Annotated in this window: 60 protein-coding genes and 1 pseudogene (1 of these 61 cut by a window edge); 53 read left to right on the forward strand and 8 right to left on the reverse strand. The window is 39.3% G+C overall.

What is annotated here, in order from left to right; translation table 11 throughout:
• On the reverse strand, positions 1-45 hold the beginning of the coding sequence (locus A5888_RS01430; RefSeq protein ID WP_086347501.1) for a ferredoxin. It extends 171 nt beyond the left edge of the window; 45 of the gene's 216 nt are visible here — the first part of the coding sequence; its start codon is at positions 43-45; the stop codon falls past the left edge of the window.
• Positions 46-89: 44 nt separating this feature from the next.
• On the opposite strand from A5888_RS01430, the gene A5888_RS01435 reads away from it, so the two are divergent.
• The 5 genes from A5888_RS01435 to rpsA all read left to right on the forward strand — a co-directional run bounded on the left by A5888_RS01435 (position 90) and on the right by rpsA (position 5,482).
• The gene (locus A5888_RS01435) at positions 90-1,127 is read left to right on the forward strand and encodes a helix-turn-helix domain-containing protein (RefSeq protein WP_086347502.1); all 1,038 of its coding nucleotides are present in this window, start codon (positions 90-92) and stop codon (positions 1,125-1,127) included.
• A 1-nt stretch (position 1,128) separates the two neighbouring features.
• Positions 1,129-2,562: a RecQ family ATP-dependent DNA helicase gene (locus tag A5888_RS01440; protein WP_086347503.1), complete on the forward strand. Its 1,434-nt coding sequence runs from the start codon at positions 1,129-1,131 to the stop codon at positions 2,560-2,562.
• 74 nt (positions 2,563-2,636) lie between these two features.
• Positions 2,637-3,173 (forward strand): SAG1386/EF1546 family surface-associated protein, encoded by a 537-nt coding sequence (locus A5888_RS01445; protein ID WP_086351190.1) that lies wholly within the window; start codon positions 2,637-2,639, stop codon positions 3,171-3,173.
• Positions 3,174-3,382: 209 nt separating this feature from the next.
• Positions 3,383-4,051 carry a (d)CMP kinase gene (gene cmk, locus A5888_RS01450; RefSeq protein WP_086351189.1) on the forward strand — a complete coding sequence of 223 codons (669 nt, stop codon included), beginning with the start codon at positions 3,383-3,385 and terminating at the stop codon, positions 4,049-4,051.
• 216 nt (positions 4,052-4,267) lie between these two features.
• The gene (gene rpsA / locus A5888_RS01455) at positions 4,268-5,482 is read left to right on the forward strand and encodes a 30S ribosomal protein S1 (RefSeq protein ID WP_086347505.1); all 1,215 of its coding nucleotides are present in this window, start codon (positions 4,268-4,270) and stop codon (positions 5,480-5,482) included.
• A gap of 112 nt (positions 5,483-5,594) precedes the next feature.
• On the opposite strand, the gene A5888_RS01460 is transcribed toward rpsA, so the two are convergent.
• Complete coding sequence (locus A5888_RS01460) at positions 5,595-6,041, reverse strand: hypothetical protein (RefSeq protein WP_086347506.1); 447 nt, start codon at positions 6,039-6,041, stop codon at positions 5,595-5,597.
• A gap of 184 nt (positions 6,042-6,225) precedes the next feature.
• Here A5888_RS01460 and A5888_RS01465 point away from each other — a divergent pair, with 184 nt between their 5' ends.
• The 4 genes from A5888_RS01465 to A5888_RS01480 all read left to right on the forward strand — a co-directional run bounded on the left by A5888_RS01465 (position 6,226) and on the right by A5888_RS01480 (position 10,123).
• Positions 6,226-7,737 (forward strand): helix-turn-helix domain-containing protein, encoded by a 1,512-nt coding sequence (locus A5888_RS01465; protein WP_339101867.1) that lies wholly within the window; start codon positions 6,226-6,228, stop codon positions 7,735-7,737.
• Between the two features lie 2 nt (positions 7,738-7,739).
• Positions 7,740-8,207 carry a GNAT family N-acetyltransferase gene (locus A5888_RS01470; RefSeq protein WP_086347507.1) on the forward strand — a complete coding sequence of 156 codons (468 nt, stop codon included), beginning with the start codon at positions 7,740-7,742 and terminating at the stop codon, positions 8,205-8,207.
• A 91-nt stretch (positions 8,208-8,298) separates the two neighbouring features.
• Positions 8,299-9,609 (forward strand): ribosome biogenesis GTPase Der, encoded by a 1,311-nt coding sequence (der, locus tag A5888_RS01475; RefSeq protein WP_086347508.1) that lies wholly within the window; start codon positions 8,299-8,301, stop codon positions 9,607-9,609.
• A gap of 238 nt (positions 9,610-9,847) precedes the next feature.
• Positions 9,848-10,123, forward strand: coding sequence for an HU family DNA-binding protein (locus A5888_RS01480; protein WP_069698339.1), 276 nt, complete (start codon positions 9,848-9,850; stop codon positions 10,121-10,123).
• A 484-nt stretch (positions 10,124-10,607) separates the two neighbouring features.
• On the opposite strand, the gene A5888_RS01485 is transcribed toward A5888_RS01480, so the two are convergent.
• Positions 10,608-10,925 (reverse strand): phage repressor protein, encoded by a 318-nt coding sequence (locus A5888_RS01485; protein ID WP_086347509.1) that lies wholly within the window; start codon positions 10,923-10,925, stop codon positions 10,608-10,610.
• 216 nt (positions 10,926-11,141) lie between these two features.
• On the opposite strand from A5888_RS01485, the gene A5888_RS01490 reads away from it, so the two are divergent.
• The 5 genes from A5888_RS01490 (at position 11,142) to A5888_RS01510 (ending at position 16,257) form a co-directional block, all read left to right on the forward strand.
• Positions 11,142-11,654 (forward strand): RNA polymerase sigma factor, encoded by a 513-nt coding sequence (locus A5888_RS01490; RefSeq protein WP_086347510.1) that lies wholly within the window; start codon positions 11,142-11,144, stop codon positions 11,652-11,654.
• A complete protein-coding gene (locus A5888_RS01495) occupies positions 11,632-12,903 on the forward strand; it encodes a hypothetical protein (protein ID WP_086347511.1) in 1,272 nt (423 codons plus the stop codon). The genes A5888_RS01490 and A5888_RS01495 overlap by 23 nt, the downstream gene beginning before the upstream one ends.
• A 486-nt stretch (positions 12,904-13,389) precedes the next feature.
• A complete protein-coding gene (locus A5888_RS01500) occupies positions 13,390-14,442 on the forward strand; it encodes a hypothetical protein (protein ID WP_086347512.1) in 1,053 nt (350 codons plus the stop codon).
• A gap of 4 nt (positions 14,443-14,446) precedes the next feature.
• Entirely contained in the window at positions 14,447-15,706 is a 1,260-nt protein-coding gene (locus A5888_RS01505) for a tetratricopeptide repeat protein (RefSeq protein ID WP_086347513.1), read from the forward strand.
• Between the two features lie 8 nt (positions 15,707-15,714).
• Positions 15,715-16,257 (forward strand): ReoY family proteolytic degradation factor, encoded by a 543-nt coding sequence (locus tag A5888_RS01510; protein ID WP_086347514.1) that lies wholly within the window; start codon positions 15,715-15,717, stop codon positions 16,255-16,257.
• Between the two features lie 90 nt (positions 16,258-16,347).
• On the opposite strand, the gene A5888_RS01515 is transcribed toward A5888_RS01510, so the two are convergent.
• Positions 16,348-17,238, reverse strand: coding sequence for a YitT family protein (locus tag A5888_RS01515; protein ID WP_086347515.1), 891 nt, complete (start codon positions 17,236-17,238; stop codon positions 16,348-16,350).
• 114 nt (positions 17,239-17,352) lie between these two features.
• On the opposite strand from A5888_RS01515, the gene A5888_RS01520 reads away from it, so the two are divergent.
• The 25 genes and pseudogenes from A5888_RS01520 (at position 17,353) to A5888_RS01640 (ending at position 39,757) form a co-directional block, all read left to right on the forward strand.
• A complete protein-coding gene (locus tag A5888_RS01520; protein WP_086347516.1) occupies positions 17,353-17,697 on the forward strand; it encodes a nucleotide pyrophosphohydrolase in 345 nt (114 codons plus the stop codon).
• The gene (gene dapB / locus A5888_RS01525) at positions 17,690-18,475 is read left to right on the forward strand and encodes a 4-hydroxy-tetrahydrodipicolinate reductase (protein ID WP_086347517.1); all 786 of its coding nucleotides are present in this window, start codon (positions 17,690-17,692) and stop codon (positions 18,473-18,475) included. The genes A5888_RS01520 and dapB overlap by 8 nt, the downstream gene beginning before the upstream one ends.
• Positions 18,472-19,692 carry a CCA tRNA nucleotidyltransferase gene (locus A5888_RS01530; protein ID WP_086347518.1) on the forward strand — a complete coding sequence of 407 codons (1,221 nt, stop codon included), beginning with the start codon at positions 18,472-18,474 and terminating at the stop codon, positions 19,690-19,692. Before dapB ends, A5888_RS01530 begins: the two co-directional genes overlap by 4 nt.
• The gene (locus A5888_RS01535) at positions 19,689-20,048 is read left to right on the forward strand and encodes a thioesterase family protein (protein WP_086347519.1); all 360 of its coding nucleotides are present in this window, start codon (positions 19,689-19,691) and stop codon (positions 20,046-20,048) included. Before A5888_RS01530 ends, A5888_RS01535 begins: the two co-directional genes overlap by 4 nt.
• Before the next feature lie 84 nt (positions 20,049-20,132).
• On the forward strand, positions 20,133-20,585 hold the full coding sequence (locus A5888_RS01540; protein ID WP_086347520.1) for a hypothetical protein: 453 nt from the start codon (positions 20,133-20,135) through the stop codon (positions 20,583-20,585).
• 179 nt (positions 20,586-20,764) lie between these two features.
• Positions 20,765-21,079, forward strand: a complete 315-nt coding sequence (locus A5888_RS01545) for a PadR family transcriptional regulator (protein WP_086347521.1) — start codon at positions 20,765-20,767, stop codon at positions 21,077-21,079.
• Between the two features lies 1 nt (position 21,080).
• Positions 21,081-21,668, forward strand: coding sequence for a DUF2812 domain-containing protein (locus A5888_RS01550; RefSeq protein ID WP_086347522.1), 588 nt, complete (start codon positions 21,081-21,083; stop codon positions 21,666-21,668).
• A gap of 266 nt (positions 21,669-21,934) precedes the next feature.
• On the forward strand, positions 21,935-22,612 hold the full coding sequence (locus A5888_RS01555; RefSeq protein WP_086347523.1) for a hypothetical protein: 678 nt from the start codon (positions 21,935-21,937) through the stop codon (positions 22,610-22,612).
• 419 nt (positions 22,613-23,031) lie between these two features.
• Positions 23,032-23,901: a shikimate dehydrogenase gene (gene aroE, locus A5888_RS01560; RefSeq protein WP_086351123.1), complete on the forward strand. Its 870-nt coding sequence runs from the start codon at positions 23,032-23,034 to the stop codon at positions 23,899-23,901.
• A gap of 36 nt (positions 23,902-23,937) precedes the next feature.
• Positions 23,938-24,957: a 3-deoxy-7-phosphoheptulonate synthase gene (aroF, locus tag A5888_RS01565; RefSeq protein ID WP_086351124.1), complete on the forward strand. Its 1,020-nt coding sequence runs from the start codon at positions 23,938-23,940 to the stop codon at positions 24,955-24,957.
• Positions 24,947-25,330, forward strand: a pseudogene (locus A5888_RS01570) (GNAT family N-acetyltransferase); the annotation flags it as partial. The gene aroF and the pseudogene A5888_RS01570, both read left to right, overlap by 11 nt.
• A 111-nt stretch (positions 25,331-25,441) precedes the next feature.
• The gene (aroB, locus tag A5888_RS01575) at positions 25,442-26,506 is read left to right on the forward strand and encodes a 3-dehydroquinate synthase (protein WP_249274574.1); all 1,065 of its coding nucleotides are present in this window, start codon (positions 25,442-25,444) and stop codon (positions 26,504-26,506) included.
• Between the two features lie 5 nt (positions 26,507-26,511).
• The gene (gene aroC, locus A5888_RS01580) at positions 26,512-27,678 is read left to right on the forward strand and encodes a chorismate synthase (RefSeq protein WP_086351121.1); all 1,167 of its coding nucleotides are present in this window, start codon (positions 26,512-26,514) and stop codon (positions 27,676-27,678) included.
• 29 nt (positions 27,679-27,707) lie between these two features.
• Complete coding sequence (locus A5888_RS01585; protein WP_339101868.1) at positions 27,708-28,805, forward strand: prephenate dehydrogenase; 1,098 nt, start codon at positions 27,708-27,710, stop codon at positions 28,803-28,805.
• Positions 28,806-28,933: 128 nt separating this feature from the next.
• Complete coding sequence (gene aroA, locus A5888_RS01590) at positions 28,934-30,226, forward strand: 3-phosphoshikimate 1-carboxyvinyltransferase (RefSeq protein WP_086347524.1); 1,293 nt, start codon at positions 28,934-28,936, stop codon at positions 30,224-30,226.
• On the forward strand, positions 30,227-30,730 hold the full coding sequence (locus A5888_RS01595) for a shikimate kinase (RefSeq protein WP_086347525.1): 504 nt from the start codon (positions 30,227-30,229) through the stop codon (positions 30,728-30,730).
• Positions 30,731-30,738: 8 nt separating this feature from the next.
• On the forward strand, positions 30,739-31,590 hold the full coding sequence (pheA, locus tag A5888_RS01600; protein ID WP_086347526.1) for a prephenate dehydratase: 852 nt from the start codon (positions 30,739-30,741) through the stop codon (positions 31,588-31,590).
• Positions 31,591-32,142: 552 nt separating this feature from the next.
• The gene (locus tag A5888_RS01605) at positions 32,143-33,318 is read left to right on the forward strand and encodes an LCP family protein (protein ID WP_086347527.1); all 1,176 of its coding nucleotides are present in this window, start codon (positions 32,143-32,145) and stop codon (positions 33,316-33,318) included.
• An 80-nt stretch (positions 33,319-33,398) separates the two neighbouring features.
• Positions 33,399-34,247 (forward strand): DegV family protein, encoded by an 849-nt coding sequence (locus A5888_RS01610; protein ID WP_086347528.1) that lies wholly within the window; start codon positions 33,399-33,401, stop codon positions 34,245-34,247.
• A gap of 303 nt (positions 34,248-34,550) precedes the next feature.
• Positions 34,551-34,760: a hypothetical protein gene (locus A5888_RS01615; RefSeq protein ID WP_086347529.1), complete on the forward strand. Its 210-nt coding sequence runs from the start codon at positions 34,551-34,553 to the stop codon at positions 34,758-34,760.
• 36 nt (positions 34,761-34,796) lie between these two features.
• A complete protein-coding gene (locus A5888_RS01620; protein ID WP_086347530.1) occupies positions 34,797-35,267 on the forward strand; it encodes a hypothetical protein in 471 nt (156 codons plus the stop codon).
• Between the two features lie 273 nt (positions 35,268-35,540).
• The gene (locus A5888_RS01625; protein ID WP_086347531.1) at positions 35,541-37,427 is read left to right on the forward strand and encodes an ABC-F family ATP-binding cassette domain-containing protein; all 1,887 of its coding nucleotides are present in this window, start codon (positions 35,541-35,543) and stop codon (positions 37,425-37,427) included.
• 14 nt (positions 37,428-37,441) lie between these two features.
• Positions 37,442-38,389 carry a thymidylate synthase gene (locus A5888_RS01630; protein ID WP_086347532.1) on the forward strand — a complete coding sequence of 316 codons (948 nt, stop codon included), beginning with the start codon at positions 37,442-37,444 and terminating at the stop codon, positions 38,387-38,389.
• Positions 38,390-38,410: 21 nt separating this feature from the next.
• A complete protein-coding gene (locus tag A5888_RS01635; protein ID WP_086347533.1) occupies positions 38,411-38,905 on the forward strand; it encodes a dihydrofolate reductase in 495 nt (164 codons plus the stop codon).
• A 39-nt stretch (positions 38,906-38,944) separates the two neighbouring features.
• Complete coding sequence (locus tag A5888_RS01640) at positions 38,945-39,757, forward strand: alpha/beta fold hydrolase (RefSeq protein ID WP_086347534.1); 813 nt, start codon at positions 38,945-38,947, stop codon at positions 39,755-39,757.
• A 58-nt stretch (positions 39,758-39,815) separates the two neighbouring features.
• On the opposite strand, the gene lexA is transcribed toward A5888_RS01640, so the two are convergent.
• The gene (lexA, locus tag A5888_RS01645) at positions 39,816-40,436 is read right to left on the reverse strand and encodes a transcriptional repressor LexA (protein WP_339101869.1); all 621 of its coding nucleotides are present in this window, start codon (positions 40,434-40,436) and stop codon (positions 39,816-39,818) included.
• A 247-nt stretch (positions 40,437-40,683) separates the two neighbouring features.
• On the opposite strand from lexA, the gene A5888_RS01650 reads away from it, so the two are divergent.
• The 3 genes from A5888_RS01650 (at position 40,684) to A5888_RS01660 (ending at position 44,170) form a co-directional block, all read left to right on the forward strand.
• Complete coding sequence (locus A5888_RS01650) at positions 40,684-40,926, forward strand: DUF896 family protein (RefSeq protein ID WP_086351113.1); 243 nt, start codon at positions 40,684-40,686, stop codon at positions 40,924-40,926.
• A gap of 98 nt (positions 40,927-41,024) precedes the next feature.
• Positions 41,025-43,019 carry a transketolase gene (tkt, locus tag A5888_RS01655; RefSeq protein WP_339101870.1) on the forward strand — a complete coding sequence of 665 codons (1,995 nt, stop codon included), beginning with the start codon at positions 41,025-41,027 and terminating at the stop codon, positions 43,017-43,019.
• A 296-nt stretch (positions 43,020-43,315) separates the two neighbouring features.
• A complete protein-coding gene (locus A5888_RS01660) occupies positions 43,316-44,170 on the forward strand; it encodes a glucosaminidase domain-containing protein (RefSeq protein ID WP_086351109.1) in 855 nt (284 codons plus the stop codon).
• Positions 44,171-44,469: 299 nt separating this feature from the next.
• On the opposite strand, the gene A5888_RS01665 is transcribed toward A5888_RS01660, so the two are convergent.
• Positions 44,470-45,468 (reverse strand): 4-hydroxy-3-methylbut-2-enyl diphosphate reductase, encoded by a 999-nt coding sequence (locus A5888_RS01665; RefSeq protein ID WP_086351110.1) that lies wholly within the window; start codon positions 45,466-45,468, stop codon positions 44,470-44,472.
• Positions 45,469-45,631: 163 nt separating this feature from the next.
• On the opposite strand from A5888_RS01665, the gene cysK reads away from it, so the two are divergent.
• A complete protein-coding gene (cysK, locus tag A5888_RS01670) occupies positions 45,632-46,561 on the forward strand; it encodes a cysteine synthase A (RefSeq protein WP_086351111.1) in 930 nt (309 codons plus the stop codon).
• 78 nt (positions 46,562-46,639) lie between these two features.
• Here the strand turns inward: cysK and A5888_RS01675 are convergent, their stop codons facing one another.
• Positions 46,640-47,281 (reverse strand): hypothetical protein, encoded by a 642-nt coding sequence (locus A5888_RS01675; protein ID WP_086351112.1) that lies wholly within the window; start codon positions 47,279-47,281, stop codon positions 46,640-46,642.
• A 402-nt stretch (positions 47,282-47,683) separates the two neighbouring features.
• Here A5888_RS01675 and perR point away from each other — a divergent pair, with 402 nt between their 5' ends.
• From perR to A5888_RS01720, 9 genes are all read left to right on the forward strand, one after another.
• Positions 47,684-48,124 (forward strand): peroxide-responsive transcriptional repressor PerR, encoded by a 441-nt coding sequence (gene perR / locus A5888_RS01680; RefSeq protein ID WP_086347536.1) that lies wholly within the window; start codon positions 47,684-47,686, stop codon positions 48,122-48,124.
• Positions 48,125-48,131: 7 nt separating this feature from the next.
• A complete protein-coding gene (locus A5888_RS01685; protein WP_086348328.1) occupies positions 48,132-48,512 on the forward strand; it encodes a RidA family protein in 381 nt (126 codons plus the stop codon).
• Between the two features lie 357 nt (positions 48,513-48,869).
• On the forward strand, positions 48,870-50,219 hold the full coding sequence (locus A5888_RS01690; protein WP_086347537.1) for an NADH oxidase: 1,350 nt from the start codon (positions 48,870-48,872) through the stop codon (positions 50,217-50,219).
• A gap of 256 nt (positions 50,220-50,475) precedes the next feature.
• The gene (locus A5888_RS01695; protein WP_086347538.1) at positions 50,476-51,138 is read left to right on the forward strand and encodes a YczE/YyaS/YitT family protein; all 663 of its coding nucleotides are present in this window, start codon (positions 50,476-50,478) and stop codon (positions 51,136-51,138) included.
• Positions 51,139-51,349: 211 nt separating this feature from the next.
• Complete coding sequence (locus tag A5888_RS01700) at positions 51,350-52,402, forward strand: helix-turn-helix domain-containing protein (RefSeq protein WP_086347539.1); 1,053 nt, start codon at positions 51,350-51,352, stop codon at positions 52,400-52,402.
• Positions 52,403-52,644: 242 nt separating this feature from the next.
• On the forward strand, positions 52,645-53,511 hold the full coding sequence (locus tag A5888_RS01705; protein WP_086347540.1) for a YitT family protein: 867 nt from the start codon (positions 52,645-52,647) through the stop codon (positions 53,509-53,511).
• Between the two features lie 159 nt (positions 53,512-53,670).
• Positions 53,671-54,165 (forward strand): cysteine hydrolase family protein, encoded by a 495-nt coding sequence (locus A5888_RS01710; RefSeq protein WP_086347541.1) that lies wholly within the window; start codon positions 53,671-53,673, stop codon positions 54,163-54,165.
• 80 nt (positions 54,166-54,245) lie between these two features.
• The gene (locus A5888_RS01715; protein ID WP_086347542.1) at positions 54,246-55,127 is read left to right on the forward strand and encodes an SPL family radical SAM protein; all 882 of its coding nucleotides are present in this window, start codon (positions 54,246-54,248) and stop codon (positions 55,125-55,127) included.
• Between the two features lie 23 nt (positions 55,128-55,150).
• Positions 55,151-55,651 carry a GNAT family N-acetyltransferase gene (locus A5888_RS01720; protein ID WP_086347543.1) on the forward strand — a complete coding sequence of 167 codons (501 nt, stop codon included), beginning with the start codon at positions 55,151-55,153 and terminating at the stop codon, positions 55,649-55,651.
• A gap of 17 nt (positions 55,652-55,668) precedes the next feature.
• On the opposite strand, the gene A5888_RS01725 is transcribed toward A5888_RS01720, so the two are convergent.
• Entirely contained in the window at positions 55,669-56,211 is a 543-nt protein-coding gene (locus A5888_RS01725) for a LysM peptidoglycan-binding domain-containing protein (protein WP_086347544.1), read from the reverse strand.
• A gap of 211 nt (positions 56,212-56,422) precedes the next feature.
• Here A5888_RS01725 and A5888_RS01730 point away from each other — a divergent pair, with 211 nt between their 5' ends.
• Positions 56,423-57,073, forward strand: coding sequence for an HD domain-containing protein (locus tag A5888_RS01730; protein ID WP_086347545.1), 651 nt, complete (start codon positions 56,423-56,425; stop codon positions 57,071-57,073).
• Positions 57,074-57,148: the final 75 nt, after the last annotated feature.

Raw genomic sequence — 57,148 nt, forward strand, 5'->3', positions numbered from 1 at the left:
GAGTCCGCAGGCAATACATTTTTCGGGAATAATTTTACATTCCATAACGAGTAGCTCCTAATTTATATTATTTATGAAAGGGTCAGTTTATGAAGACGTTATTCATTTTATCGTTATTCCAGCAGGGTTACAAGATAAAAGTATCTACCCTCTATCATTTGTTGAAGGGAAAGCGAACGGTTTCCGTATTGATGAATGGGTTTCTTTTTGATAATCTCTCTTATTTCCATTTATTTCCTGAGCTGAATGAAAAAACATTCCATCAGCTATTACAGAAGCTGATCAAAAATGGCTTCATCAGTTTTGATCAAGAGAGCTTGGAGGCACAGATTACAGACAAAGGAACACAGTACTTACTTGAAAATGCTGAGATAATCAGGACCCATACCAAACATTTGAACGGGTACAGCTATGCAAAAACGGAGAATGACATGTGGCGTATGCTGCAATTTTTAGTTCAGGTCACCTCGCATTTATCCTATCAGAATAAGCAATATATTCCTTTAGAGGCTTCACCTTACTATCAATTGAAGATAAAACAGCTGCTGGTGACACTTGATAAAAATAGGGTGGGCCATTTAATGACTGAAGAGTGGCGCACGGTTTTAAGTCAGTTTCCTGAGAAAGAGGGAAATTTTATTGCCCAACAGTTTTCAGGGTATCGCCTGAATGGAAAAGCTGAGCAGCAGCTCTTACAAGAGTCATCTGCATTCCAACGATTACTGTATCGGAAAAACATCTACCATCAATTGTTCAGTTGTATTGAGCGCTTGCCTCAAGGAGCTGTGCTGTACGAGACAATCAAAAGCGATCTGGAAAAAAATAAAAATCAAAGTATGTTGCAGACAAAAGAATTATGGTTGGCAGGTCACTCGTTAAGTGAAATCACGCAATTGCGACAGATGAAACCAAGCACAGTGAACGATCATTTTTTGGAGTTGGCAATCAGCGAAAAGGACTTCTTGGGTGAACCGTTCATTCCACAAGAACAAGTAAACATCTTTCAAGAAATCAAGACACTTTGCCAAACTTGGCAGTATGCGGAGCTGAGACAACGATTTGAGATTGACTATTTTGCTTTTCGAATGTATCAAATTATGCAAATAAAGAAAGAACGTGAGTATTAGTATGGCATTGGAAGAATTACTGCATCGTTATTTTGGCTATTCGTCCTTTCGAGAAGGACAGCGCGAAATCATCGAGGCATTGCTGAATAAAGAAGATACGCTAGCTGTTTTACCCACAGGTACCGGGAAATCATTAACTTATCAATTAACAGGGAAAATATTGCCCCATACAGTATTGATTGTTTCACCACTATTATCATTGATGGAGGACCAGGTTAGGCAGTTGCAAAAGCTTGGAGAGCGTAGAGTTGTTGCGTTTAATAGCTTTTTATCCTATGATGAAAAGCAGTATATCCTTGCACAACTTCACAAGTATAAATTTATTTTTATCAGTCCGGAATCTTTGATGAAAAATGAGGTTTTAGAGAAGTTAAAAAATATGCCCCTCTCTCTTTTTGTGGTTGACGAAGCGCATTGTGTGTCACAATGGGGAGTGGATTTTAGACCGGAGTATGTTAAAATAAAAGACGTGTTGCAAAAATTGAATTTTCCGCTCACGTTGGCCTTGACTGCAACCGCATCGCAAAGTGTGCAGAATGAAATTAAGGACTATCTGTTCAAGGAACCGCTAGCCGTTCGTTCATTTATTTATTCGATCAACCGAAAGAACATTTCATTGATTGTTGAGAGAACGGATGAAAAAGAAGCACAGCTTTTTGAGTATTTAATCAAGCGAAACAAAAAGGGCATTGTGTATTGTACTGCCAGAAAAACAACAGAAATGCTGTCGCGAAAGTTGCAGGAGCAGACAAGCATTCGATCAGCGTTTTATCATGGTGGCTTAACGGCCAATGAGCGAAGTAAAATACAACAACAATTTATTGAAAATGAAATTGATCTTTTGTTTGCGACGAACGCATTTGGAATGGGTATTGATAAACCTGATATTCGTTTTGTGATTCATTATGACTGTCCGGCCAGCATGGAAAATTATGTTCAGGAGATAGGACGAGCAGGTAGAGATGGGCAGGCAGCAATTGCCTTATTACTGTATCAAAGTGGAGATGAAGCAATACATCGTTTTTTTAGAAATGAAGTAAAGGAAGAGCTGAGGACACTACAAAAGCTGTTAGAAGGTCACACAGAGTTTCCAACTGAGCTTCTTGAATCAATGAGCGATATCCAGCAAAAATGGCTGGAGGGTTATCTAAATGGCTCCTATACGCTTGAAGTCTTAAGTGAGCGATTGCGTAAAAAAGATCAGGAAAAATATTATCAGCTGGAACAGATGCTAGACTATATTTTCACAAAAGAATGTAGAAGAACATTTATCATGCACTATTTTTCTGAAACAGAAGAAAGTGAGAAGGTAACTCCTTGTTGTGATAATTGTGGTGCAGTACTATCAGCAACAGAAGCAGAGCAGAACATAGCTGGAAAAACAGTACATTCATGGCAGGAAATATTGATAAGATTATTTAAAGAAGAAAAATAATCTACTTTTTATCTCTGCACATAATAGCAAGCTATGTTATAATATCAAACGATACGATTTTAGGAGGAAAGACAGTGAGCAAAAGAGATAAAAATAAACCAACTGAGGCACGTGAACCTTGGGAACAATCCATTTATGATACTAAGGATGATGCCGGACACTCAAGAATCGAAAAACGACAATACAAAAAAGGAAACACAGTCTTTTTGACGATCCTGGTTATCTTATTATTATTGATCATTGCCTTACCTATAGGAACTTTTTGGTGGGTGGCAAGAGACAAACCTAGCGAGAATAAAGGTGGGACCACGACAACAACATCATCTGTCGTAGCATCATCTACAAAGGAAAGCTCAGCGCCTGCTTCATCTACGTCACAGGCACAGCCAGAATCTTCTGCAACAGAGGATCCGACACAGCCAGAGGGATCAGTAGAAGATCCGAATGCAACTCCGGAGGCAACTGAACCAGTTTATGCTGAGGTTCAAGCGGGTGAAGGATTTAGACAAGTGGCTGAAAGATATGGCGTAACAGTCGATCAAATTTTAGAATTGAATGGATTATCTGCTGATGCAGTGCTTCATCCAGGAGACTCACTACGAGTACAATAAGCTTAATAGGATAATGCAGGGCTGGGGTATCTAAAAATACCTCAGTCCTTAAAAATGGATAAAGAGCAATTTAAAGGCGCCGACAAGTGCTGACAGCCGAGGCGAGCAGTCAAAGAAGCGCGGAAGAAATCGGTGCGATTGCTCAAAAATGCTAAAAATGGAGAGTCGAAGAAGTTTTTTAATTTCTTCGAAAGAAAGTGGAGAGAAGAATGAAAAAGATAAGTATAGCGATTGACGGACCGGCTTCATCAGGGAAAAGTACGGTGGCCAAAATACTAGCAGAGAAGTTAAATTATATTTATTGTGATACAGGTGCGATGTACCGCGCTTTGACATATTTAGCAATCAGTAACAATACAAAGCTTGAAGATGGGGCTGCTCTTTGCGAACTACTTTCTAACTATGCCATCACATTTAAACAACAACCGGAAGGGCAATTGGTTTTTGTGGATGAAGAAGATGTGACTGAAGCGATCCGCCAGCAAGACGTAACGAATGCTGTGTCAATCGTTGCTGCACATGCTGAGGTTCGAAAGAAGCTAGTAGAGCTGCAGCAACAAATAGGCAAGCAAGGCGGCATTGTTATGGATGGCCGAGATATTGGAACAACAGTCTTGCCGGATGCAGAAGTAAAAATATTTTTAGTAGCGAGCGTGGAAGAACGGGCGGAACGACGTTATAAAGAGAATATTTCAAAGGGGATCGAAACAGATTTCGACACATTGAAAAAGGAAATTGAACGAAGAGACCATATCGATTCAACGCGCGAGGCTTCTCCACTTGTTCAGGCGGAAGATGCTGTTCGCATTGATACAACAGGGCTGTCGATTGTTGAGGTTGTCGAAGCGATTGAGGCGGTTATTTCAGAGAAGCTGTGATGGACTAAATAACAGCAAAGACCAGTTGATTTCGTTGTTATAGTACAGGGAAATGCTGCTCTTCGAATAAGAGAATAGCTAATAGAAATTTTGCAGATTAAATAAAATATAATATTTTAAGAGAAATCGCTTTATTTTTTGCTCGAAATCCCGTAATATTAAAGAAACAAGTCATTATTAACGAATTTTTGTTGGTGTATAGGAGGATAAGTGTTCATGACAGAAGAGAAGCAAGTAGAAAACAGCAATGTAACAATGGAAGATGCGTTAAACAGCTTTCAAGAAGTGAATGTTGGCGACATCGTTAGGGGAGAGGTTCTTGCAATCGAAGACAAGCAAGTCGTTGTCGGGATTGAAGGTGCTGGTGTTGAAGGTGTTGTACCAGCGAAAGAATTGTCTACTTCACAAGTCGAAGATATCAACGATTTCGTGAAACTACATGATGTTCTGGATTTAGTCGTAATCACATCAATCGGTAAAGACAAAGAAAACGGGAGTTACCTGTTGTCTAAACGCCGTTTAGATGCGAAAAAAGTTTGGGAAGATATCGAAAAGGATTTCCAAGCCGGCAAAATTATTGAAGCGCCAGTTACAAATGTTGTAAAAGGCGGGTTAGTTGTTGATGTTGGTGTCCGTGGATTCGTTCCTGCATCAATGGTCGAAGATCACTTTGTTGATGATTTCTCTGAATATAAAGGGAAAACAATGACATTTAAGATCATTGAGATCGAACCTTCTGAAAATCGTTTGATTTTATCTCATAAAGCGGTTGTAGAAGCCGAAAAAGAAGTGCATAAGAAAGAAATTCTTGCAGATTTACATGACGGCGACGTTGTGGAAGGAAAAGTCGCAAGATTGACTGATTTTGGTGCTTTTGTTGATTTAGGCGGTATCGACGGTCTAGTACACGTTTCTGAAATTGCACATCAGCATGTCGACAAACCTGGTGATGTACTGAGTGTTGGAGACGAGGTTAAAGTTAAGATTCTATCAATCAATCCAGACGAAGAACGTATTTCACTTTCTATTAAGGAAACTTTGCCTGGACCTTGGTCTGATATTGCAGAAAAAGCACCAGCTGGCGAAGTACTTGATGGAACAGTAAAACGTTTGACAAGCTTTGGTGCATTTGTCGAAGTCTTCCCAGGGGTAGAAGGACTTGTGCATATTTCTCAAATTTCTCATAAGCATATCGCGACGCCACATGAAGTTCTTCATGAAGGTGATGAGATCAAAGTCAAAGTTCTGGAAGTGAATGAAGCAGAACACCGCATTGCTTTAAGTATTAAAGCATTAGAGGCTAAACCTGAAGTTCAGGAACAACCAGAGGAAGAAACTGGATCATATGAAATGCCGGAAGAAAGCACAGGGTTTACAATGGGCGATATTCTTGGCGATCAACTAAAAGGTCAGGGATCTGACGAAGAGTAAAAGACAGTACGAGCTTGGGATGTAACTTCACAAATCCCAGGCTTTTTTTGTTTCATTTAAAAGAAAAAAGCAGTCAGAACATCAATTGTCCTGACTGCTTTTGTTGGTGCAATCACAAATTCTCATAGGAAGCTTCTTGATAAAATGTTAAAATGGAGCCATCGATCGTTGTTAATTGGGCGTATAAATTACCATCATAGGCTGTTTTTATGGTCATTGTTTCTTGATTGTTTTTGTTAACAAGAGCAACTAATTTTTCCAGTTTGGTTGTTGGAATGATTGATATAACCTCTTGACGAGGCTCTCCCGGTAAAATATGAAGTTTTATTTTGGGCTGTATGTTTGTTGTATTCGCGAACTGTTGGTATGGAACTGTATAGGCTACGGCATAGGAAATGGTCTGTGTATCATCTGATAATTCAACTTTTGTCAACCAACCCAAAATTTTACTAAACCAAGTCAGTGTTTTTTTGATATCATTAGAGTAGTAGACACACTCCATGCCCAAAGAAAGTGGGCCGTCAGGAATAAACTGTGTATCGATTTGCGAATAAATCATAATGGTCCTCCTTTGCTCTTGATATATAAGTAATTATAAGGAATAAACCATTATTTTTCAAATAAGGAGAAAAAATTCACTTTTTTTAAAAAAAGATTAAAGATGTTGATTACTCAATGCTTCTATAAAATAATCCTTGTGAATTATCAAAAGAGTGAAAATTATTTTCGAAAGTTGGTAAAAAATGATTTATGAGACAATGTTAAATAAGAATCAACAAGAAAAGATTGAGGTCTATGCCTTACTAATTTCTTTACCGGAAGGAACCTATAGTAAAAATGGACTTGTCGGGGAATTTTCTTTTTCCTACAATCGACTTTGTGCAATCCTGGAAGAAATTCACCAGGATATAAAGGAGCTTACGCAGCAAGAAAGAGGGATTTTAATTGACGGTAAAGTCGATAAAACGCCATGCTGGATCATCTTAGACCACTATGTCACTCATGTTTTAAAAAATAGTATCAGTTATAAATTTTTAATGGCTCTTCTATCGGAAGAAGAAAAGAATATCGAAGCTTTTTGCGTAAAACATGATGTGAGTGAATCGTATACCAGAAGAAATATCAAAAAAATGGTTGCGTACCTAGCAAATTTCAATATACATGTCACTATTTCTTCAATTCAAATGACTGGAGATGAACGACTGATTCGTATTATATTCACCTATTTTATTTGGAATTGTACATTTGGTGATGAATTTAGAGACAGCTTTTGTTCCATTCAGGAACTAGCTCAGGCTTTTGATCCTATATTGAAGCTTCCACCGAAGACGAGTGACTCTTACAGGTATAGTGATCAGCTACGCCAAATTCATGCAGAAATTATGTATAGAAGGCTGAATATGGGGCACACGATGGTGGATTCAGAGGAGTATGACATTTTAATCGAAGGAAATTATACGAATTGTTATCAGCCATTACAAGAACTATTTAGCATGACAGAAGAAACAGCTAAAATAGAAGCGCGTTTTTTGGCTTTTCTTGCTTTTTATGGACCTACCTATTCTTTTGAAGAGGACCCACTATTTGATGTTCCAAGAGAAGAGTTGCAGCTGCGTTCCAATAAGATGTTTCAATTTTTTGCTGAGTTCAATAAAAAAGTTTTGCATCCGCTTCTTGAGAACTACTCGAATGCAGGTCGAGTAACATTACTTGAAGCAAATTTAGTGAATATTCTTTTTGATTATATGATTTTTAAACAGAGAATTCCGTTTTTCAGCTTGATGCAACGTGAGGATATAGAGGAAGATGAAATCATTTTCCCAATCATTTACAATCGAATTTACGACTTCTTTGAAAGTTACCCATTTAGCACGAGTTGGCAAACTGAATGCTTGGACGATATGAGCTTAATTATGACGCATTTAATTTTACCAACACTTAAAGAACACCAAAAAAGTATTAAATTGAATGTTGCTATCCTTTCAGAAGATAACTATGTTTATATCAATAATGTCAAGAGTATGCTTGCAGACTTCACCTTTGTGGAGATGATTCCTTTTACACAGGATAATTGCAAAAAAATTGATCTGTTGGTTTATCCATCCAAGCTTTTCCATATGAAGGATGAAAAAATCCAAACTTTGACCCTTTCGTTGACGTCATTGAGAGATGATTTTTATGGTGTATATACTACGATGAAAACCGTTTATGAGGAAAAATTACAAAGGTATTTTCTGAGAATTTTGGAGGAATAAAGATGGTGCAAATAAGAAGAAGTACAAAAAATAATTTAGTACAGCTTGTTCGCATGCGACGGTTATTTTTTGAGGAAAATTATTCGTTTACAGAAGAAGAATCCACTACATTCGAAGAAAAAACAGCGCACTACCTAGCTGAACGGTTAGATAACACATTGATTAGTTGGCATGCCGAACAAGGGGATGATATGGTTGCTGTTGCTTTTTTAGAAATAGCAGAACGATTGCCACATCCTGCTCGAAAGTATGGACGAACAGGTACGATTCTAAATGTTTATACGAAAAAGTCGTTTCGGAGCCAAGGAATTGCCAGCCAGTTGGTTCAGCAATTGATTAAGGAAGCCGAGGAGTTACAGTTAGATAAGGTTGATTTGATGGCTACGAAGTTGGGGTATCCTGTGTATAAAAAGTTGGGTTTCTGTGAATTTACTTTTCCAGATAAGATGATGGAGAGAAAGCTTGATTAATCTTTTGTTTTCCTTGAGTTTTTCTTGCATATTCACTGAATTATGAGGTAAACTAAACAAGATTGAAAACTGTCAAGGAGGTAGTTTTAGAATGGCAAATCCAACAATAGCAATTGTCGGTCGTCCAAATGTAGGAAAATCGACAATTTTTAACCGTATTGCCGGGGAACGTATTTCAATTGTAGAAGATACGCCTGGTGTTACAAGAGATAGAATATACGCAAAAGGGGAATGGTTAGGTCGCGAGTTTAGTATCATTGATACGGGCGGGATCGATTTAGGGGATGAACCTTTTATGGAGCAAATCAAACATCAAGCAGAGATTGCTATCGATGAAGCCGATGTGATTATTCTTGTCGCTAGTGGACGTGAAGGTGTAACAGATGCAGATGAGATGGTGGCTAGAATTTTGTACCGTAGTAAAAAACCAGTGATTCTAGCAGTTAACAAGGTGGATAATCCTGAGATGCGTGCAGATATCTATGAGTTCTATTCATTGGGCTTAGGCGAACCGTTTCCGATTTCAGGAAGCCATGGTTTAGGTATTGGGGATGTACTGGATGAAGCCGTGAAGCATTTCTCTACTGAGGTGGAAGAGGAAGAAGAAGGCTTGATCAAATTTAGTTTGATAGGTCGCCCAAATGTTGGTAAATCTTCTTTGATCAACGCTATCTTAGGTGAGGATCGCGTGATTGTTTCAGAGGTAGAAGGAACGACGAGAGATGCCGTTGATACGTATTTTGAATCAAGTGAAGGTCAGAAATTCCTAATGATCGACACTGCAGGGATGCGTAAGCGAGGAAAAGTCTACGAAACAACAGAAAAATATAGTGTGATGCGTGCGATGCGTGCAATTGAGCGTTCCGACATTGTTTTGATGGTTCTAAATGCAGAAGAAGGAATCAGAGAGCAGGATAAGAAAGTCGCTGGGTTTGCTCATGAGGCTGGTCGCGGTGTCATCATTGTTGTAAACAAATGGGATACGATCAAAAAGGAAACAAATACGATGCGCGAATTTGAACAGGAAATTCGAGACGAGTTTCGTTATCTGGACTATGCACCAATTGTCTTTGTTTCTGCTCTTACAAAACAACGGTTGAATAAGCTGCCGGAAATGATCGAAACAGTTAGCATGAACCAAAATCTTCGGATTCCTTCAGCTGTATTGAACGATGTAATCATGGATGCAGTAGCAATCAATCCTACACCAACAGATAAAGGCAAACGACTGAAGATTTTCTATGCGACACAAGTAGCAATCAAGCCGCCAACTTTCGTGATTTTTGTTAATGAAGAGGAACTGATGCACTTTTCTTATGCACGTTTTTTGGAGAATCAAGTGCGTAATGCATTTGCGTTTGAGGGAACACCTATCAAAATCATTCCAAGAAGACGAAAATAGTGCATTCTATCACACTTTTGGTAAATGTTCAAACATAATAAGAGAAAATATACTTTTATCAAAAAAACTACTTAAAACGCGTTAAAAACCTTGCTATTACTAGTTTCCTATGATATCTTTGTTAAAGAATATTGATCCAATTCAATATTTATATTTTATCCTTTGGACCACTCAGAGATAAAATACATTTGATGTCTGTTTCAGGCATCCTATCCTTATGGAGGAGGTGAAATAATCCATGGCAAACAAAGCAGAATTAATCGAAAACGTTGCATCTTCAACTGGTTTAACTAAAAAAGACGCAACTGCAGCTGTAGACGCTGTATTTTCAACAATCCAAGAAACACTTGCTAAAGGTGAAAAAGTTCAATTAATCGGTTTTGGTAACTTTGAAGTCCGCGAACGTGCTGCACGTAAAGGACGCAACCCACAAACTGGTAAAGAGATCCAAATCGCTGCAAGTAAAGTACCTGCGTTTAAACCAGGTAAAGCGTTGAAAGATGCTGTTAAATAGGACTGTTATGGGAACCCTTGAGTATCAAGGGTTCTTTTTCTGTTTTCATGGTTATTTTGCCCAAAGGGAGCAGAGAAGGGGCAGCTTATAAAAGAGGAACTCACTTCATTATTTTTATAAAGTGGGTTCTTTTTGTTTAGAGTAGCGATACTCATATTTACTGTAAGTATAGCCTTTGCAGACACTGCCAATCTCAGTCAGAACTGAGAGAGAAGTATGTATAAAATGTACATAGGATTTATAAACGTAGTATAGCTGTTTCCACTATTGCTTGTAAATATTTTATGTAACGATTGTTATTCTATTTTGATGGGTATTTGTAGGTGTTATGATAAATAAAGGAGCAAATGTACTAGTATAGAAGTTTTTTTGAGAGGATTATTTTATCAGAGGGTGTCTCACAAGAATTGATTTGCGATACGCGGATGAGAAGAAAAAAGGAGCATATACACGAAAAAGGACAAAAAAATAAAATCTGGTAGGATTACCAAATTTTTACAACTTTGCCCAATATGTTTTTTCGTTTAACCCATCCATTGACGAATCCATGATTATTGGAAATCTGATACTCTACTTGATTGTTTCGAGTTCGTATCGCAGAGATGAGGTGGGTATAATAATTTCCTTTAACTTTGCAAAAGACGATATCCTTTACAGCTAATTCAGAGATCTCAGTAATTGGTTCCAAACTAACTGGTTGGTTCGATTTCAGTAGCGGCAGCATGGAATTTCCTGCTTCTTTGTACTTTTCAACAAATCTTCCTTGCTGAAGAAGAGAAGCAATAAAACTTGCTTTAGACATAATGTGCCTCCTTTCCTATTTTAGGATAGCATAGGTTATTTCATTGTTCAATAGAAGAAAAAGAATGACTCACTATTTACAAATTTGAATAAGGGAATAGTGTATACTTTTTATTAATAGGCGGCACTATAATTTTTTGTCGGTGTTAGAAAAAAGTTGTGCTTGTGTGTAACCTTTCTATAGTTTATTCGTATATAAGGTAAGAGGAGGGTTGGGATGAATGAAAAGGATGAAATGGGTGTTGGGTTTGAACAATATTATCAAGAGCTTTTTCGATATGCCGTGTATCTTACGAAGAATCGGGAACAGGCAGAAGATTTAGTCGGAAATGCGGTGTATAAATTTCTTTTGGCTATTGAAAAAATACCGGAAGAGCAGCAAAAATTTTGGCTGCTTCGAGTGATTCGAAATGAGTTCATTGATCATGAGCGGAAAAGGAAACGGTGGCAAATAAGCTCTTTTCATAAAATGAAGGAAATGTTGTTGAGTAACACGGATATGGAACAAGAGCTTGTTGATAAAGAAAAGAAGGAAAAGCTGGCAGCGATCATTGCAACGCTGCAATCTCCCTATAAGGAAGTGATTTTTCATTACTATTATTCGGAGATGTCTGTAAAAGAGATACAAGACTATTATGGTATGAGCACTAGTCAAGTGAAAACAATCTTGTATCGCGGCAGAAACAAAATAAAGGAGCGATTATTGGATGAAGGAATCAGAGGAATTTAAACAGTTGTTGGAGAGGTATCGTTGGGGACAAGTAACTGAAGAAGAAAAGGCCTATGTAGAGGAAGAGCTTAAAAAAGCAGAAGCTATCCAAGAATACTTATTTGAAACAGAAGAGTTTTCGGGAATTACAGAGCAAACGCCAGTGTTTGAAGAAAGCTCTACGCAAGCTGTTAGAAAGATTGTTCGTAAGAAATGGCTAAAGCATGGCTTTCTCACAGGGCTCATTATACTGTTTGTTTTACTGGGAGGGTGGAGCTTTGGTCGTCCGTTATTAAATAAGATGTATTTTGACCCTACAAAAGGCCGAACGGAAAAAACATACAGTGACTATGAGTTGTATAAAAAAATAGAGAACGGGTTAACTGTCACAGGACATACATTGGAAGATATTCAGGTCGAACAAACAGGAATTGGTTCTTATATTCTTCGTTATAATTATTATGATGCATTGAAAAATGAAACAAGCGTTCATTCTACTGTTTTGAAAAGAGGGAAGATTGAGGCACAACCGATTTCAGGTACCTTGGAACAGCCTTGGCTTTCTTATAACATGGTGTCCACAGAAGAAATGTTTGGTAACCAACACAATCAGCTGATAGACGAATTGAAGGAAAAGGTTGAGCTTTTACCGAAGACTGCGGTTATGAAAATAAACCTGCATTTTGATTACTATCATCAAATGGATTTGAAAGCAATTAAAGAATTGGTTCTGGATCACAAGTTGGATCGCTTGCTTGCCGTTGGTATAACCTCATCAAACTTTGATTCAGTAGGGATATCTTCATTTGGTATTCGATTCAAAGATAGTTATGTAGGCTATGGTAACGAAAACTTAGCTATGAAAAGGGGGCAGATAGAAAAATTGAATAAAGAGTATCCTCGTTTGATTCAAAATGGGGCTGTAACGATCAATTCAGATCCAGAAAAGCTAGAGCAATACTATTTTTCTATGCTTGATTATTTATTGGATAACGAAAAACTAGGAGAAGAAATCGAAAGAACATTCAATCCAGAGATATTTACTACTTCGTCAACAGAAATCAAAGAAGAGTTGAAGCCTTTTTTAGAGGTGAAATCTTTTAATCAGCAACTAAAAGATGCTAGAAGCTATGCCAAGGAGAATGGAATTAGTGCCACTCAAGCAACATTACTTGTTTCCCCAGAAGAGTTCAAAGCGTTGACTGAGGATGAAAGGGTTCCTTTGATAGGGGTAGTTGGTGTAGAGCTTCTGGATAGTCGTATGTGGTAGGTACATCATTGCATAAATAGAAAATGAGGATTGTCTGATTAAATGACAATTCTCATTTTTTTACCTAATGGCTGAGCAATTATCTAGGTTACTAAATGATAGAAATACCAAATCATTCGTATATTTAAGAGGGAAATAGTAAAATAGAAATTAATAATACGTTTAAAGAATGAATAAATAATCATTTTGTCCTAGCTAATCTATTTCTGAACAAAGTTTCTATTTTGAGTCATGCTACGTTGATAAAAAAACATACGCTTTTTTCAATGAGTACTTGCTTTTTTTAGATTTTACGTTATAGTTGAAAGTCCTTGTAGCAAATTGCCGGTATTAGCTATGTGGAGAATGAATTCCGGAGGTTACTATTTGCAGTTTAAGGGTTATCCCAATAAACTGTTAAAAAAGCATCTTTGACACTTCTTTTCAGGACATTACAATGCCTTGTTGCAACGAAAAAATGGTAAAATAAAAGAAAGGGGGTGCCGCATGGAATTTGTTTATGAGAAAGACGATCATCAAAGCCAAGTTATTTATGGCGAGACAGTAGCGTCTCTTTTAAAAAATGAGCCGTTTGGTGGAAGACATGTTCTTTTGATAACGAATCAACGATACTATGATTTGTTTTCTGATAAACTGATACAGCTATTCAATGAACGTCAAAATCTTGATTGGTATATTTGTAAAAATGATGTTCACTGTAATAATTTCTCAGAGTTAGAGGCTCTGCTTTCATTTATAACTACATTTCCTGAGAAAGAGAATTATTTGCTCATTGGTTTGGGAAATGAAGGGGTGATGCATCTTTCGGCTTTTATTGATCATACAACGATTTTAGAAACAGAGCTATGGTTGATGCCTCTTTCCTTGCAATCGTTGAGTGAGTCGTTAGCAGGGACCGGATTGATCGAATTACAACATAAGACAGCATTATCCGTCACTACTTTAGCAGACCGAATCATCTATGATCAAACCATGATTCGAAAAGAGGGGGATCGCCAGCTGATTGATTTTCTTGTGTTTATCCAATGTGGACTAGTCTGCAGTCATGATTTTTTGAGAGACTTGTACAAGAATTTCAATGATCAACAGCGCTTGAATCAGCAATCCTTTAATGGCTTGATGAATCCTTTACTTCGCTATTATCAAAAGGATGAAGAACTTATTCGCAGCTTTGGCCGATTGTTCGAACAGGCCTTCTACCGTGTGGATGGCGGGCACTTGTTATCTGTCTATATGAAGCACTTGCTTGGCAGTCTTCTTCAGTTACTATGGTCACAACAGAAAATGGGTTTTTCTTTTCATATAAAGAATTTTTTGATTTGGTTGATTCGTCTGGGGTATCCCATTGAATTTCCGGACCAAATTTTTGTCAGCGATTATGTGCAGGAGTTATTGAACTGTGCAGAAGAATATGGAAAAGCTATGGTGTTACAAGATATCGGTGTGCCGGGAGAAGCCGAGTGCTTTGATGCAGAGGAATTGCTTCAAACGGTAGATGAATACAAAAAAATGATAGAAAACATAAAAAGAGGATTGTGATGAAATGACCTATAGTGAGAAAATGCTACAAGCATTACACAGTGAAAATTTAGCAGAAGCGCAGCTGCTTTTACAAGAGGCGCTACGAAAGGACGATGGAGATACTTTAGCTGATTTGGGAGAGGAGTTGCTTTCCATAGGCTTCTTGGAGGAAGCAGAGCAGATTTTCCAAAAGCTGGTTATCGATTATCCGGAAGCAGATGGATTGAACTTGCCATTGGCTGAGATTGCTATTGAAAATGCACAATATGATGAAGCTTTGGATTATTTAGGCTTGGTTTCAGAAGATAGCCCAAGCTATGTACAAAGTTTGTTGGTTCTGGCAGATTTATACCAAGTGATGGGAATTCCTGAAGTCAGTGAAGCGAAGTTGAAAGAGGCAGAGCGTTTGTTGCCGGATGAGCCATTGATTGTATTTGCTCTAGCAGAGCTATATTTTGTCAATGGTCAATTCGCTGAAGCGATTGAACAGTATACTCGTCTACATGGTGAGTTGGAGACGAAAGAGATTTTCAGAACATCAATCAATGAGCGTTTAGGAACAAGTTATAGTATGATGGGACATTTTGAAGAAGCCGTTCCTTTTTTTGAAGATAGCTTAAAAGAAGAACAAACGGATGATCGTTTATTTCAATTGGCCTTTACGTATATCCAAATGCATGAAAATCAAAAAGCAATTATTCTTTTCCAGCAATTACGGGCGCTAAATCCTCAATATCAATCGCTGTATCTCTATTTGGGGGAAGCTTTACAGGAAGAAGAATTATTGGAAGAAGCGCAGGAAGTGCTTGAGGAAGGAATGAAAGAAAATCCTTTTCAAGTGGACCTTTATCAGCTGGCTTCTGAGAATGCGTACCGGTTGCATGACGTAGAGAAAGCTGAACGTTTCTTAAAAGAAGCAGTGGCACTTGGAGAAAAAGTTGATGAAAGTCTGTTGACGCTAAGTAACTTGTACCGCACTGAAGGACGATTTGAAGAGGTAATTGATGTGTTATCTGGTATGGAAGAAACCAATCATCCGTATGCAGAGTGGAATTTGGCTAATGCCTATAATGAACAGGAAGAGTTCGAACAAGCGATGCTTCATTACAAACAAGCTTCTCAGGAATTAGCTCATGAACCGGATTTTTTAAAGGAGTATGGGATTTTTCTGAGAGAAGAGGGGCAGTTGAAAGAAGCAAAAGAAGTACTACAACATTATCTGGCCCACGAACCGGGGGATAATGAGGTAGCATCCCTACTTGATGATTTAGAGGAAGGCTAGGTGATCGTATGGACATCAATGTCGCGGATAAGAAGAAGTTTCTTGTTTGGCTGGTCAACAATATTTCTTTTAGTAAAAGGGAAATTATTTGGATTTTGAATTACTTGATCAATCATGAAGTCATTTTGAATAATGTTACCTTTGTTGAGCACGTTGAGAAAACAGAACGTGGGATTCAAATCGCTTCTTCTGAAATACAAGATGAACCAATTATTTTGTTTATAAAGGGGAAAATGTTTACAGATACTGATCAGATTTTTCATGAAATTCGTATGAATTGGAAGGATACCTTGTATTTGGAATGTGTGTTCGGCGATGTCTTTCAGAATCCGGATTATCTGTCTATATTGGAGGACAATCCATTTGCTCCATGGAAAGACTATGTTAGTGAAGAAACCGTGCAGGAAATAGAAGCTTATTTTAAGCATGAAGAACAGCTGGCGCGGATGAACCTGTTACGTAATCAAATCGATCAATCGCTTGAGGATGGCGATTATGAGGCGTTTTTGGAACTATCTGATGAACTTAATCGAATGAAGACGCAAGCTTGATTCAGGTATAACTTCTACTAGAAAAATAGCAATAGACCGACTTTAAAAGGAGAAAATGCTCCTCTTAAGGTCGGTCTATATCTTCTAGTATTAAGTACCGGCACGACTCTTTTTGAAGAGTCTTTTTGTCGGTTTCGCATATGTGAAGCCTTCTCCGATTGCCTCATGAACATTGAGCACAGAGATAAAGGCTTTCGGGTCGAGCTCATGAACAATTCGTTTGACTTCAATGATTTCACTTGGGCTAACAACAACATACAGGATTTTTCTATCTACTTGAGAATAACCACCTTGTCCGGAAAGATAGGTGACACCACGTTCTAACAAATGCATAACGACTTCTCCGATATCTTCGGCTTGATTGGAGATGACGAGAATCCCTTTTGCTGAATAAGCACCGTCTAATACGGAATCTACAATCTTACTGAATACAAAGGAAACAATCAGAGTATACATCATTCGTTTGACATCCAAATAACTTAAAGAGAGAGTCAATACCAAAATGTCAAACAACAGTAAGGAGCGTCCCATACTGACACCGTATTTTTTTTCTAATATTCGAGCAATCACATCGCTTCCGCCAGTCGTGCCGCCAACACGATAAATAAGTCCGCTCCCGATACCACCGGCAAGCCCGGCAAGTAAAGAGGCAATTAAAAGATCATGATCCAAATTTATCTCTACCGGAATGCGTTGGAAAATCCATAAAAACCCGGAAAGTGAAACTGTTCCAACGATCGTATAATAAAACGCATGTTTCCCCAGAATCTTACCACCGATCAAAATCAGTGGAATATTGATCAGTAGGGTTGAGTATGCGGGATTGATCTTAAAGAGTGCAAGGAGAATCAAGGTAACTCCTGTTACACCTCCTTCTGCCAAATCATTCGCAATATTGATATTTACAAGCCCGAATGCATAGAGGGCTGTTCCGATTAAAATAATAATAATATCTTTTACATAAAAATTTTTTTCTTCCATACAAACGCCTCCTTTTCCTTCATCACTTTATCACTCCCACGAAAAAACGACAAGAAGAATCTTTTCAATAGAAAAACTTTTTGTTAAGATGTGAAGGAAGGAAGGTTGTGCAAAATGGAAAAAACAGAATCTCTTAAAGAAATGCAGGCAGAAGTAGATGCCTATATCAAACAATTTAAAACCGGGTATTTCTCACCATTAAGCCAAATGGCACGATTGACAGAAGAGGTCGGTGAGTTGGCTCGGGAAATCAATCACTATTACGGAGAGAAGCCGAAGAAAGCCGAAGAGAAACCTAAAACAGTGGAAGAAGAGCTCGGCGATGTGCTCTTTGTGACGCTGATTATGGCCAATTCACTGGATATCGATTTAACAGAATCATTTAATAAAAATATGGCGAAGTTCAACCAACGGGATAAATATAGGTTCGAACGAAAGGATGGAAAAACACATGATTAAAGTAGCAGTCGCTGGATTTAAAGGGAAAATGGGCAGTACAGCAGTAAATATGGTTCTTGAACACGCGGATCTTAAGCTTGTCAGTGTTCTTGATCCATTTTCGGAGGAAACAAATTTGAATGAGCTGGCTGGCTATGAAGCAGATGTGCCAGTATTTAAGACAAAGGAAGAGTTGCTGATAAGTACACCAGATGTTTGGATTGATTTTACGATTCCGTCGGTGGCCTATGAAAATACACGCTTTGCTATTGAAAATAGCATTGCTCCTGTGGTTGGTACGACAGGGTTCACAGAGGAACAGATTCAAAGCTTGAAAAAGAAATCTGCAGAGTTGAAGGTTGGAGGGTTGATTGCGCCTAACTTTGCTGTAGGTGCTGTTTTGATGATGCAATTTGCTAAAAAAGCAGCGGAATATTTTCCGGATGTAGAAATCATTGAACTCCACCACGACAATAAATTGGATGCACCTAGTGGAACTGCGTTGAAGACGGCAGAAATGATGGCAGAGGTACGGCGGACAAAAAATCAAGGTCACCCTGAGGAAGAAGAGTTGATTGCCGGAGCACGAGGTGCTGATTATGATGGGATGAAAATTCACAGTGTCAGACTTCCAGGCTTGATTGCACATCAACAAGTTCAGTTTGGAGGAATCGGTGAAGGCTTGACGATTCGCCACGATTCCTATGACCGTAGTTCGTTCATGACAGGTGTTGCTTTGAGCTGTAAAAAGGTCGTTGATTTGGAAGAGCTAGTTTATGGATTGGAAAATCTTTTATGAAATTGGAACAACTACCACAAGAGTTCGTCAAGGCTTCTGTGGTCATAGAAGAAATAGAAAAGCATGGCTTCGAGGCATATTTTGTCGGCGGTAGTGTTAGAGATACTTTGCTTGGGAAAAAAAGTCATGACGTGGATATAGCAACTAGTGCCTATCCGGAAGAAATCAAGCACATTTTTAAACGAACAGTGGATGTTGGCATTGATCATGGGACTGTTTTGGTTTTGCATGAAGAAGACCAATATGAAATCACGACCTTTCGAACAGAGTCAACCTACCAGGATTATCGAAGACCAGATCATGTAACGTTTGTTCGCTCTCTCGAAGAGGATTTGAAACGCCGAGATTTCACAATCAATGCATTGGCGATGGACAAAGAAGGGACTATTATTGATTTATTTCATGGGCTAGATGATTTGCAAAAAGGGGTGATCCGAGCAGTAGGTGATCCTAAAGAACGTTTTCACGAAGATGCACTACGGATGATGAGAGGACTTCGCTTTGCCAGTCAACTCGATTTTGAAATTGAAAAAGAAACGCTTGGTGCGATTTATTTGTTCCATTCGCTTCTCGCTAAAATATCTGTAGAACGAATTGCCATTGAGTTTATCAAGATGTTGCTTGGAAAAAATCGTCAGAAGGGGCTGACCTCATTCATCGAAACGGAATGCTATCAAAGCTGTCCGGGGCTTAAAGAGCGATTGACTGGGCTGCTTGCCTTTTCAGAGTTGCCTAATCGAAGGATCGAGGAAGAAGGACAGGCGTGGACCTTACTGCTTAAAGAGCTAAACATCGCGAGTTCTGATACACGGGATTTTTTGAAATGTTGGAAGCTTTCCAATCATCTGATTCATGAGGTAGCAGAGCTTTCCTTTGGTTTGAAGCAACGTTTAGCGGGTGAATGGCAAGCACAGGAGCTTTTCCGATTAGGCTTGGAGCAGTCTCTTTCTGTAGAAAAAATAGTGCCATTTTATGGTCAGAAAGCAGATTGTGAGGGAACAGAAAGAAAGTTTTCAGAACTACCAATTACGGAACGAAAACAGTTGAGGATAACAGGCAATGACCTGTTAGCTGAAATTGACAGACAACCTGGAAAATGGTTAGGAGAGTTGATTGACCGACTTGAGGCGGCAGTAATCAATAGGGAAGTAGCTAACGATCGCGAGCAACTCCTTGCTTTTTCCAGGGATTTTGTGAAAGTGGAGGATGAATCATGACTGTTTATTCGAAAACCTTTATTGTGGAAGCAACCCAGACTGCACGAGAAATTGGTTCTGGTGATCTAGATGTATTGGCAACCCCGGCATTGATTGCGATGATAGAAAATACCGCACGTGATTTTCTGAGCAACGATTTGGCAGAGGAAGAGACAAGTGTGGGCACAAAGCTTGATATAAAACATTTACGACCATCAATTGTAGGTGCTGAGATTTTGGTGAATGTGAATTTAGAAGCAAAAGAAGGGGCTAAAGTAGCGTATTCATTTGAGGTATATGACAGTTCCAAACTGATTGCCACAGGCACACATCAGCGTGCTGTTGTAGTGACAGAGGTCTTTTTAAGTAGGTTATAATTACAGGCGTATTTTTAGGCAGTTTTCACAAAGTATGCTAAACTGAAAGGTGTTAAGAATTTATTTATTAAGGAGAAAAATACTATGGCAAGAGAAATGACAGGGTTAAAATTTTATTTCAGAAATGGCGAAACATGGACAATCGGCCGCCGTTATATTGGTGACCTATGGATCAAGCAAATTACAACAAGCTTTGGCCGTATCAACGGAAGTGAATTCGTAGAAATTCATCCATGTGCAGGATTCAAAATCGAAATATTCCAAGAAGGCGATCATGTTCAAACACATGATATCAACATGGGTGGTTTGGAATCAGGCATGTTTGCTCGTGCGTTAAAATATGAAGATATTGAACGTATGGAAATTCTTTACAAAAGTGGCACACCTGACTTGGTATACTTCCCATATAAAGATAAAAGTGATGAAGGATTGGATAATGTATACCAATCTACTAAAATCAGTGAAAAAACAAATAGCTTGTATATCGTGATCGATCCTGCACAAACAGTAGATGACGTGTACGCAGCAGAATTCTAAAAAATAGGAACAGATAGAATAGGAACGACAATCGCTTCTATCTATGTCTTTGAAATGAATGAAGTGACTTCCAGTTGGAGGTTGCTTCTTTTTTGTTCTATATCTAAATCAATATTGACAGTTAAAAAATATACAGTTAAACTATATATAGTAAAACTGTATAGCGAGGGATAATCAGAATGAAACAGTCACAAAATTCGATGACAGAGACAACTTTTTTGATCCTGCTTTCGTTAGTTAAAGAGAAACACGGGTATGGTGTGATCAAGGAAATTGAAGAGCGGACACAAGGGAGAGTAACTATTGCTGCGGGTACATTGTATACGGCTTTTGATATTTTAAAAAAGAAACAATGGATTGAAGAAACCAGTAAAAGTGAGGGAAGACGTAAAAACTATCGCTTAACACTAGCTGGAAAGAATGCTCTAAAAGAAGAACGCAGACGTTTGGAAGAAAATTTACATCTTTACGATCAAATAATAGGAGGGAACTAAGATGGGAAAATTTAGATTATGGATTTCACCAAGATTTGAAGAAAATTTCATTAACAAGCAGGCGCAACTTGGCAGGAAGCTCGTTCAAATTAGTCCTTTCAGCTTATTAGTTCCTTTAGAAATCCATTACTACAAATTTGAGAAAACAAAAGATACTTATCTTTTTAAGAATGATATGCGACACTTCAAAACGAAAGAAGAGCAGGTGGAGTATCTACAGTTGATGGCTGATGATGGATGGGAATTATTTAAAGGAAATTATACACCTGATTATTGGGGGATGCAGAGCTATTACTTCTTTCGGGTCAATACGGATAGGGACAATGATATTTATTCAGACCAAACAACGAAACTGATCAATAACTATAATGTAGCAAGTTATTTCTTGATGGTTAGCCTTATATTCTTGTTTCTGTGTCTCATTTTCCCTTACTATCAAAATCGTCCAATTTCAGATAATCTCTTAAGTGTTTTGCTTTCATTCATTTTCCCGATTACAGCATTTGTGATGTTCATTGCTTCAGCTGTTACAAGGTGGATGATTCGACGAAAACTAAAAGAGCTGGCAGTGACAGAGGGAGAAATTTAATTTTTATTGATAAACTGGATGAGAAATTTTCCCAAAATTACTTGCTCAAAAAAATAGAAATTTATTTCATGCAAAGGAAGTCCCTATTCATTTGAGAAGGAAAAAGATTTCGAAATATTGGGAATAAAGATGCAGTCTAGCATAAGATACTTTAAGAATCGTGCTTTTTTATTAATACTTGTCACTTCCTTGTTATATTTTGACAGACAATTGTAAATGTACAAGGTGCTCCGCTATTCTATAATAGGGAACAAGGAGGAACGACTATGCTGACTGAGGTATCAATGATTCTTTACTATACTGTAACCAGCTCTTTTCGGTCGCTTGTTAGAAGGAGAGGGTATTTCTCATCCTTTATAATGATCGGTCTTTTGTTCTTTCTTTTTTTCTTCAGCTGGAAGTGGGTCGACTTTTTCTCCTCTTGGATCATTTTAGAAACAGTGTTGCAAGAGATGGCGAAAGAAGATGAAGCAGCCTCTTTTCAACCCTTGATTTTATTGCTGACTATTTTAAGAACAGGAACTATACTGGTGTGTTTTTTTCTTTTTCTTGCAGTGATTTTATATACAAAGCATTTCTATAAACAGAAAGCTGGTATTGAACAGGAAGAAATAGTGATTAAGCGATTGCTTGGGGAGCGCTCTGCTATCATTGCGAGTGAGTTTGTCCTGGAGGCAGGATATATTCTTGTATTTTTCGGCAGTATTTCGCTAGTATTATCAACGATTATTTTTAAGAAGCTGCTTCGCGATATTCAGGTTTTGGGCGCATTCCAGAACGTGGTCGAGAGATTTGACCCGCATCATGGTATCGAATTTCTTCTTTTTTTGGTGGTCATTTGTCTAACACTACTCTCTATATTTTATACTGTTTATCGACAGGCGGATAGGGAAGCTTTAGCGTCGCCAAGTAGTACCAACAGTGGGGATAAGGAAGAAGATTGATCATAGAGCTGCCATGGAAAAGATAGTACAAAAAGACTACTGGAAAAATAAAGTTGACATTTTTTATAAAAAACAGTTGACAATCTATTGAACGGCGGAGTATACTTACTTCAATTCTTAAAACAGTAGTGGAGTGATTCGTATGAAAACGACAATTAAAAAACTAACACAACTAAATAAGTATTACTTTAGCTATTTTAGATGAGTTTGTATTCATGAGTATCGTGGATGCAAACAATGCAAAACGCAAGTTTGTATCTATGATGGCTAAGGGATTTAAGCATGACTTTTAAGCCGCATAGATGAAAATCTATAGTGGCTTTTTATATTATCTTTTTTGCAAGGTATTCACTGTAGATTTTCTGTAAATTTACGGTGAATGCCTTGCTTTTTTATTTTGATTCTATGGAGGTTGAACAATGGAAAACACGATTACAGGTCACACCAGACTGATTGGACTCTTCGCAGAGCCGATTCGTCACAGCGTTTCACCGATGATTCAAAACACAGCGCTTCAAGCACTGGATATCGATGCAGTCTATCTGGCCTTTGAGCTAGGAGAAGATCGTCTGATATCAGCCATCGAATCAATTCGTACCTTGGAAATGCTAGGTGCAAACTTATCCATGCCACATAAGATGGCAGCAGTTCCGTTGATGGATGAGTTGAGTGAAGCTGCCAAGCTGGTAGGAGCGATCAATACGATCGTAAATGATAACGGCAGACTGATCGGGTATACAACGGATGGAACAGGCTTTATGAGGAGCCTGAAGGACCAAGAAATCGACATTATCGGGAAAAAAATGACGATCATTGGTGCGGGTGGTGCAGCAACTGCTATTATTGTACAAGCGGCTTTAGACGGCGTAAAAGAGATTGCTGTCTATAATCGCAAGGATGAATTCTTTGAAAAAGTAAAAGAAAAGCTTCGCTACATTGAAGCCCATACGAGCTGTATCATTCATCTACACGATTTAGCAAATTCAGATGAGCTGGCCGCAGATGTGAGCGACAGTAGCTTGCTGGTAAATGCTACAGGTGTTGGAATGAAACCAAATTTGGCGGCATCGCCAATTGAAGATTTCTCGATTTTACGAGCGGATCTTCCAGTATATGATGTGATTTATACACCTAGAGAGACAACGTTGCTGAAGGAAGCCAAGGCGAGAGGTACGAAAGCTGTAAATGGTTTGGGCATGCTTCTCTATCAAGGCGCAGCAGCATTTGAATTATGGACAGGCAAAGAAATGCCAATTGAGAAAGTAAAGCCAATTATTGAAAATAGTTAATTACATGAATAGATAAAATTCGAGGAGGAAATTATTATGATCGTTATTATGAAAGCAAGTGCTACGAAAGAACAAGTGGATTCAATTATAAAGAGAGTGAAAAAGGAAGGTTTGGATGTTCAAATCAATCAAGGCAAGGATCACGTGGTTATCGGGTTATTGGGAGACACAAGAAAAATGCAGGATGTTGCGTTTAACAGCTACGAAGGTGTCGAAAATACAGTGCGTATTTCAAACACTTACAAATTGACATCAAGAGAATTTCACCCTCAAGACACAGTAGTTGATGTCGATGGAGTGAAGATCGGAAATGGTGAATTTGTGACAATGGCAGGACCTTGTTCAATCGAAGGGTTGGATCAAATCAGAGAATGTGCACGAATCGCCAAGGCTGGTGGGGCTCAAATATTACGTGGGGGGGCCTTTAAGCCAAGAACTTCGCCATACGCTTTCCAAGGATTAGAAGAAGAAGGCCTGAAATACATTCGTCAGGCTGCTGATGAATTGGGAATGAAGGTTATTACCGAGGTCATGGATGAAGGTCATATCGATATGGTTGCGGAATACAGTGATATTTTACAGATTGGTGCACGAAACATGCAAAACTTTAAGTTATTGGCTTCTGTTGGGAAAACGGGTAAACCAATTGGCTTGAAACGTGGGATTTCCGGCACGATCGATGAATGGTTGAATGCGGCAGAATACATTGCTGTTCAAAACAATAACAACGTCATTTTTATTGAACGTGGGATTCGGACATACGAAACAGCGACTAGAAATACCTTTGATTTAAGTGCCGTTCCATTGATCAAAAAATTGAGTCACTTCCCAATTATTGTCGATCCAAGTCACGGTACAGGAATTTGGGATTTGGTGCCGCCAATGGCTCGTGCCGGTGTTGCAGCTGGCGCAGCTGGCATGATCGTGGAAATCCATCCGGATCCGGCGAATGCTTGGTCTGATGGACCACAGTCACTGAATGAGAAGACATACCTGAAAATGATGAAAGAAGTAGACATCATGGAAAAAGCAATGAAAGAAATCAATGCATTGTAATCCCGATGGAGAAAAGAAAGTATCGCTTAAACCGGTGGTATTTGAAGAGCTGTCAACGGTAAAAGAAATTTACCAAACAGCCTTCAAACCGCTTTATGAAAAATACAGAGACGAGCAAAATCCTGCGTTGATCACACTAGAAAAACTGCAGGAGGTATATGCTGACCAAACAACTGATTTCTTTTTCGTTCTAATGGGAGAAGAAATCACTGGCTGTATAAAGATTAAGAAGGAATCAAAAGAAACAATCAAGGTGGGACCGCTTGCTGTTTTACCGAAATTTCAGAAACTGGGTAGTGGAAAACAAGCGATGCAGCTGATTGAAGCAGAATACCCAACTTGTCGAAAATGGCTGCTAGATACGATAAAACAGGAAGCGTATCTAGTTAAGCTGTATCAATCTATGGGGTATATCCCTACAGGTAGAACAGCGGTTGTTCAACAGAATATGACGATCATTTTTTTCCAAAAGGAGGTCAGTAGCATGCTGACAGTTCAATTACCAAATCACGAATATGAAATCATTATTGAAAAGAATAGTCTTTCTCGACTTGGCGAATGGGTCGCGAAGCTTTGGAAGCAGCAGAAAATTGCGGTGATTACCGATGAGACGGTTGATAGTTTATATGGAGCAGCTGTTTTGGAGCAGCTGCTGGCTCAAGGATTTGATGCAACAAAGCTAGTTGTCCCAGCAGGAGAAACCAGTAAATCATTAGAAAATACAGAAAAAATATACGAACATTTGGCGGAACAGCAATTTACTCGAAGTGATGGAGTTTTAGCCTTAGGCGGTGGAGTCATTGGTGATTTAGCTGGATTTGCAGCGGCAACCTACATGCGAGGCATTCACTTTTTACAGGTTCCTACAACATTGTTGGCGCAAGTGGATAGCAGCATTGGTGGTAAAACTGGTGTGAATACAAAAAATGCGAAGAATCTTGTTGGCGCATTCTGGCAGCCGGATGGTGTATTGATCGATCCTAATACATTGAACACGTTAGAGCCACGACGTGTGAGAGAAGGAATTGCTGAAATTGTCAAATCGGCAGCAATTGCTGATCCTATACTTTGGAAAACGTTACAAGGATTGAAAGACGAGCAGGAGCTACTGGCCAATGCAGAGGCTATCATCACAGCATGCCTGAAAATAAAACGCAAGGTTGTTGAGGAAGATGAGTTGGATAATGGTATTCGACTGATTCTAAATTTCGGGCACACTATTGGTCATGCGATAGAAAATACTGCTGGCTATGGTGTTGTCAGTCATGGTGAGGCTGTTGCGATTGGTATGGTTCAGATCAATCAAATTGCTGAGCAAAAGGGACTGACTCCTGCTGATACAACGAGACAGCTGAAGGAAATGCTGGAAAAATTCAATCTTCCTGTGGCCTATGAAAACTGGAATGAAGACTTGCTTTATCAAGCGTTGACTCATGACAAAAAGACGCGGGGGACAGCAATAAAAATTATTTTACTTGAAGAGATTGGAAAAGCAAAAATTGTGCCAACAGAAATAGAAGAAATGAGAGACTACTTGAAAAGGAGCTAAGCCAAATGAGATTTATTACAGCAGGAGAATCCCACGGACCAGAATTAACGGCGATCATTGAAGGTTTACCGGCCGGACTTCCGTTAAGTGCTGACGATATAAATAGTGAGTTGTCCCGTAGACAAACCGGTTACGGTAGAGGTGGTCGAATGAAAATCGAGACTGACCGAGTAAGGATTACATCAGGCGTTCGCCATGGAAAAACATTAGGCTCACCTGTTACAATGATCGTGGAAAATAATGATTGGAAAAACTGGCAGTCGGTGATGTCTGTTGAGGAAGTTTCAGAAAAAGAGAAAAACATTCGTCGTGTGAACAAGCCAAGACCAGGGCATGCGGATCTGGTTGGCGGAATTAAGTACGGACATGAAGATTTGAGAAATGTTTTGGAGCGTTCATCGGCTAGAGAAACGACTATGCGTGTGGCGATTGGTGCTGTAGCGAAAAAGCTGTTGAAAGAGCTTGATATGGAAGTGGCTGGACATGTGGTTGTATTGGGCGGTATTCAAGCCACAATTCCTGATAATCTGACTGTTAGTGAGATTCGTGAAAAATCAGAACAGTCAGAAGTTCGAGTGGTCGATCCGACTGTCGAGGAAAAAATCAAAGCATTGATTGATGAGACGAAAAAAAATGGTGATACGATTGGCGGCGTAGTGGAGGTTGTTGTCGGTGGCGTACCGGTCGGTTTGGGAAGCTACACACAATGGGACCGCAAGCTAGATGCCAAAATTGCACAAGCAGTTGTTAGTATTAACGCATTTAAGGGCGTGGAATTTGGCATTGGCTTTGAAATGGCCCACAGACCGGGCAGTAAAGTCATGGATGAAATTGTTTGGGATGAACAAAGAGGTTATACACGAACTTCTAATAATCTTGGAGGGTTTGAGGGTGGTATGACCAACGGGATGCCTGTCATTGTTCGTGGGGTGATGAAGCCTATCCCGACATTATACAAACCATTACAAAGTGTAAATATTGATACAAAAGAAGCCTACAAAGCCAGTGTGGAACGTTCAGATAGTACGGCTGTTCCGGCTGCAAGTGTAGTTTGTGAAGCCGTTGTTGCGACAGAAATTGCACAGGCTGTTCTGGAAAAATTTGATAGTGATTCCTTTGATCAGATGAAGGCCGATGTACAGGCTTATCGTCTCTACACTCAACAATTCTAAAAAATCAATCGATTGGAGTGTAGAAAGTAATGAAAAAACAAGTATTGATCATAGGCTTAGGACTAATTGGCAGCTCATTGGCGTTAGCTATCAAAAAAGAACATCCAAATGTAACTGTTGCTGGAATGGACATTCAAGAGGAGTCAGAAGTATTTGCGTTGAAAAGAAGAATTATTGATGCTCGTGCCGCTTCATTCGAAGAGACTGCGGAAGCTGCAGATGTGATTTTACTCTGCTCACCTGTAGAGGTCGTGAAGCAACAGCTAGCAAAGCTCAGCACACTTTCGTTGAAAGAAGGAGCAATCATTAGCGATGTGGGTAGTACAAAAAAAGAAATCGTGGAAACAGCTGTTGACTTAGGCATGACATCGTTCATTGGTGGTCATCCGATGGCTGGTTCACACAAATCTGGCGTGACTGCCGGTGATGAGCGGCTTTTTGAAAATGCCTACTATATTTTGACGCCTAGTCCGGCAACGGATTTGAAAAAGATGAATGTGTTGAAAGAGCTGCTAAAAGGGACGCAAGCGAAATTTGTCACGCTTGATCCGGAAGAACACGACAAAATCACAGGGATGCTGAGTCATTTGCCGCATGTGATTGCTGCCGGCTTGGTGAATCAAAGCAAAGTATTTAACGAGGCCCACCCTCGTGCGAGGCAGTTGGCCGCAGGCGGATTCAGAGACATCACTCGAATTGCTTCCTCTGATCCGGAGATGTGGACAGATATTCTTCTAAATAATAAAGAGATTCTACTTGAATTGATTTCAGGCTGGCAAACAGAGATGAACCAAGTGTCCCGTTGGCTTGAAACAAGCAATCAGGAAGCCATCTTTCAATTTTTCTATGAGGCAAAAGAGACGAGAAATCAGATGCCTGTTCATAAAGAAGGCGCAATTCCTGCTTTTTATGATTTATTTGTAGATATTCCTGATGTGCCTGGTGTGATTGCTGAGGTAACTGGAATACTTGGAAAGAAAGAATTGTCTTTGATTAATTTGAAAATTCTTGAAACACGGGAAGATATTTTTGGTATTTTACAGCTTACCTTCAAACGAAAAGAAGATTTGGAAAAAGCCAAAGAAACCTTAGAAAAAGAAACCAGCTATCTCTGTTACGAAAAATAATGAACTCATGTATTTATTTTAAGAGGCTAAAAAATGAAGGATATACTAGAAAATCTGGTTGAGTTAAAAACATTCGCGACTTGATTCGCTGAGCGCTTGTTGATTCTTCCAGAATAAGGAGGAGTATTTTGAAATTATCAATAAATAAACAGCGTCTATCTGGAACGATTCAGGTTCCAAGTGATAAATCCATTTCACATAGAAGTATTATGTTTGGCTCGATTGCTCATGGACCAACGACTATCAAGAACTTTCTACGTGGAGAAGATTGCCTTAGTACGTTGGCAGCCTTTCGTTCATTAGGCGTGGCTATTGAAGATGATGGGGAGACGATCACTGTCCACGGGAAAGGGTTTGAGAGTCTAAAGCCTTCAGAGCAACCAATAGATGTAGGGAACTCTGGAACAACGATCCGCCTAATTAGTGGAATATTAGCTGGACAGGATTTCACGACAGAATTGTTCGGTGATGCTTCGATTGCGAAGCGACCGATGGCCCGAGTTATGACACCGCTCAATCAAATGAAAGCGGATTGTACAGGACGTGATGGCAGTGAATATCCACCACTGACAATCAAAGGGAATAAAAATTTACAACCACTTCACTATGAGATGCCTGTCGCAAGTGCTCAGGTAAAATCAGCTATTCTCTTTGCGGCACTTCAAGCGACTGGTGAAACCGTCATTATTGAAAAGGAGAAGACACGGGATCATACGGAAGACATGATTCGTCAATTCGGTGGACATGTGGAGGTTACAGGGAAAGAGATTCGACTTCAAGGGCCGCAAACGTTGACTGGACAGGAAGTTGTTGTACCCGGAGATATTTCCTCTGCGGCATTCTTTTTAGTTGCTGGGTTGATTCTGCCCAATAGTAAAATTATTTTAGAGAATGTTGGGCTTAATCCAACTAGAACTGGAATTATTGATGTAATAAAACAAATGGGTGGTAAGATCTCTATTGAGGAAGAAGGAAAAAATAATAAATCCGGTAGAATCACCGTAGAAACGAGCCAGTTGAAAGGAATCGAAATCGGCGGAGAAATCATTCCTCGCCTGATTGATGAGCTGCCAATCATTGCGTTGATGGCTACACAGGCTGAGGGAAAAACAGTGATTCGCGACGCAGAGGAACTAAAGGTCAAAGAAACCAATCGAATCGATGCGGTTGCCAATGAACTAAACCGTCTGGGAGCGGACATAACGCCTACAGACGATGGCCTGATCATTCAAGGGAGAACTTCGCTTCATGGGGGCAATGTGACAAGCTATGGAGATCATCGCATTGGTATGATGCTGCAGATTGCCGCGCTATTAGTCAAGGAAGGCGATGTGGAGTTGGAAAAAGCGGAAGCGATTGCCGTATCTTATCCAAACTTCTTTGCTGATTTGGAACAACTATATGGAGCAGGAGGAAACTAGATGAATGGGATTACGCTGATTGGATTTATGGGTGCCGGAAAGACAACGGTGGGAAAGCTTCTTTCTGAGAAAACAGGAATGGCGCACATTGACTTTGATGATAAAATAGTTGAAGAAATAGGGATGACCATTCAAGAATATTTCGATTTGAATGGGGAAGCAGCCTTTCGTGAAAAGGAAACGAAGGTATTAAAAAAATATATCGATCATAATTATGTTATTTCAACAGGCGGCGGCATCGTGATGCGTCAGGAAAATCGTGAGCTGCTGAAGGAAATGGCGCCAGTAGTCTATTTGGAAACAACTCCGGAAGTATTTATTCCGCGCTTGAAGAATGATCATACTACTGTTCGACCACTGGTTGTATCAAAATCTCCGGAAGAGATCAAGCAGGTTTTTGAGCCGCGAATTACGTTTTATAAAGAAGCTGCGAGTATGATCGTCAGCACGAATCAACGAACACCGGAAGAAATTGTAGAAGAAATATTAACGAATATAGAGTAGGTGAAAAAATGAAGGTCGGTTATCTTGGGCCGGAGAGCTCATTCACACATACAGCGACAAAAACCGCTTTTCCAAACGAGACATTAGTTCCCTTTCATTCGATTCCAGCATGTATCAAGGCGGTAGAGTTTAAGGATGTGGATCTGGGTGTAGTTCCGATTGAAAATACCTTGGAAGGTTCAGTGAATACAACGGTCGATTATCTCTTTCATCAGAGTAATATTCCTGTCGGAGCAGAAATTGTATTGCCGATTTTTCAACAGCTGATGGTCAGTAAGGAAAATCAGGAGAACTGGCAGGAAACTACGCGTATTTTATCCCATCCACAAGCGTTAGCACAATCTCAGGCATTCTTGAGTCAACACTTTCCAGATGCCGAGCTTGAGCAGACACCGTCAACTGCTTATGCCGCGAACTTTGTTTCCGAACATCCACATCGGAAGATTGCTGCAATTGCACCAAAGCTTTCAGCAGAAACGTATGATCTGACAATTGTGAAGGCGGATATCCAGGATGTAGCAATCAATCGGACGAGATTCTGGGTCATTGGTTCAGACACAGTAGCGTTGGCGCATATTCCGAGTAAAGTACGAAAAATGACATTGGCTATCACAATGCCTAATAATATGCCTGGGGCACTCCACAAAGCATTATCTGCTTTTAGCTGGCGCGAAATCGATCTGAGTAAGATAGAATCTCGCCCTTTAAAAACAGCCTTAGGCGAGTATTTCTTCTTGATCGATCTGATTGCTGACAAACCAATTGAACTTATTGATTGTGCGCTACAGGAGATCAAATTAATGGGCGGAGAGGTCAAAGTATTCGGGAATTATTCTGTTCATCCGATTCATGGTATATAAGTCAGATATGGAATCTGTATGAAAAGCGATTAAACCGTTAGATATTACCTTCATGTAGTATCCAGTTGTTCTTATAGGAAACTTCTTAGAGTTATTGATATACTTTGGCTTTTGCTAAAAGTTCCTCGCTTGATTAAGTGGCATTTCATTACAGTATTGATGCGGTAAATGCTTCAGCAAAAATTGAATGATTCCATAAATTTTCGTCTTACTCATAGGCTTTCATACCTGCTTCAATCAAAACCAATGTTCAGGTTGTCGTCAACATCGAAAAGTGATGTTGTTGACAGCCTTTTTCTGGTATTTGGAAAACCAGATAAAAACAGCATTTCTTTTTGCTCAATCATCGCTTACTTCTATTCTATTGACATATTTATAGAATGAAAAAGAAAATTCGTTTTGTGTGCATTTCAGCTTTAATATAATTCGATGATAAAGCGAAAGAGGAATCATAAGTCTTTTCATTTTTCTTTAAAATCCATTTCTATAAAAGACTTTTTTCATGAAATAAGGTATGCTTACTTCTGACAGTATAAAAAGGTGGTAGGAACGATGAGTCGAATGGATCGATACAAACATATACATAAAGAATCAGAAAAGGAAGAGAAGCAGCCGGGCTTTAGTCCGAGAAGGTCAAAAGAAGTGGACCAAAAAGGACAAAGAGAGCAGACGGAGCAATCCAATCCATATAATTATAGTGAAGAAAATTATCAACGATCGCAACAGCTAGAGGATAATAGAAATCATGCGTATCAAAGAGCGGCTTTTTCTGAAAGTGAACAGGCGCCGATTCCTCCTAAAAAATCGGCAAAGCCGAAAAAGATAAAAAAACATGGGAAGCGAAGATGGTTGAAGTGGGTATTGCTCGCGGTAGTTTTACTGATAGTTTTACCTGTAATATTTTTCTTTAAAGGGAAATACGCAGCAGAGCATGATACTTCTTTGCCACAAGAAGAAACAGAGACGTTTAACGGTGTGACCAGCTCGGATGGTTCAAAGAATATCTTGTTTCTGGGAAGTGATACACGTGGAGAAGATGCCGGTAGAGCAGACACGATCATGGTCCTACAATTAGATGGTCCTTCTGGAAAGCCCAAGCTGATTTCATTTATGAGAGATACTTTTGTAGATATCCCAGGGTATGATGCGAATAAGATTAATTCCGCCTACGCATTTGGTGGAGCAGAGCTGGTACGCCAAACATTAGCACAGAATTTCGGCATTGACTGTAAGTATTATGCCAAGGTCGATTTTCAAAGCTTTGAAAAAGTGGTTGACTCCCTTTTCCCTAGTGGTGTACGCATCGATGCAGAAAAGGATATCAACCTAGATGGTGTGGATATTGCTCAAGGCGATCAGAAGATGGATGGGCATGTATTACTCCAATACGCCCGTTTCCGAATGGATGAAGAAGGAGATTTCGGTCGTGTAAGAAGACAACAGCAAGTGATGTCTGCCGTGATTTCTCAATTGAAAAACCCGTTAGTTTTACTAAGAACACCTGAATCAGCAGGGAAGCTTGTTGGGTATATGGCAAACAATATCCCAATGACGTATCTTTTGATGAATGGTCCTTCTCTTGCGCTAAAAGGTGCTTCTGGAATTGAACGACTGACAGTTCCTGTAGATAACTCATGGACAGACGGCTATTATGATTATGCCGGTAGCTTTTTGCAAATCGATCTAGGCATGAATCAGCAGGCTATTCAGGAATTTTTAGCGAGCTAGCATGAAAAAGACGGTTTTCTTCTATTTGAGAGTATGTTATATTTATTAAAGTTTAGAAAAATGAAACGAGGGTTTTTTATATGAAACTTGCTGTTGTTACGGATAGTACAGCTTATTTACCTGAGAGGCTCAAAGCACATGAGGATTTGTTTATCATCCCCATTCCTGTGATCCTTGACGGAAAGATATACAACGAAGGAATCGATATTGAAGCAGATGAATATTATGGCTTGTTAAATAGCAGCTCTGAATTTCCCACAACTTCTCAGCCAGCACTGGGTGAAGTGATCGAGCTCTATGAATCTATTGCTGCTAAGGGCTATGATACGATTCTAAGCATTCATCTTTCTTCTGGGATTTCAGGTTTTGTCAGTACCCTATTTTCACTAAAGGAAAGTATTAAGGGCGTGGCACTTCATCCCTATGACTCAAAAATAACTAGTATGCCCATGGGACACATGGTTGAAGTGGCTCTGGAAGGCGCTGATAAAGGAACTTCAATTGAAGAAATCCTTACAAAATTGGACACGGTTAGAGATAATACGTATGCTTATTTGATTGTAGAAGATTTGAACAATTTAGTGCGAGGGGGTCGTTTGACGAATGGAGCGGCTTTAATTGCAGGGCTATTGAAAATAAAACCGATTTTAACATTTGAAGATGGAAAGATTGTTTTATTTGAAAAAATCCGTTCTACGAAAAAGGCTTTTTCTCGTTCTGAGCAAATAATCGGTCAGAGAAATGTGGAAATCGGTCTTCCGGTGAAGCTTTATGTGATTCATGCCAATAACTTAGCTGTTGCAGAAGAAGAAAAACTGAAGCTTCAGGAACAGTACCCACAGGCAGAAATTGAAATTGGTCATTTCGGACCTGTCATTGGCACGCATTTAGGTGAAAAAGCAATTGGTATTGCTATTTCAGCACAATAATCAATAAAAAAGAACTTATTCTTAGTTATTTGAATGACTGGGGAGTGCAGAGTAAAGCTGCTTTCCTCAGTTTTTCATTTTACTGAGCAGAAAGGGATAGGGAAGAAACTTTGTAAAAGCTGTTGCATGAAGTTAGCTGCTATGACAGAGAGTAGAAGGCCATTTGTTCGTATTTTATAAGGTGCATTCTAATGTTACGCAAGCCTTTCAGCGTAGAAATAGTTCTACAGAAGGATAGATGTGTGTTAAACTATTACAGTACATTCATTTTCCAGTAAATTGTTCATTGAAGGGGACTGATCGATGAAACTCACAGAAGATAGACTGCAGAAGGAAAAGATGAAGCAAGTCCAACTGCTGGCAGCATACTATCAAGTGGTCAACCGTTTACCTAAGGGAGAGAAACGGGATCAGATGATTCGAGATATCTTGATTGCGAAAGATAGGATCAAAAAAATAAATCAGCATTTGACAGACTTAGATCAGCAAAAAAGTGCTGCAAAGAATCAATAAGAAACACCATAGACTGTAGAAGGAGGTTTTCCTACTTTGGAATTCTTCACAATAATTTTATTGTTATTTGTTATCATATTATATGCGTATTTGATACTTGTTAGAAAAAGTATTCAGGTTTTCGCGAAACGTTCACCCGCACCTGCGATCATTGGTGCAGGCTTAGGATTTGTTTTTCTTTTGTTTGGCTTGTTTACACCCCAGACATTAAACGACAAGATGCAGGATGTCCTGACTGCTTGTTTATTATTCAGCTTTCTCCTTGATTGTAAGGGGCTGGCAGACACCAGAATCATCACAAATTCCTTTGATAATCGAGGAATCAGCTATTCTGAGCTTGAAAAAATCGTATTACAGGTCAAGGATCAGGATGTGCATATGAATTATTTCCGAAAAGGTCGTAGAGGCCCAATCATGCATTTTAAGATGCCTATCGAGCAGTTGTTGTCCTTCCTATCAGATAAGGTTGCGAATGACCTGCAGATAGATATAGTGATCGAGGAATAACTAGAAAAACTGATAAATCCTTTTTACTGCGTTCGGGCACATGCCTGCGGTGAGAAGGATTTTTTCGAATAGATGAATCATTTTGGAAACCGAAAGGAGAATGATGGTGCGCATTTTTTAGTTGTGCTCCTTTTTTTAAACGGAATCGCCAAAGTTTTTTCGGTATTCCAAAATTAGTGTTTTTTTATTTCCTGAAGGGTGGAGAAAGAAATCCAGCTTCTTTTTTTTCTGTTTTTTTGTTACAATGAATCAGGATGAAAAGGATGTGAACCTGTGAAGGAATTAAGAGTTGAACAACTAACCAAAACTTACGGAGAAAAAACGTTATTTGATGATCTTTCTTTTTTGATCCACGAGAAGGATCGGATTGGGTTGATTGGTATCAATGGGACAGGTAAAACAAGTTTATTAAATATACTGGCAGGGAAGGATTTTAGCGATGGTGACATCAACCCGGTGAAACAAGCGAAGGATTATCGAATCGGCTATTTATCTCAGGCCAACGAGTTTGATCCCGAGCTGACCGTCGTAGAAGCTGTTTTCCAAGGTGATACACCGATTATTCGTGCTGTGAAGGAATACGAGTTGGCGTTGCTTGCGTTGAATCAGGATGGTATGAACGAAGCGGTGCAAAAACAGTACAATCGTGCAGAAGAAACGATGAATAAAGAGGATGCCTGGACAGCGGACACCAATGCCAAAATCATTTTGCAGAAGTTGGGAATCGACACCCTCGATAAGAAAATCGGTACACTTTCCGGTGGCCAACAGAAAAGAGTGAGTCTAGCTCAAACATTGATTGAGGCTCCAGATCTGCTATTGCTAGATGAACCGACCAACCATTTAGACTATGAAGCAATTAGCTGGTTGGAGAAATATTTGAAGAGCTATTCAGGAGCGTTAATGATGGTCACCCATGATCGTTACTTTTTGGATCGCATCACCAATCGAATTTTTGAATTGTCATTCGGTAAGCTGCATGAATACGCGGGAAATTACGAAGCCTATATTGCTGCTAAAGCCGAACGTGAGCGAGTAGAGGTGGAGCAAGAAACGAAAAGAAAACAACTGTTCAAGCAAGAGCTGGAGTGGATGCGTGCTGGTGTTCAAGGAAGAGGGACCAAGCAACAGGCACGTCAGGATCGATTCCACGATTTAAAGGAAAACCTTCATCAGGTAAAAGCGAAGGAATCCATCGAGTTAAATCTGGCAACACAGCGTTTAGGAAAAAAAGTATTGGAAATTGAGCATGGCTCATACAATATTGAAGGAAAAGAGCTGCTTACTGATTTTTCTTTATTGATTCAAGCTGGGGAACGGATCGGTATTACAGGGAAAAATGGGGCTGGAAAATCGACCTTACTGAATATTTTGTCTGGGAGGTTGACCTTGAATAGTGGTAGCTATGCCATTGGGGAGACTGTACGTTTAGCCTATTATACACAGCAAAATGAAGAAATGGACCCTGAAAAGCGAATGATCGCCTATCTACAGGAGGCTGCAGAAGAAACTAAAACAGCAGACGGACAGATGATTGGTGTTGCAGAGCTTTTAGAAAGATTTCTTTTTCCACGGTTCATGCACGGAACAAAGATCGGCAAGCTATCCGGTGGAGAAAAGCGCCGACTGTATCTTCTGAAATTACTGATTAGTCAGCCCAATGTTCTACTGTTGGATGAACCGACCAATGATTTGGACATTGATACATTGACTGTGTTGGAAGATTATATTCGCCAATTTAGCGGGACTGTCATCGCTGTTTCCCATGATCGATATTTTCTTGATAAGACAGCAGATAAGTTACTTGTTTTTCAAGGAAATGCTGAGATAATTACCTACTATGGGGCAATGAGTGACTATTTAGACAATCAATCAACTGCAAAGCCAGAGGTAAAAAAAGAAAAAGAAGTGGTTGAAAAAACGCCAGAGAAGAAAGAAAAAAAGAAGCTGACCTATATGGAACAAAAAGAATGGGCAGTGATCGAGGATGATATCGCAGCTCTTGAGGAAGAACAGGAGCATATTTCTGAAGAGATGAATCATCAAGGCGATGACTTTACAAGATTGCAGGAGCTGCAAAAACGATTAGATGAGCTGGAACGGGAATTAGAAGATAAAATTGAACGTTGGGATTATTTGAGCCAATATACAAGCGAATAGTAGGAGGAATCGGTATGGAAAATGCGTATCTTGATTTAGGTCGAAAGATTTTGAAGGAAGGGCACGTTAAAGAAGATCGAACAGGCACTGGCACAAAAAGTATTTTTGGGTATCAGATGAGATTTGATTTATCAGAAGGATTTCCGTTGCTAACAACGAAAAGAGTGCCGTTTGGACTAATCAAAAGCGAGTTGCTTTGGTTTATCAAAGGAGATACGAATATTCGTTACCTATTAGAGCACAATAATCATATTTGGGATGAGTGGGCATTTGAACGCTACATCAAGAGCGACGACTATCAAGGACCGGATATGACGGACTTTGGGCATCGTGTATTAACAGATGAAGCATTTAAAGCGACTTACGAAGAACAGCATAAGCTTTTTTGTGAAAAAATTCTTACGGACCGTGATTTCGCAGACAAGCATGGTGAGTTGGGTAATATCTACGGTGCACAGTGGCGCCACTGGGAAACAAAGGATGGCTCCTTCATTGACCAGCTGCAAAATGTGATTGATATGATTAAAACCACTCCAGACTCTCGACGTTTGATTGTTTCAGCATGGAACCCGGAAGATGTTCCAACCATGGCGCTTCCCCCATGTCATACCATGTTTCAATTTTATGTAAATGATGGCAAGCTTAGCTGTCAGCTGTATCAAAGGAGTGCGGATGTTTTTCTTGGCGTACCATTCAATATCGCCAGCTATGCGTTGCTGACACATTTAATCGCACATGAAACAGGGCTGCAAGTAGGTGACTTTGTTCATACGTTAGGGGATGCTCATTTATACAGTAACCACATCGAGCAAATGGAAGAACAGCTGTCAAGAACAGTGCGCAATGCACCAAAACTAATTTTAAATCAGGAAAAGGAATCTGTCTTTGATTTTGAAATGGATGATATTTCTTTAGAGGGCTATGACCCTCATCCAACAATAAAAGCGCCGATTGCAGTGTAAGGGTTGAAAGGAGTTAGGTGTATGTTAGCAGCTATATGGGCTCAAGGTGAGCAAGGAATGATTGGAAAAGGGAATATTCTTCCCTGGCATTTGCCAAATGATCTGAAATTCTTCAAAAAAATGACAGAGAACAACACTATTGTTATGGGGAGAAAAACGTTTGAAGGAATGGGCGGAAAGGCTCTTCCAAACCGAAAAACGATTGTTTTAACTAGAGACTTGAGCTATCAAGGAGAAGGAATCACCGTTATGCATAGTGTGGAAGAGGTCTTGAAGTATGCGGAGGAGTTCTCAGGAATTACGTTTATTGCCGGAGGAGCAAAAATCTATCAGGATTTTCTGGCCCATTGTGATGTATTGTATCGGACTGTGATTCATGAAACATTTGACGGAGATACTACTTTTCCAGAGATCAATTGGGGTGAGTGGACCTTGATCAACTCGAGTGAAGGCGAAGTGGACGAGAAAAATGCGTATGCTCATGTTTTTGAAACGTATCAACGAAAATCAGCATAGATAGCTTTGCTTTGTGTGTATTGCAAAGGAGGAACGAACATGAAAATCGAAATAAATGGTTGTTCTATTCACTATAGAATCATTGGTGAAGGAAAGCCCGTGTTGTGCCTCCATGGGTTTCCGGAAGATCACGAGGTGATGGTTGGTTGTTTAGAACCGGTTTTTCGTCAGGTTGAAGGCTATCAGCGAATTTATCTGGATTTGCCTGGAATGGGGAGATCCACTGCTGGAGAAGATGTTTCTTGTGCAGATAATATGCTAAAGCTGATTCAAGATTTTGTTCATCAGGTGATTGGTTCACAAAAATTTCTACTGGTTGGTCAGTCATACGGCGGGTATCTATCATTGGGGTTGACCTACTCAAATTCTAATGCTATGGAAGGGCTATTTTTATTATGTCCATGTACAGTCGCTGATAGAAACAAGAGAAATCTTCCGACGAAGCAGTTATTGGAAAGATCAAAGGCGCTTGTTCCGACGGATGCGGAAAAAGAAAAATTTTCAGATTTTCTGGAAATGGCTGTTATAGCCACAGAAGCAACTTGGATGAGATACAAGCAAGAGATCTTTTCTGGTTTAGAAAGGGCGGACGAAGCGTTCGTTACCACGTATCAAAAAACTGGCTATGAGTTGTCCTTTGAATCGGAATTTGAAGCACTAGTGTTTGATAAACCTACTATGATTTTAACTGGCAGACAAGATGATTGTGTGGGGTATCAGGATGCTTTCCGTTTGATGGATTCATTTTCACGAGGCTCCTTTCAAGTGCTTGATAAAGCAGGCCATAATCTGCAAATAGAACAGCCAGCACTTTTTTCAGAAGCGTTTAGCCGTTGGCTCAGACACTTTTAAAGAGCAAAAAGCAGGGTTTCTCGTTTGAGAAGCCCTGCTTTAAATCGTCTATTACGAGTTATATATGATTTCTATAAAGCCCAACTACTTTACCTAGGATACTGACATTATCTAAAATGATCGGCTCTAGGGCATCGTTTTCGGGTTGTAGACGTACATAACTGCTTTCTTTGAAAAATCGTTTGCAGGTTGCTTCGTCTTCGTCTGTCATTGCGATAACAATATCACCGTTTGATGCTGTCTGCTGCTTTCTTACGATGACTTGGTCGCCATCTAGAATTCCGGCATTGATCATACTCTCTCCTCGAATGGTAAGCATGAACAAGGCGTTTTCCTCTGAACGAAGATCAGGAGGAAGTGGGAAGAAGTCAGAAGCCTCTTCAACGGCTAAAATTGGTTCACCAGCTGTTACAACACCCAACATTGGGATTGTTGTGGGTTGAATACCGATTTTTTCCAGGCCTTCTGGTGTCAATTCTATAGCTCTTGGCTTTGTCGGATCTCTTAAAATCAATCCTTTTTTTTCTAAACGAGCCAAATGCCCGTGAACAGTGGAGGTTGAAGAAAGATCAACAGCTTTCCCAATTTCCCGAACAGTTGGGGGATATCCTTTAAGTTCTACTTGATCATATATATATTTTAATACTTCGACTTGTCTTGTTTCAGTACGCTTTGCCAATATCCGCACCTTCTTTCAATTTTATAGTTACAGTCTATCACACTTAATAATTTAAATCAAACAAGCGTTCGTGTTTTTCTTTCATGGAATTTAGTTGTTTTTTTGCGCTTCTTCTTATACTATTAGAGTGTTGACAACGCAGTCGGATTGGCTGAAAAAATAAAAAGCTGATTTGAGGAACTGTGAAACTATGAACAGTGGTTTTATGCAACTGCAATCTGTCGCAGAAAAGAAGGAGGGAAGAACAGTGCTGTCAAAAGAAAAGCTTGCCCGTATTAATGAATTGTCTAAGAAGTCAAAAGAAACTGAACTGACTGCTGCTGAGAAGCAAGAGCAGAAACAGCTTCGTGAAGAATATATTAAGACATTCAGAAAAGGGATGCGTCATCATATAGAAGGAATGAAGGTTGTTGATCCCAAAGGCAATGATGTAACACCAGATAAATTGAAACAGATTCAAAAAGAAAAAGGTTTGCACGATCGCAAATAATTACAGTGGATTTTACTTAAATTCATTGCTTTCATCCATGAAATGGGTTACAATGTTGATAATAAAGGTAAAAAAAACCTAAATAGGAGATGATTTTTTTGTTCGATAAAACTGATCAACTTGGTGTGAATACGGTACGTACACTAAGTATTGAAGCAATTCAAAAAGCGAATTCAGGCCACCCAGGTCTACCTATGGGTGCTGCCCCTATGGCTTATGCATTATGGACAAAACACCTGAAAGTAAACCCAACCACTTCTAGAAACTGGGCGGATCGCGACCGTTTTGTTCTTTCAGCAGGACATGGTTCAGCTTTACTGTATAGTCTGCTTCATCTATCAGGCTACAAAGTGACAATCGATGACTTGAAATCATTCCGTCAGTGGGATAGCAAAACACCGGGACATCCGGAAGTTGACCACACAGATGGCGTAGAAGCGACTACAGGCCCTCTAGGACAAGGGATTGCGATGGCAGTAGGTATGGCAATGTCAGAAGCGCATCTGTCCGCAGTGTACAATAAGGACAGCTTCTCAGTCGTTGACCACTACACTTATGCTTTATGTGGTGATGGTGACTTGATGGAAGGTGTTTCTCAAGAAGCTGCTTCAATGGCCGGACACATGAAATTAGGCAAATTGATCGTGTTGTATGATTCAAATGATATCTCTTTAGACGGACCGACATCAAAAGCCTTCACTGAAAATGTTGGTGCGCGCTTTGAAGCGTATAACTGGCAGCATATTTTGGTAAAAGATGGCAATGATCTGGAAGCTATTTCAAAAGCAATTGAAGAAGCGAAAGCTGAAACGGACAAGCCAACATTGATTGAAGTGAAAACAGTTATCGGTTTTGGTTCTCCAAAAGAAGGAACTTCAGCTGTTCATGGCGCACCTCTAGGTCAAGAAGGGATCGACGCTGCAAAAGTTGTTTATGGCTGGGAGTATCCTGACTTTACAGTGCCAGAAGAAGTAGCTGCACGTTTCCATGAAACAATGATCGAAAAAGGCGAAAAAGCTGAAGCTGAGTGGAATGAGCTATTTGCAAATTATAGTAAGGCACATCCAGAATTGGCGCAACAATTCAAAGATGCGTTTGCTGATAAATTACCTGAAAATTGGGATAAAGAATTACCAGTATACGAAGTTGGCAGCAGTGCAGCCAGCCGTGTAACAAGCAAAGAGACGATTCAAGCAATCTCTAAAGCTGTACCAAGCTTCTGGGGCGGATCTGCTGACTTATCAGCTTCCAACAATACGATGGTAGCTGGAGAGAAGGATTTCGAGCCTGGTCAATACGAAGGACGCAACATCTGGTTTGGTGTACGTGAGTTTGCAATGGCAGCAGCTATGAACGGTATTCAGCTTCATGGCGGTTCAAAAGTGTATGGCGGAACATTCTTTGTCTTTACTGACTATCTACGTCCAGCTATTCGTTTGGCAGCAATTCAAAAAACACCGGTTACGTATGTGCTAACACATGACTCAGTAGCAGTTGGTGAAGATGGACCAACTCATGAGCCGATTGAACAGCTAGCTAGTGTTCGTTGTATGCCTGGTGTGCAAGTTATCCGTCCAGCAGATGGAAATGAAACTGTTGCGGCATGGAAGCTTGCAATGACATCAACAAACAAACCAACAATTCTTGTGTTGAGTCGTCAAAATCTTCCTGTAATTGAAGGAACACAAGCTATGGCTGAAGAATTTGTAGGAAAAGGTGCGTATGTCATTTCTCCACAAAAAGGCGACAAACCAGAAGGTATTTTAATTGCGACGGGTTCTGAAGTGAATCTTGCGATCGATACTCAAAAAGCATTGGCTGCGCAAGGCAAAGATGTATCTGTTGTATCTATGCCAAGTTTTGATTTGTTTGAAGAACAGTCTGCTGAATATAAAGAATCAGTACTACCAAAAGATGTGAAAAAACGTGTGGCGATTGAAGCTGCTTCATCATTTGGTTGGGATCGTTATGTTGGCTTCGAAGGAACAACAGTTACGATTGATCATTTTGGCGCTTCTGCACCTGGCGATACTGTATTGAAAGAATTTGGTTTCACTGTTGAAAATGTTACAGAAAAGTATAATAGCTTATAAAAGCGAAATAAAAAATTGTATAGAAACAGGCAGGGATTCGTTGTAGAATCCTTGCCTGTTTTTTTCTGAAACAAATATAAAAGGTTATATAAATAAATTCTATATAACAATAATTGTTCTAAAAGTAAAGTATATATAATGTTAATAATAATAATTTAGTCTTTCTTTTACATTAATTATATTTCGGATAAATTTCAATTAGATTAAATTGGATCAAATTAGATTCTATATTGTTGTGTCTTTTATTTAATTATCATACACTATTATTATGAAATTATTAAGGAGGAACAAAGTGAATGGAGAAACGTGAAACACGCAGCAGCAGACATATAGAAAAATCTATCAAGCATAAAAAAAATGCGAATCGTTTGGCTTCAGGTGTTGGAGTTGCTTTATTGTCTGCGCCGTTGGTTGGCGGAGCAGCGCTTTTTTCGGATGAAACAGAAGCCTATGCTTATGAAGAAATATCCTCTGTCTCACCAATAGACTTTATTGAGTCTATTGGTTACTCGGCCTCTAGCGTAGCTAGTGCGAATGATTTATATGCATCAGTAATGATTGCTCAAGCTTTATTGGAAAGTAGCTATGGAAATTCTCAACTAGCCAGTGCACCGAATTATAATCTTTTTGGGGTAAAAGGGAGTTATGCTGGGCAATCAGTATATATGTCTACAACTGAATACTTGAATGGTGAGTGGTTGATGACATCGGAACCATTTCGCGTATATTCTTCCTACTATGAATCGTTTCAAGATCATGCCAATGTGATTTTGTACGCTGTTTCAGGGTATGGCAATTATTATTACTCTAATGTTTGGAAGAGTAATACGACAAGCTATATGGACGCGACCGCGGCGTTAACGGGAACTTATGCGACAGATCCAGGATATGCACAAAAGTTGAATTGGTTGATTGAAGCATATGGATTGACCCGATTTGATACAGGAACGGCTGGGTATAGTTATTATGCTGATACTGAGAGTCAAGCGGTTATCTATTCAGAATCTGGTCTTTCAGATTATACGGTGAATTCTGGAGATACCTTATGGGGAATAGCTGAAAGCTATGGCACGAGTGTAGAACAGCTGATGTCTCTCAATGGTCTATCTGCTGATCTAATTACTGTAGGACAAGTTATACAGGTAAGGTAGCTAATAGATTGGTTTTTTTACAGTACTAGAGTGAATCGAAAGAGATAACCAGTATCGTTATACTCCTTAAAATCAAATAAGCGGTAGTCCAAAAGTATTTGTTCACACTGTGCTTATTCTTAGTATGAAAGCAGTAAGAGTGGAATGATTTACTGTGAAAGTGGAGCAGATGCACTGGGGAAGCCCTCAGAAAAAATCCGAATAATCTTGAAAATAGGAATACCTATTTTCTGGATCATTCGGATTTTTTCTTGGATATAAATAGCTTTACTATATCCTTGAGATTGAAAAATGATTATTTACCGTTTACCGTTACGTAATTCTTCCAAACGTCTTGCACGATTTGAAGAAATGTCCTTTTTACGCGGACGAGGAAGGATTGCTTCTTCAGTAACAGTACTTTTCTGTATATAGGTTGTAGGATCGGTATAATCGAACACTTGTAAGTAATTGATTACTTCACGAACGATTGGTGTTGGGGTAGAGGCACCGGCTGTAACTGCGATTTTTTCGACAGATTTTAACCATTCCGGTTGAATTTCCGAGACATCCGATACACGGTAGGCTTTGACCCCTGCTTGTTGTTCAGACACTTGAGCAAGGCGATTGCTATTATTGCTCTTAGGATCGCCAACAACAATCGTCAGGTCACAGCCTTGAGATTGTGTCACTACAGCTTCTTGACGAACCTGAGTCGCTTTGCAAATATCTTGATGGATCTCAACCAGAGGGTATTTTATTTTAATTAAATCAATCAAATCTAATACATCCCATTGGCTCATAGTTGTTTGATTTGTTAGAAACAGTTTTTTGTCTGTTGAAAACTCTAAGCGATCTATATCGTCAATCGTTGCTACTAAATGAACATGTTCAGGCGCAACGCCAACAGCTCCTTCTGGTTCTGGGTGATTCTTTTTCCCAATGTAAATGACATCAAAGCCATCATTGACCTTCTGCTCAATAAGCTCATGGGTGATCATCACATCTGGACAGGTTGCATCAACAACCGTCAGACCTTTTTTCTCAGCCAGTTCTCTAATTTTCGGCGAGACACCATGAGCGGTAAAAATGACGGTGCCTGAGTCTGCTTGTTCCAAAATTGCTTCCCGATTTTCTCCATCCAGAGTATGTATACCAATGCTTTCAAAAGCTTCTGTCACATGCTTGTTGTGAACGATCATCCCCAATATGTAGATAGGTCTGGGTAATGACTCATCTAAAGAGACATTTCTCGCGATGACCATTGCATCGACGACACCATAACAATATCCTCGGGGACTGATATTTACGATTTCCATATAATCAAACTCCTATAGTCTGTTTTTTTAACTATACAATATTTTCATTAAGATTGTATAAAGTTTATGTCCAACCTTTTAACTATAGCAAATTAATAGCGTGATTTCAAAAAATGAGCTATTATTAAAGAAACATTAAAAAATCTTGGATGGGGGAAATAGTATGACAAAAATTGTTAAATCTGTTACTGAGTTGATTGGTCAGACACCTGTTGTTCAACTTCAAAGACTTGTACCTGAGGACGCGGCAGAAGTGTTTGTTAAATTAGAATTTTTCAATCCCGGTGGAAGCGTGAAGGACAGAATTGCATTGAGTATGATCGAAAGTGCAGAAGAAGCTGGAAAGCTCTCAGCTGGAGGAACGATCATCGAGCCGACAAGTGGAAATACTGGGATTGGTTTGGCTATGGTTGGTGCTGCAAAAGGGTATAAGGTGAAAATCGTTATGCCTGATACGATGAGCATGGAACGTCGTCAGTTGATGAAGGCCTATGGTGCGGAGTTGATCTTGACTCCCGGCTCAGAAGGAATGAAGGGTGCAATTGCTAAAGCGACAGCGTTAGCAGAAGAAAATGGCTATTTTATGCCACTACAATTTGATAATCCGGCAAATCCTGCAATTCATGAAAAAACAACTGGAAAAGAAATCGAAGCTGCTTTTGGAGCAGATGGCTTAGATGCTTTCGTTGCAGGAATTGGCACTGGCGGAACAATCACAGGCGTTGGTCGCGAATTGAAGCGTGTTTATCCTGAAATAGAAGTGATTGCTGTTGAACCGACAGAATCACCTGTATTGGAAGGCGGCGCACCTGGACCACATAAAATCCAAGGAATTGGGGCAGGTTTTATTCCTAAAGTATTAGATACAGATATCTATAGCGAGGTGTTAGCCGTATCAAGTGAAGATGCAATGGAAACTGCGCGTCAAGCTGCAACGAAAGAAGGTCTTTTGGTGGGGATCTCTGCTGGGGCAGCTATCTATGCAGCAATTGAAATAGCGAAAAAGCTTGGTAAAGGGAAAAAGGTTCTGACGGTTATCCCGGATAATGGGGAGCGATACCTTTCTACAGCTCTATACAAAACTGAAGATTAGTATGATAAAAAAACGATTGAGGTCTGCTCTGACTGAGCAATACCTTAGTCGTTTTTTAATGCTGGAAAAGCAAGTATTCTAACGTTGTAACATAAAGTGAACGAAGTAGTTCTTAGTATGTGTACATTGAATAAGTGTGTTGATAACAACCAACAATGCACCAAAAAAGTCTGCTAAAAGATCGAGCATGGTGTCCATCAATGCTGCTTGACCAATTTTAGGGATTTTTTGTATGCCGTTAAACTGTTGGAGATTCATCCCAAAAAAGCAATCACAAAAGAATTCCCAAAACTCCCAGAGGAGACCAATAGTTAAGGAAAAACAGAAGCCAAAAAGAACATAGGGCCAGAAGGAGTGGGGGCTAGTCGTATCAAGAAATAGTGTGAAAATGCTGTAACCAAGGAGGCTAAAGAAAATTCCGCATAACACATGTAGCCCTTTATCCCAATGAGGGATTTTATTGACAAAGTTTAGCCCTGTTCCAAGAAAGATAGAGAGAATTAGAAAGAGCTGGTAGAAGGCAGAGAGAATGTCTGGAAAGGAAACATGCAAAAACGTTTGGATCATAATGGGAAGAAAAATCAGCAGCATGCCAATGAATAGTTGTAAAAGAAGAAAATAGTTGATTTTTCCCACACTGCGCCCTTGCAAATAGACATATAAGCTGATCGTTACCCAAGAAGCAAATGAGAGCGTGGAAATGGATAATGGTTTATTCATAGGTAGCTTCCCTCCTTAGAAAAGTGATGATTGTCCATAGTTCGTTAAAATAGACAAGGTTATTCTTCACAAGTCGCTTTTTTGATTGATAACTAAAAAAATGAATCAAATAAGTTGTTTTGAAAACGCTTTTGTTTACATGGTATCATAATCAAAAAAAAGAATTTCCGTACTTGATGAAGGAGTGGACGTGTAAAACAGCTACAATAACTGAGGAGTCCCACTTCTTTTTTATTTTAATCAATAAAAGAATTTTTTGTTCTTAGATTGTATTATTTATTACTTAGTAAGGAAATTTGAAGAATTTTATTGCTTTTTCCTTATTTTCCAACCTTCTCAGCGATTATTTCTTGTAAAGCTTGTTTAGAAATAGTATTATTTAATAAAAGGAGGGATTTATCAATGGATAATATATTGGTCAAAAATGCAATGGCAGAACTAAAAGAAGCCAATATTCGAATTACTCCCCAACGTTATGCGATTTTAGAGTACCTGATTGAAAACCACACGCACCCAACGGCAGATGAGATTTACCGAGCATTAGAGAGTCGTTTTCCTAATATGAGCGTTGCTACTGTTTATAATAATTTAAGACTGTTCACTGAAATCGGATTTGTTCAGGAGATGAACTATGGCGATGCAGCCAGTCGTTTTGATTTTAGTTCTAAAAAACATTACCATGCGATTTGTCAAAACTGTGGCAAAATCGTTGATTTTCATTATCCTGGGTTAGAGGATGTTGAAATGGCAGCCAGTCGTTTGACAGGGTTTGAAATCAATGAACATCGTCTGGAGCTATATGGCTTATGCCCGGATTGTCAAAAATTGAAGGAACAGGAGTAGCTTTATGATCAAGAAGATACATACAGATAATGCACCTAAGGCAATAGGCCCCTATGTTCAAGGAAACATTGTTAACGGTCTTTTGTTTGCTTCCGGTCAAGTTCCGCTTCATCCGGAAACAGGAGAAATCGTAGGTACAACAATTGAAGAACAGACGGAGCAGGTAGTGAAAAATATTGCGGCTATTTTGGCAGAAGCTGGAAGTTCGTTTGATCAAGTGGTCAAAACAACATGCTTCTTAAAAAACATGGAAGACTTTGCTGCATTTAATGCAGTATATGCTAACGCTTTTTCAGCGCATCTGCCAGCACGATCAGCTGTAGAGGTTGCTCGTTTGCCAAAAGATGTTCTAATTGAGATTGAAGTTATTGCTTCAGTTACTGAGTAATCAACGATTTCACAAATATTTGTCAGGAAAAGTCAGACTAAAAAGAGCCATTAGGTGAAACTGATTTGTCAGATACAAAAATGAATGGGTACATGGTTTCGTTACCCATATAATAAGCTTTATTTTGAAATTGAAAGCGATTGGATAGCAAAGCTATCTGATTGCTTTTTCTGTTTTCTAGTAAGAATGAACCAATTTCACTTACTAATTGTAAGGTCTATCAGAAAGTTTGTGAAAAAATATTTTTGAATTCACAAGCGCGAAAATCGAATAATAATTCTCAGTTTGTTATAGTTCTATTGTAAGCTACTAAGATAGCTGACTATTAAGAAATCGTTGAGAGAAGGGGAACACATAATGAAAGTTGTAGTTGTAGGATGTACGCATGCTGGAACAGCTGCTGTAAAAAACATTTTAGCAAATCATCCGGAGGCAGAAGTAGTTGTCTATGAAAGAAATGATAATGTGTCATTCTTATCATGTGGGATTGCGCTATACGTCGGAGGAGTCGTGAAAGATCCTGCAGGTTTGTTTTATTCAAATCCAGAAGAATTAGCATCTTTGGGTGCAAAAGTAAATATGGAGCATGAAGTACAATCTATAGACGTTGATAACAAAGAAGTTGTCGCAAAAGACTTGAATACGGGAACAGTTGAGACTGTATCTTACGATAAATTGGTAATGACAACAGGTTCATGGCCAATCATCCCACCAATTCCAGGGATTGATTCTGAAAATGTCCTATTGTGTAAAAATTACAATCAAGCAAATGTTATTATCGAAAAAGCGAAAGATGCACAAAAAGTTGTAGTTGTAGGCGGAGGGTACATCGGAATCGAGTTGGTTGAAGCCTTTGTTGAATCCGGAAAGCAAGTTACTCTGATCGATGGCTTAGATCGTATTCTAAATAAATATTTAGATAAACCTTTCACAGATGTTTTGGAAAAAGAGCTGGTTGACCGTGGTGTACAGCTTGCTTTAGGTGAAAATGTAAAAGAATTTAAGGCAGATGAGTCTGGTGCTGTGACGAAAGTCATCACACCAAGTCAGGAATTTGATGCAGATATGGTTATTATGTGTGTCGGATTTAGACCGAACACTTCATTACTTGAAGGAAAAGTTGAAATGTTACAAAACGGCGCTCTTATCGTAGATGAATATATGCGTACAAGTAATCCGGATATTCTTGCTGCCGGAGATAGTGCAGTTGTACACTATAACCCAAGTGGAACGAATAACTACATTCCTTTGGCAACAAATGCTGTTCGTCAAGGAATGCTGGTTGGCTATAACTTAACTGAAGAAAAGCTTGCGTACAGAGGAACACAAGGGACTTCCGGACTTTACTTATTTGGCTGGAAGATCGGTTCTACTGGTGTGACATTGGAAAGTGGCAAAATGAATGGCCTAGAAGTTGAGGCAACTCATTTTGAGGACAACTATCGTCCAGAGTTCATGCCAACAACTGAAAATGTTATGATGGAGTTGGTTTATGAGAAGGGGACAAATCGTATTGTTGGTGGACAATTGATGTCTAAGTATGACATCACACAATCTGCTAATACCTTGTCATTGGCTGTTCAAAATAAAATGACGGTAGAAGATCTAGCAATTTCAGATTTCTTCTTCCAACCTCATTTTGACAGACCTTGGAACTACTTGAATCTATTAGCGCAAGCTGCTTTGGCAGATATCAACAGTAAATAATTCGTCTTAGATGACAGCATTAAGATAGTGAGATAAAGAGTGAGATGATAGGGGACTGGAAACATCCGCTAGTCTCATTTCGCTTCTAAATAAAAGGAACGAGCGTAGGAAAAATTTTCCTGCGCTTGTTTTGCGAATAGAGATACGTCACAATCTCTACTTGAATCCTTTTTATTTCGGTGGATACAAGGTGTATATTTTGCCTTTTTTTGCTAATTTTGAGATGCTTATATTGAAAGAAATGTGAGGTGGAAAAATGAATAATAAAATAAAAGAAACCATCATCCGCTCTATTTTTGCTTTTGTCGGTGTAGGTATTCTTGCTTTTGGGGCAGCAACTTTACGTGTTGGTCAAGTTGGTCTGGACCCATATACTGCTGCAAATATAGGGATTGGGAAGACACTCGGGCTTTCCCTAGGTGTGTATCAGTTAGGGATCAATATTGTTATCCTGCTTATGGTTTTTATTTTCGGAAGAAAATATATAGGGATTGGAACAATTATCAATATGGTTCTGACAGGATTCTTTATTGATTTTTTCACATGGGTCTATCAAGATATCTTTACCATTGAGTTAACGCTGGTGATACGAGCGCTCCTATTGATTGTAGGCGTATTGATATTCACATTCGGAGCTTCTTTTTACATGTCAGCAAAATTGGGTAATGCGCCTTATGATGCAATTGCCCCGATGATTGTTGATCGGACGAAGTTTAGATATAGAAGTGTTCGGGTAATACAGGATATTGCCTTTGTTCTATTGGCCTTTGTATTTGGCGGACCAGTAGGAGTAGGAACGGTGATCAATGCGTTTTTCACAGGACCATTGATTGAATTTTGGAATAAAAAAGTTAGTGAACCGATTATTGAAGGACAAGTCAAAAAAGCTGCTACATTGAATAAAAGCAGGGAATCGTGAGCGATCGGTTTCCTGCTTTTTTATGTAGGAGAACATTTGAAGGCTCTCAACCTATTGAATGAAATAGACGTAATCTAACTTCATGAGCTTGTGTAGCATTTCTTTATTCCTGTGGGTTAAGTTTTGCTTATTTTTCTAGCTTGAGCTTCCATTGTCTCTACTGAAACTACATGGTAAGGTTAGGTTAGATAAAGGACAGGAGTGGATAAAAATGACTATAGGGGGAACGATTCGAAGCTATCGGAAAAAGCGAGGAATGACGCAAGAAGGAGTGGCGAAGCAGTTGAATGTTTCGGCGGGCGCAGTGAGCAAATGGGAGACAGGGACTAGCTTGCCGGATACGGAACTGTTGATCCCTTTGGCGAATACACTTCAGGTAAGCTTGGATGAGCTCTTTGATTTTTCTTTGCAGCTATCAGAGGAACGACTCGCGGAGATAATGACCGAAGTGACAACCTGTTTTGAGGAACAATCTTTTTCGGATGGATTGTGTTTAATAAAGAAATATACCCAAGAATTTCCACATTCAGAAGAGTTAGTGTATCAAACTGCACATTTGATATGGACATACAGCCTTCTTTCGCCGTTCAAGGATGAAGAAGAAGTGAGTGAAAGACGAGAAGCAGCATTGGAACAGTACAAGCGACTATTTGATTCTGAGAACGAACGGATACGATTGAATGCCACTTATACCGGCGCAGTTATTTTGATGGGAGAAAATCGTGTGGAAGAGCTGGAAAAGTTGCTTCAGAAAATTCCTTCGACAGATTATGATACATTTTATATGACACTGCATGTTCTTGAGAATAAAAAGGAGTATTCTCAAGCAAGGAGGTTGTCCTTATCAAAACTGTTTAGCAGAATCAATGAAGTGTGCTCGTTGTTGGCAATCACTGGAAGACTATCCGAAAAGGTAGATGACTATGCACAGGCTACTGTCTGTTTTGGATTGCTTGAAAAGCTGGAGGATAATTTCGACTTGATTACACCGTCTGTGACAGCACCCAGAAAAGTTAAGCAGCTAATTGAAATGGGCGATAAAGAAGCAGCGGCTAGATGGTTCAAAAAGATGGTAGTTCAACTAGCGGAGCAACCACTTGATTGGAGTGCCCATCCCTTATTTTCTAGCATTCAGCTTTCGGCAGGTGAGGATAAGCAAAAGAAGATTCGAGCACTGTATTTAGAAGAATTATTGACGGACTTTAACGAGTTATCTGGCTACGCTGAGTACGAAGAAGCGCAAGAGATTATATCAGCATTTTGATTAAATAGAGCAGAGAGGATTGGGCTAGAGGGTTAAGCTTATTTTCGAAAAAATCCCTTCTGACTTACTGTTTATTTGGGTTTATCTGTAGTTAGAGTGTAGAAGTGACTGATTTTCTATGCTCTTTTTTCGTTGTAGCAAGATGATTTTCTTTGTTTATTAAAATTCCTCTCATTTTTGATACATACTAGTAAAATCCATGATAGTATAGCGAAGGATATAAATGAGAGAGGAGCGTATGGATGAAAACGTTTATGATGAAAAATTCGGTTCGTGATGCCTTATATGTGACTGTAGGGTCTTTTTTATTGGCTGCGGCTATTAATAGCATCTTGCTGCCAATGTCCATTGTGTCGGGTGGTGTTTCTGGACTTAGTATTGTATTAAATCATTTTTTTGGGTGGAATCCGGCTATTATACTCTATGCAATCAACATTCCCTTGCTTGTCCTGTGCTTCATTTTTTTAGGAAAAGAAAATGGCTTGAAAACACTTTATGGTAGCTTGATTTTTCCATTTTTTGTTGGAATTACTGGGAATATTCCAGCACTGACAGATAATCTGCTGTTAGCTTCTATCTATGGAGGTATCGGTGTTGGAATTGGCCTAGGTTTGGTTTTTCGGGGGAATGCCTCAACTGGTGGAACAGCCATTCCCGCACAAATCATCCATAAATATTTCAAAGTGCCATTGGGACTTTCTGTTTCTATTGTGGATGGTTTCATTATTTTATCCGGATTACTGGCATTTGATGTGGACCGCATTTTATTTTCGATGATTTGCCTTTTCTTAACAGGACGCGTGATCGATATCATTCAGGTTGGTGTCGTTCGTTCGAAGAATGTGTTTATTGTTTCGCCTGAATATGAAGAAATGAAACAAGTCTTGCTAAAAAACTTAGATAAAGGCGTTACCTTGATTCCGATAGAAAGCGGCTATCATGAGAAAAAAGGCATGCTGATCATGACAGTTATCAAAGAAAAGGATTTTCCTCTATTAAAGGAAAGCTTGCTGGAGATTGATGAGCACGCGTTCATAGTTTCTATGGGAGCAAGTGAAGTGTTTGGACGTGGCTTTAGTTTACAACGCATTTTTGAGTATATGGAGTAGTGGATTTCAACTAGCAGGTAAGGTATTCTTAGGAATATCTTACCTGTTTTTTTCTTTTATAAAGGAACGATTTTATGTTTTCTTAATGGGAATTACTGGTATAATAAAAAAATATAAATTCTTGTTGATTCAAAATCAGGGGAAGAAAAGAGGCGTTTTATGGGTAAGAGAGCATTGTTGATTATTGATCTACAGGTTGGTCTAGAGTCAGGAGAGAAAAAGCTATATCAACTCGATCAAGTGATTGAACAAGTAAACGAGCAAATCGAGCATTATAGAAAAAATGAACAACCGATTATTTTTATACAGCATGAGGATGAGGACTTAGTTGCCGATTCTCCGAGTTGGCAGCTATTTTCTACTTTAAAGGTGGAGAATAACGATTATTTCGTTGGAAAAACGCACGCCAATTCATTCTATCAAACGGTACTCGGGGAGCTTCTGGAACAGTTGAACATCAAGGAGCTGGAAATATGTGGGGCTCAAACTGAGTATTGTGTTGATACAACCATTTGTATGGCTCATGGACTAGGCTATCAGCTCTTTATGAGAAAAGGAACTGTGACCACTCTTGATAATAACCAATTGACAGCTCCGCAGATTATTGCTCATCATGAAGCTATTTGGGATAACCGATTTTTGACCATTCTCTGATAAAAGCTTGACTCTCTCCTAAGGTCAGAGTGTATGATTTATAGAGAGGTCACAGAGTGATTTAGCAAGGAGGAATAGCGATGGAGACGATTCAGGCGAAAAAGATTCTAACGAAAACCAAGAATCGCGAATGGTTTGGCACGGATTACAATATGAATATTTACCGCGGTTGCAATCACGGCTGCATCTATTGTGACTCAAGAAGTGACTGTTACCAAGTAGAGAATTTCGATCGTGTTACCTATAAAGAAAATGCTTTGACGCTACTTAATAAAGAGCTTCAGGGGAAAAGAAAAAAGGGGGTCATTGGCTTCGGAGCAATGTCTGATGCATACAACCACTTGGAAAAGAAGCACTGTTTGACTCAAAAAGCATTGGAGCTGATTGATACACATGGTTTCGGAGTTTCGTTAGCAACGAAAAGCGGCTTACTGGAAAGAGATATTGTGCGCTTTAAATCGATTCAGCAGCATTCTCCGGTAAATATCGGATTTTCTTTCAGTACCTCTCATGATGGACTTGCCAGTAAAATAGAACGGCATGTCTCGTTGCCTAGTGAGCGATTTGCTGTGTTAGCGAAATGTAAAGAGAATCAATTATATAGTGGTATTCTTTTGATGCCAATCTTGCCATATGTCACAGATAACTGGAAGCTGTTAGCAGATTTAGTTTTGAAAGCTAAGGATGCTAATGTAGATTATATCTATCCGCTGTTTGGGATGACGCTTAGAGATCGACAAAGGGAATACTATTTTAATGCACTGGAGAAGCTATCTCCAAAAGTCAGTGAGAAGTACAAAAAAAATTATAATGACACTTACTTTTTTCCGGCTGAAAATGACAAGCGGCTAAATGCCAATTTCAAGAATCTTTGTACTAAATTAGGAATTACCTATGAAATGGCAGATATTGTTGCCAATTATCAAAAACACTATCAAGTAGAGCAAGAGAGCCTGTTCTAGGTGTATGAGAAGGAGGACCGCTTATGAGAGTTCGAGCTATTCGTAAGGGAGATGGCGCTGCGTTTCTAAAAATGCAGCATCAATTGGATCATGAAAGTGACTATATGCTGATGCTTCCTGAAGAAAGAACAACAACAGTTGAAGAGATGGAGCAACGAATAGAATATGTGCTGAGGCAACATGATTTTCTATTGGTTGCTTTAGATGATGATGGAGAAATTGCTGGGTATATCCAAGCAGAGCAGGGCGGCTTCAAAAAAATAAGCCATTCAGCCTATATAGTAGTTGGTATCCAAGAAAAACTTCAGAGAAAAGGTATTGGAACTCGTTTCTTTCAAAGCTTAGAGAAGTGGGCCAACGAACAGCAGATTACACGACTAGAATTGACTGTAATTACAGAAAATGTAGGTGCTGTGTCCCTCTATAAAAAAGCCGGATTCGAAATTGAAGGCACCAAAATAAACGCCATCTTTCAAAATGACGTTTATTTGGATGAGTACTATATGGCAAAGATCTTGAATTAAAAAAAATCTATACTGTTTTAGCGGACGATCAGTTCATCTCCAATGAGAACAGTCATATCCGTCAAATTATTCTTTTGCATCAGCTCTTCCAGTGTAAGACCATGATTTTCTGCAATCAATGAAAGCGAGTCGCCTTCTTGAGCCACATAAGTTGTCGGCTGTTCCTGAGTGGTCGAATCACTTGGTGTTTGTGCTTGTTCCGGACTTGTGTTTTCGGCACCGCCTTGAGCCTCTGGAACATCAGGAGTGGTAGAGCCCTGTGTCTCTGCTAAAACAGAAGAAGAGGTTGACGTGCTTGACTGCGTTATAGAAGCTGATGAGCTGGTTTGGTTATTTGACGTTGTTGTGGTTGAGCTATTTCTGGCAAGTTTGTCTATTTCATTTTCAAGACGTGTGACTTGATTTGTAAATTCCACTTGCTTATTATCTGATTGGTAGGCACGGTATACTAAATAACCAAGACCTATTGTGTTTATTAGTAGTAAAAGTACAAGTAATACAGAAATGCTTGAAGAACCAGAATCTCTTCGAGCAGATCGGCTAGTGTGTTCGTTATCCATTAAAAAAACTCCCCTTTTGTTCAATTATCTAATGTAGTATAGCACATCTATTTTGAAATAACATTCGTTTTTATGCATTTTTTTGTTATTTAACCAAATGAAAGTGTAAAAGACAAGCTGTTCAATCTAAAAGTTTTGTCAATTATATGTTACCAGTCTTTCTATTATGTCGTCAATAGAAGATTTGGATAAAAAAGGAGGATTTTCAATCATGGTGTTAAGTGAAGAAGAGCAGTTGGAGCAAATAGAAGCATACGCTGCTGAAATATTAGCAGAAGATTTGAGTGGGCATGACATGGATCATGTCTATCGTGTTGTGCGATTGGCGGAGCAGATTGCCGCTGAAGAAGCTTGTTCTTTATTTATTGTACAAGCAGGTGCTTATTTACATGATGTGATCGACGATAAGCTGATACAAAACGAAGAAGTTGCGTGTAAGAAGCTGCATGAATTTTTGTTAAGCATTTCAGTTGATGAAGCTACAGTAAAGGAAATTCTTCATGTTATAACCAACGTTTCTTATAGTAAAGAAGCCTTGCAAGGTAGAAATGAATCATTGACGATAGAAGCGAAAATCGTTCAAGATGCGGATCGATTGGACGCGATGGGTGCAATAGGAATCATTCGGACTGCTTATTATGGAGGTAAAAAGGGACATAAAATCCATGACCCCAAACGAGCTGTGGCTCAATTCAAAAGTAAGGAAGCCTATCGGGAAGGGAGTACAGTAATCAATCATTTTTATGAGAAGCTGTTGAAGCTCAAAAGTGGACTTCATACAAAATGTGCTAAGAGAATAGGTGAAAAAAGGCATCACTTCCTTTTGCTCTTTTTAGATGAGTTTTTAGAGGAGTGGGGTTAACAGATTTTTACTAATAATGCAGAAAAAACGGTTGATTTAGCTTGTCTTTTATGACATGTTAAATCAACCGTTATA

Origin of the sequence: Enterococcus sp. 9E7_DIV0242 (genome assembly GCF_002140975.2) — a bacterium.
Lineage (GTDB): Bacteria > Bacillota > Bacilli > Lactobacillales > Enterococcaceae > Enterococcus_L > Enterococcus_L clewellii.

What these genes read in the sequence shown, in the direction of transcription:
- der (WP_086347508.1), top strand. Translation starts at nt 8,299, where the DNA reads ATGGCAAATCCAACAATAGCAATTGTCGGTCGTCCAAATGTAGGAAAA.
- perR (WP_086347536.1), top strand. Translation starts at nt 47,684, where the DNA reads ATGGATAATATATTGGTCAAAAATGCAATGGCAGAACTAAAAGAAGCC.
- A5888_RS01550 (WP_086347522.1), top strand. Translation starts at nt 21,081, where the DNA reads ATGGGAAAATTTAGATTATGGATTTCACCAAGATTTGAAGAAAATTTC.
- A5888_RS01660 (WP_086351109.1), top strand. Translation starts at nt 43,316, where the DNA reads ATGGAGAAACGTGAAACACGCAGCAGCAGACATATAGAAAAATCTATC.
- A5888_RS01435 (WP_086347502.1), top strand. Translation starts at nt 90, where the DNA reads ATGAAGACGTTATTCATTTTATCGTTATTCCAGCAGGGTTACAAGATA.
- cmk (WP_086351189.1), top strand. Translation starts at nt 3,383, where the DNA reads ATGAAAAAGATAAGTATAGCGATTGACGGACCGGCTTCATCAGGGAAA.
- A5888_RS01690 (WP_086347537.1), top strand. Translation starts at nt 48,870, where the DNA reads ATGAAAGTTGTAGTTGTAGGATGTACGCATGCTGGAACAGCTGCTGTA.
- A5888_RS01545 (WP_086347521.1), top strand. Translation starts at nt 20,765, where the DNA reads ATGAAACAGTCACAAAATTCGATGACAGAGACAACTTTTTTGATCCTG.
- A5888_RS01460 (WP_086347506.1), bottom strand. Translation starts at nt 6,041, where the DNA reads ATGATTTATTCGCAAATCGATACACAGTTTATTCCTGACGGCCCACTT.
- A5888_RS01535 (WP_086347519.1), top strand. Translation starts at nt 19,689, where the DNA reads ATGACTGTTTATTCGAAAACCTTTATTGTGGAAGCAACCCAGACTGCA.
- A5888_RS01705 (WP_086347540.1), top strand. Translation starts at nt 52,645, where the DNA reads ATGAAAACGTTTATGATGAAAAATTCGGTTCGTGATGCCTTATATGTG.
- A5888_RS01675 (WP_086351112.1), bottom strand. Translation starts at nt 47,281, where the DNA reads ATGAATAAACCATTATCCATTTCCACGCTCTCATTTGCTTCTTGGGTA.
- A5888_RS01585 (WP_339101868.1), top strand. Translation starts at nt 27,708, where the DNA reads ATGAAAAAACAAGTATTGATCATAGGCTTAGGACTAATTGGCAGCTCA.
- pheA (WP_086347526.1), top strand. Translation starts at nt 30,739, where the DNA reads ATGAAGGTCGGTTATCTTGGGCCGGAGAGCTCATTCACACATACAGCG.
- A5888_RS01595 (WP_086347525.1), top strand. Translation starts at nt 30,227, where the DNA reads ATGAATGGGATTACGCTGATTGGATTTATGGGTGCCGGAAAGACAACG.
- A5888_RS01480 (WP_069698339.1), top strand. Translation starts at nt 9,848, where the DNA reads ATGGCAAACAAAGCAGAATTAATCGAAAACGTTGCATCTTCAACTGGT.
- A5888_RS01715 (WP_086347542.1), top strand. Translation starts at nt 54,246, where the DNA reads ATGGAGACGATTCAGGCGAAAAAGATTCTAACGAAAACCAAGAATCGC.
- A5888_RS01710 (WP_086347541.1), top strand. Translation starts at nt 53,671, where the DNA reads ATGGGTAAGAGAGCATTGTTGATTATTGATCTACAGGTTGGTCTAGAG.
- A5888_RS01640 (WP_086347534.1), top strand. Translation starts at nt 38,945, where the DNA reads ATGAAAATCGAAATAAATGGTTGTTCTATTCACTATAGAATCATTGGT.
- A5888_RS01530 (WP_086347518.1), top strand. Translation starts at nt 18,472, where the DNA reads ATGAAATTGGAACAACTACCACAAGAGTTCGTCAAGGCTTCTGTGGTC.
- A5888_RS01630 (WP_086347532.1), top strand. Translation starts at nt 37,442, where the DNA reads ATGGAAAATGCGTATCTTGATTTAGGTCGAAAGATTTTGAAGGAAGGG.
- A5888_RS01515 (WP_086347515.1), bottom strand. Translation starts at nt 17,238, where the DNA reads ATGGAAGAAAAAAATTTTTATGTAAAAGATATTATTATTATTTTAATC.
- A5888_RS01700 (WP_086347539.1), top strand. Translation starts at nt 51,350, where the DNA reads ATGACTATAGGGGGAACGATTCGAAGCTATCGGAAAAAGCGAGGAATG.
- A5888_RS01540 (WP_086347520.1), top strand. Translation starts at nt 20,133, where the DNA reads ATGGCAAGAGAAATGACAGGGTTAAAATTTTATTTCAGAAATGGCGAA.
- aroF (WP_086351124.1), top strand. Translation starts at nt 23,938, where the DNA reads ATGATCGTTATTATGAAAGCAAGTGCTACGAAAGAACAAGTGGATTCA.
- A5888_RS01605 (WP_086347527.1), top strand. Translation starts at nt 32,143, where the DNA reads ATGAGTCGAATGGATCGATACAAACATATACATAAAGAATCAGAAAAG.
- A5888_RS01730 (WP_086347545.1), top strand. Translation starts at nt 56,423, where the DNA reads ATGGTGTTAAGTGAAGAAGAGCAGTTGGAGCAAATAGAAGCATACGCT.
- A5888_RS01520 (WP_086347516.1), top strand. Translation starts at nt 17,353, where the DNA reads ATGGAAAAAACAGAATCTCTTAAAGAAATGCAGGCAGAAGTAGATGCC.
- A5888_RS01635 (WP_086347533.1), top strand. Translation starts at nt 38,411, where the DNA reads ATGTTAGCAGCTATATGGGCTCAAGGTGAGCAAGGAATGATTGGAAAA.
- rpsA (WP_086347505.1), top strand. Translation starts at nt 4,268, where the DNA reads ATGACAGAAGAGAAGCAAGTAGAAAACAGCAATGTAACAATGGAAGAT.
- aroE (WP_086351123.1), top strand. Translation starts at nt 23,032, where the DNA reads ATGGAAAACACGATTACAGGTCACACCAGACTGATTGGACTCTTCGCA.
- A5888_RS01440 (WP_086347503.1), top strand. Translation starts at nt 1,129, where the DNA reads ATGGCATTGGAAGAATTACTGCATCGTTATTTTGGCTATTCGTCCTTT.
- A5888_RS01500 (WP_086347512.1), top strand. Translation starts at nt 13,390, where the DNA reads ATGGAATTTGTTTATGAGAAAGACGATCATCAAAGCCAAGTTATTTAT.
- A5888_RS01505 (WP_086347513.1), top strand. Translation starts at nt 14,447, where the DNA reads ATGACCTATAGTGAGAAAATGCTACAAGCATTACACAGTGAAAATTTA.
- cysK (WP_086351111.1), top strand. Translation starts at nt 45,632, where the DNA reads ATGACAAAAATTGTTAAATCTGTTACTGAGTTGATTGGTCAGACACCT.
- A5888_RS01665 (WP_086351110.1), bottom strand. Translation starts at nt 45,468, where the DNA reads ATGGAAATCGTAAATATCAGTCCCCGAGGATATTGTTATGGTGTCGTC.
- A5888_RS01610 (WP_086347528.1), top strand. Translation starts at nt 33,399, where the DNA reads ATGAAACTTGCTGTTGTTACGGATAGTACAGCTTATTTACCTGAGAGG.
- A5888_RS01465 (WP_339101867.1), top strand. Translation starts at nt 6,226, where the DNA reads ATGATTTATGAGACAATGTTAAATAAGAATCAACAAGAAAAGATTGAG.
- A5888_RS01720 (WP_086347543.1), top strand. Translation starts at nt 55,151, where the DNA reads ATGAGAGTTCGAGCTATTCGTAAGGGAGATGGCGCTGCGTTTCTAAAA.
- A5888_RS01725 (WP_086347544.1), bottom strand. Translation starts at nt 56,211, where the DNA reads ATGGATAACGAACACACTAGCCGATCTGCTCGAAGAGATTCTGGTTCT.
- A5888_RS01615 (WP_086347529.1), top strand. Translation starts at nt 34,551, where the DNA reads ATGAAACTCACAGAAGATAGACTGCAGAAGGAAAAGATGAAGCAAGTC.
- A5888_RS01470 (WP_086347507.1), top strand. Translation starts at nt 7,740, where the DNA reads ATGGTGCAAATAAGAAGAAGTACAAAAAATAATTTAGTACAGCTTGTT.
- A5888_RS01695 (WP_086347538.1), top strand. Translation starts at nt 50,476, where the DNA reads ATGAATAATAAAATAAAAGAAACCATCATCCGCTCTATTTTTGCTTTT.
- A5888_RS01485 (WP_086347509.1), bottom strand. Translation starts at nt 10,925, where the DNA reads ATGTCTAAAGCAAGTTTTATTGCTTCTCTTCTTCAGCAAGGAAGATTT.
- A5888_RS01555 (WP_086347523.1), top strand. Translation starts at nt 21,935, where the DNA reads ATGCTGACTGAGGTATCAATGATTCTTTACTATACTGTAACCAGCTCT.
- aroC (WP_086351121.1), top strand. Translation starts at nt 26,512, where the DNA reads ATGAGATTTATTACAGCAGGAGAATCCCACGGACCAGAATTAACGGCG.
- A5888_RS01495 (WP_086347511.1), top strand. Translation starts at nt 11,632, where the DNA reads ATGAAGGAATCAGAGGAATTTAAACAGTTGTTGGAGAGGTATCGTTGG.
- aroB (WP_249274574.1), top strand. Translation starts at nt 25,442, where the DNA reads ATGCTGACAGTTCAATTACCAAATCACGAATATGAAATCATTATTGAA.
- A5888_RS01490 (WP_086347510.1), top strand. Translation starts at nt 11,142, where the DNA reads ATGAATGAAAAGGATGAAATGGGTGTTGGGTTTGAACAATATTATCAA.
- A5888_RS01510 (WP_086347514.1), top strand. Translation starts at nt 15,715, where the DNA reads ATGGACATCAATGTCGCGGATAAGAAGAAGTTTCTTGTTTGGCTGGTC.
- dapB (WP_086347517.1), top strand. Translation starts at nt 17,690, where the DNA reads ATGATTAAAGTAGCAGTCGCTGGATTTAAAGGGAAAATGGGCAGTACA.